A 57,671-nucleotide genomic window follows, 5' to 3' on the forward strand; every position below is an offset into this window, starting at 1 on the left:
TACATATCACCTCAAATGATTTAGATACTATATCATTTGAGGCTTACAATATTCTTATACTAATAATGTAAAAGGCCCTATAATTTAGACTATTATAGGGCCTTTCCTTTTAATATTGCTTTATTAAATTCACCGGCGAAGCCAGTACCTTACTACTTTTCACATCATATAATCCTATAGGTGTTACTCGTATAAAAGGCAAGTGCGTCGCAGAAAAGAATAAAATTGTAAATGCTGGATCATCATACGCGTAGCCACGCTCTTGTAGTAATTTCACCATCTGTTTCTCTTCCTGTATTAATTCACTCATTTTTAAATTAGACATAATCCCGAGCAATGGTAATGCTATTTCGTGTAACATTTCATTGTTTTCTGCTACGACCATTCCACCACCGAGCTCTTTTACTCTACGAAAAGCTGTAAGCATATCTTCTTTACTTTTTCCAATGAGAATCATATCACCTGTGCCGGAATAAGAACTAGCAAGACCACCTAATTCTTTCGCAAAACCTTTTACAACTGTATTTACTCGCCAAGTACCATCACGAGCAATCATCATGAGGAAGCATTCATCATGATCTGTGGATAATTCATCACAGTCTATATTGATTTCACTAGTATATGGTTTTGTAATAACGTTATTTAATAAGTGTATCCCCGTTTTATTAGAGAAAATCATATCCTCTTTTTCTATTGACCAATCTAATGATAATGGAGTTACTTTATATTTACTCCAGTCTATATGTAATGCTTCATGCGTATTTACACCGTCACGCTTCACCCATTTCCCCTTTGCAAGGACACTAATTGGTACTGGGTTTTCTTTACTTTCTAAAATATTGATATTAGCAATTCTACCTGTCGCAATCGAACCATGTACATGTTCCATATTATAATAGCGAGCAATATTATAACTTGCCATATGGTATGCATCTATTACTGGCACTCCTTGTTTTATCGCGGTAGAAATCATTACGTTTGTCATTCCATTTTCATAAAACGAAGGATGTGAGCCGTCTGTAGTAAGTATAAATCTATCAAACTGTTTCACGCCTAATTCCAACAATTCTTTTAATAAAACTTCTAAATCCGGTCTAATGGAAGAATTTCTAAGAGAAACGGTGTAACCTTGCATAAGACGAGTGAAAGCTTCCTGCCCTGTCATCGCTTCATGATCACAATCTGTACCTAACAGTTTTAACTTCGCTAAAGTCGTTTCAGATGCACCCGGAAAATGGCCTTCTACTTTCTTCTGCAATCGCTTCGTTTCCTGCACCCAAGTTAACATTTCATCATCACCATGTAATAATTTTGGCCATGCTGTTAACTCCCCACCCTGAAGAACAGCTTCTTGTTTCAGCCATTCTATTATTTCTTTACTATTAAACAAAGATTCCCCGTTTTGCAATTCAGTCTGTCCATCAAAACGGCACCACCAATACATAGTAGCTGGAATCTTTTTAAATTCCTCTACTAAACGAAATGATTCTTCACGTTTTAATGTGAAAAATAGAGTTAAATTATCATTAATAAAAGTCGTTGTCCCAAATTGCATCGCATGATTTGCTAGCGTCTCTGGGTTATACAACTGATATGGATGTGCATGCGGTTCTATGTAACTGGGAACGACATACTTTCCATCACAATCAATGACTTCACATTTATATAGTTGCTCTGGCAACTTTTCTCCTACATATATAATACGGTCATCATAAATCCAAATATTTGCTTGCATCCATTCACGTATATAGGAATTTAAGTATGTTGCATTCTTTAATAATTTGTGTGGACTTCGTGTACCGTCTATTATTTCAACATGTTCTCGTAATTGCTTGTTACTCCATCTAAACTGATTTTGTCCCAATGTATTTCACTCCAAATCAATTTACTTTTTTATTAAAACAAAATAATTAACAAACTAAAGTATTATCCATTCATAACTCCCTTGTATAGCCCCTATACTTCTCATTATATGGAATACTCTCAAAAATAACAATTTTCAAAACAAACAACACCTCTTTGTCCCACAACAAAAAGGATGTCATGCAACTGACATCTTTTTTAAACTAAACTATAAGATTGAATTGCACTTTGAAATACACTTGTATCATATTTATGTTCTACATATACTTAATACCATATTATGAATGTTAATACTGTCCTTATTTGTGAAATTTAAAAAGCATCTCTTTTATTTACAGCTATTGCAGAAACCTATTCGCTTTTTCTTCATCTATTTATTAAATTCAACTTGCATCATTTTATCAAACTGTGTAAGAATATCAACCGGACCTAAAGAATTAACATTGACAGCAAATGTATGCTTGCCTCCAATTACTCCACCAGCAAAAGTCATAAACCCAGGAATTGATCCTCCGTGCCCCCATACTGAGACACCATTTGGAAGTTTAGTCTCATAGATTCCAAGACCATATCCATCCCCAACCCCTTTTCCTTCTACAGGAACTGTAGTAAGCATTTCTTTTAGCTCGCGTTCCTTCAGTAACTTACCACCGAGTAAAGATGAAAAGAATTTGTTTAAATCATCCGCATTAGAAATCATATCTCCAGCTGCATTAGCTAAACTCGGATTATAATACGTAATGTCTTTCAACTCGCCTGTTTCTTCCATTTTCACATATCCACGAGCATGATTCTTTCCTGGGATGACGGGTGAATTTCCTGGTAAAAACGTATTTGGCAAGTCCAGAGGTTCAATAATTCGCTTTTCAATTTCTTCCGCATAACTATTACCAGTTATTTTTTCAATAAGCATTCCCAATATTACATATCCTGTGTTTGAATACAACCAGTCTTTGCCCGGCGAGAAATCTGGAGGCAGAGAAAGGCCTATTTTCACTATTTCTTCTGCTGTATACGTTTTTTTCGAATTCATTACGTCAGCGTCTTTTGACTTTAAATATTCAGCGATACCACTCGTATGATTCAAAAGTTGTCGTATCGTAATTTGATTTCCATCATACCCATTTCCTTGCACGAGACCCGGCAGCCACTTTTCAATTGGATCGTCAAGTTGTACGCGATTTTCTCCTACTAATTGAAGAACAGTCGTGGCGGTAAAAGTTTTCGTCACACTACCAATCCGAAAGCGAAAATCCGATTTCACCGGTTTCTTTGTAATTAAATCCGCCACGCCAGCAGTATAACTATTAACTTTCCCTTCATTAGACGTCTTAGCTAATACCCCTGGTGCCCCAATTTGTATTGTTTCCTGCATTACTTGTTTCCATCCATTCCGATTCTTTTGATTAGGTTCTTGTGACGAATTAGAAATATTTTGAGTAGACTCTGCTTTCACAGTAAAACCAGGTGTAAATAGAGTAGTACCCGCTAATAAAACTGCTAAACTTGCCAACTTAATTTGATTACGTGTTTTCATAAGGCTTTCTCTCCTCTATTAATATCGTATTGATTCAAGCTATACTTTCATCCTATACGATAAACCTCTCTTTTTTCTTATTCATTCCTTACAAAATACTTACGTTCAAATTTAAATAGGGTAAACTGAGGTAGAGTTATGCATGCAAATAAAAAGAGAACATGTTTTCACTTTTTATGTAAACATGTTCTCATAAACATTTAAAATTCTATATCAGCTTTTCATCCTATTCTTTACACAACTAATCTAAATTCCTTTTTACCAGCCTGCACTAGCATTCATACCATTTCCAATAATAGAAAGTAATAACGGCCATAATACTGGTCCTAATGTAAGAAATACATTTAGAAGTATGAGCATTCTATATCCAACGGTGAAATTGTGATTTTTACGATTAACAAATACTAAACTGATTAATGATATTATAGTCGTTAAAAATAATACTAACATTAGCAACCAATACCACACCATTAAACTAAGACTCCATGGTGTTAATAGCTCATGTATGATGCAAAATGAGATTCCTAATACTGCAAAACTAAAGCTAGTCACCGCTGTTTTTATAAGCCATTTATTTAATTTTTTATCGTATGTATTTTTACAGTATAAATCTATTAAAGTATATAAAGATAAATATGACATTAATACGCCTATCCAAGATAATAACCAATCACCGTCCCCTTGAAATAATAAGAACAGCAACCAACACATACCTACTGCTGAAAAAACAAAGGAAATAAGTATGCTTTTTAATACCGATTTCATTACATTTTCACACCCTTAAAAAATCAAAAATTAATTATAATTTATAAAAATTAAGTATAGGTTAACATATAATGAAGTATAAGTAAATAAAGTTAATTTACAGTTAATTTCATTTTCTTATTTGAAGGCAGTTTTATATTTGAAAATGATTCATGATAATCAAATTTCTATACTAAAAAGTAAAGGTGGATATTTACATATCCACCTTCCCATCTCCCTCTACCCACTTCATTATTTTTTCCACATCTAACTCCGTATACGTCTTTTCACCATAACGAACAGACTCATATAGCGAAGTAATATTTCTCGTTCTACTAATTCTTTTTAACCACTGTTGCATCGTTTCATAGGATCTTCTCTGTTCATGAAATGGTAATGTTCTTTCCCATTCAACTAACGTTTTTCTTATCGTATCTGTCGGTAACGGCTGTTCAAACTGATGCTTCACTTTCTTGTTCTTTTCAGTTCTATCCGTGTTTTCTTTTGTTATCGATTGTTTATCCTGTTGTATTTCTGATTTCGTTACCTTTTTCCTCATTAATTTATAAAAAACATATAGAATAACCACTGCAATAATTACATAAAAAACGACACTAATCCATGAATTTGAAAGAACAGAAAACACATCAGTCCATGAGTTTTTTCGTACAAAAAGTGGAATTTTCCTATCTATTTTTGTTCTTGTATCTACAACTCCTGTTTCTTCATCTATAATTCTTTCAGGTTCATCAAACTGTGAGTCTACACTAGTAAAATCATAATTTCTTTCTGATATTGTCTCCGTCTTACTAGAAAAAAGCCCTTTTACTATGTCTTGTACATGCACAACACCTTGTGAAAACGTTATCGCACTAACCGTAAAGAAAAGTAGTATTAATACTCTAACACTCCACAACTTTACTTCCATATGTCTCTCTTTATTAACCATGACATAAACCCCTTCTTATTCTTTAATTACAACCCATTTATTCGTTCTGGTGTATTTCCTTGGGGAAGTACCAAGAATTAAAGGAACTGCATCCAATTCTTTTCGACGAAAGCCTGCTGTGTAAAAATAAGTGGAAGATACAGGAGTATCTTGGTCCGATATTGAGGCAAGTACTTTTAATATATTTTGCAAATGTTTCCGATTATCCCCATTTTTTATATGTAGCAAGCCGTTATCTTTTACACTATTGATCCATACTTCAAACGAACAGTTTTGCATAAGAAGTTGTTTGCATATACCTGCTGTTAATTCAATTAGTTCCTCTGTATCATTTCGCAAAGAAATACCGCTTTTATTTTGCAAGTTGAGGTAAATCGCGTATTTATCTGATTGCGTTCGCTCGTACTTTTTCGCAGTTATCGTCCCTGTTTTCGCTGCTGCACTCCAGTGGATAGAACGAAAATCTTCATTTTCATAAGACTTTACTCCCATTACTTTCGTTTCATCATATAAGGGTGATGACATCGCTTTTCGAAATCCTCGTGACCATTCTTGTAATTCAGGAACTTGTATTTTCGGAACAGCTGGTAAGACTAAATAGGAGGGCGTATCAACTTGTTTATATGTGATATGGTTCGTTATAAATCCAAAGAGATCAGTAATAACAATTTCAACCTCTTCCCATTTCGCAATGCCTCTTTTTAATGCCACAGCTTGTAAATCAAATGAAACTGACTCTCTTCCTTTTAAATTAAAATTCATATAATAATTTGAACCTGTACTATTATTTTTATTTATTTCATCATGATTCCAAGTTATCTTATTTTCACATTTAAATCGGAATACAACATTAAAAATAGGGAAAATTGATTTGTTTGAAATTTTTATTTTGCACCTGTTCGTTTCACCGATAAAAACATTCGAATTTCCTTGATCGTATTCCCAGTTAACACGAGATACTTTACGTATATAAACATGCATAGCACCTATTAAAATTACATATAAAAATACGAGAGATAATATGAGTAGATTACTTGAAAATACACTTAAAATAACGGCTACAACTGACATAACTCCTATTACGAAAGGCTCCGCTAAAGGTGTATACACAAGTTGTTGATTCATCGTACATTCTCCACCGGCACATTAATCGTATGAAGAATTTCTTTCATGATTTGTTCTTTTGTTGTTTTCATCTCCCCTTCAATTGTCAACGTTAAACGATGAGCGCATATAGATGCAGCAAGTATCTTTATATCATCTGGCGTACAGTAATCTCTTTCATTTAATATAGCCCGTGCTTGAATCGCTCTCATAAATGCCAACGTCCCCCGCGGACTTACACCAATTTCAATTAGCTCATGCTTACGCGTTTCCTCAATAATTTCAAGAAGATAATCTTGCACATCATTTCCTACTAACACTTCTCTTGCACGTTTTTGCATCATAATAATTTCTTCACTTGAAATAATAGAGTGTAATGTTTCTAACGGATCATTCGTTTGAAACCGATTCATCATTTCCTTTTCAGCTTCTCTCGTAGGATAACCCTGGCGAATCGTAAGTAAAAATCGGTCTAATTGAGCATCAGGTAAAGGAAATGTACCAGCAGATTCAAGAGGATTTTGCGTTGCAATTACTAAAAAAGGTTCTGGTAATGAATGCGTCTGTTTCGCAATTGTAACAGTACGCTCTTCCATAACTTCGAGTAACGAAGATTGTGTTCTCGGTACAGCCCGATTAATTTCATCCACTAATACTATATTTGCAAAAATAGGACCTAACCTCGTTTTAAAATCCGATTCCTTCACATTAAAATATTCAAGACCAATAACATCTCCGGGCAAAGTATCCGCTGTAAATTGTATTCTTTGAAATTTTGCGTCCACGCTTTTAGCCAAACTTTTCGCTAGTGTTGTTTTTCCTGTCCCCGGTACATCTTCTAATAAAATATGTCCTTTTGCTATTAGAGCAATGGCTGCAAGTTCTATGGATTCATCTTTTCCTATAATAACTTTCGAAATATTATTAGTGATTTTCTTTAAAATGTTCATATATTTATCCCCCGTCTTCACTTATTCAGAAAATTAAGAATTATTATTTTCCAAATTATAACACATACTGATAAAAGTAAATATATTCCTGTAAAAATAAAAAAGATGACCTCAGCCACACGCTAAAGTCATCTTTTTCTACCTTCTTATTTTACTAACTCTCCATTATAAGCTTTTATATTAAGCGGAGCAGTTAAAAATTGTGCTGCTTTACTAACGAAAGATGTGAAGTGTTCACTCGTATTATGGCTCGCAACTGCTGCTTCATCTTTCCATACTTCTACCATCGTATAAACACTTTCTTTTTCTGTATCTTTATATAAGTCATAAGATACATTTCCACTTTCTTCTCTTGAACCGTGAATGAGTGGCTGAATTTCTTCTAAAAATGCTTGTTGTTTTGCTGGATCTACTTGAAATATTGCGTGAATAATAATCATGGTGTTTCCCCTTTCATATTCCACTTATTTCTTTAAAATTACTTCCACTCTGCAACTTTTTCAATTGGAAGACGTACTGATTGGTAACCACTGTCAGCAGCTTTTCCGATTGAAATTAACATAACTGGTACGTGACGGTCTTTATCTAGTCCGAAAGCTTCTGCGATTTGATCTTTCTCAAAACCACCAATTGGACAAGTGTCATAGCCGTGAGCACGAGCTGCTAACATAAATTGCATTGCTACAAGACCACCGTCAATTAGTACTGTGTCTTTCATTACTTCTGGTGTAACCATTGAGAAATAAGCTGAAAGTTTTTTCATTTGATCTTCTTTTACTTCAGCTGGCATAAGTCCGCGCTCTACTGCTGTACCATAAATTTCTTCTGCGTTATCAAAGTTGTTTAAGTCACCGAATACAGCGATCATTGCTGAAGATGTTTCTACTTGAGATTGATTGAATTTCGCCAGTGGTGCAAGTGTTGCTTTTGCTTCGTCACTTTCAATCACAAGGAATCTCCATGGTTGCATGTTTACTGATGATGGTGCAAGTGTTGCTTCTGTAAGAATTTCTGTCATTTCTTCTTTGCTAATTTTCACTGAAGGGTCGTACTTACGAATTGAACGACGTCCTGTTAAAATTTCGTTAAAATCATTTGTTTTTACTGAGTTAGTCATAGTTGTATTCTCCCTTTTTTATAATTCTTTTATATTTTCTTGAATGTGATTTAATATATTTAAAAGATTATCGCGTTCTTCCTCACTTAATCCTTTAAATGCAGATGCTGCAAAACGTTCTTTTTCTTCTTGAAACGCCTGAATTTTATTTCGCCCCTCTTCAGTAAGAGAAACTAACGTAATTCTGTTATCATCTGGATTTTTACGTCTTACAATCATTTCATTGGCCTCAAGCTGCTTTAAATGCCTTGTTATCGCAGCATTATCAATATTCACTTCTTGCTGAAGTGCTTTTTGACTAATTTCACCTACTTCATATAACTGAAGTATAAGCTCTAATCGAGACTGGCTCATACCCGTACACCCTTCAAATTTCGAACTTACTTCTTTATTTAGAAAGTGTAATTTATATAAAATAATCGCTTCTTTTGAGCATGAACTTGTCAAATTACCCCTCCTTTACAATCAAAATGAAAACATTTGATGTATCAATAGTTGATATGTCAATTAATATAATCTATATCGATTTAGAATGCAAGCATTTTGTTTTCATTTTATTTTTTCCAAATTAAGGCGCTTTGTAGCGTTACAAATAATGTTAATTGCACTATAATAATACTAATTTAAAGAACTGGAGAGTGATTGATAATGCGGCAATACACAAATAGAAATGAGGAAATGAAAATGGAAGATGAAATGAGGATATTGATATATGACAACAATAAATATAGGGATTGTCGCGCACGTAGACGCTGGCAAGACGAGTTTGACTGAGCGTATTCTTTATGAAACGAATGTGATTAAAGAAATTGGCCGAGTAGATAGTGGTAATACACAAACTGACTCAATGGAATTAGAAAGACAACGCGGAATTACCATTAAAGCATCTGTCGTTTCTTTCTTTATTGATGATGTAAAAGTAAATGTCATTGATACACCTGGACACGCTGATTTTATCGCTGAAGTGGAGCGATCATTCCGCGTTCTAGACGGTGCGATTTTAGTTATCTCTGCCGTTGAAGGTGTGCAAGCACAAACAAAAATTTTAATGCGAACATTACAGAAACTAAACATACCGACAATTTTATTCGTTAATAAAATTGATCGTAGTGGAGCAAACACTGAAAAAGTTATGAAACAAATAAAAGAGGTTCTTTCAAATGAAGCATTCCCCTTCTACTCTGTTCTAAACGAAGGAACGAAAGAAGCCCGAATCATTGAATATAAATCATATGACGATTGTATGGAACTGTTAGCACCATTTAATGAATCATTACTTGAGTCATATGTAAATAACGAAATAATACCGGACGCACTATTAAGAGAAAAACTAGAACAGCAAATACAGCAAGCAAGTGTGTATTCAATCTTTTTCGGTTCAGCAATGACAGGTATAGGAGTAACAGAACTACTTGAAAAACTTCCGGCCCTAATGCCAGCTCTTACATCGGCACAAGAGGAACCATTATCCGGTGTTGTTTTTAAAATTGAACGTGAACCTTCTGGAGAAAAGGTTGCTTATATAAGAGTTTTTTCAGGTAGCTTACATGTTAGAAAATATGTTGATATACAGCGCGATGAGTCTCTACCACATAAAGAAAAGATTAAAAAAATGTGTATGTTTCATAGCGGAAATGCTGTTCAATCTACTATCGTTCCTAGCGGAGAATTTTGCAAAGTGTGGGGACTGAATGATATAAAAATTGGTGATATTATTGGTGAACGTACGGATTATATAAAAGATATTCACTTTGCCGAACCACAAATGGAAGCTTCCATTGATGCAGTATCAAAAGAAAGAATTCATGATTTATACGCTGCACTTATGGAGCTATGTGAAGAAGATCCACTTATTAAAGTGTGGAAAGATGATGTTCATAATGAACTATACATTCGCCTTTTCGGTGAGGTACAAAAAGAAGTAATTGAAACAACACTTTATGAGAAATATAATTTGCAAGTTACTTTTTCAAATACGCGAGTTGTATGTATCGAGAAACCAATTGGCTTAGGCAATTCTGTTGAAGTAATGGGTGAAAAAGAGAATCCATTTTACGCAACAGTCGGATTCAAAGTTGAACGTGGTGAACTTAACTCTGGCGTAACATATCACTTAGGGGTTGAACTCGGATCACTACCTTTAGCATTCCATAAAGCGATTGAAGATACGGTATTTCAAACGTTAAAACAAGGATTATATGGATGGGAAGTTACAGATATTATCGTCACGTTAACACATACTGGTTATGCTAGTCCTGTTACAACAGCAAGTGACTTTAGAAATTTGACACCGATCGTATTAATGGATGCTTTAAAGCAAGCTGAAACATATGTATATGAACCAGTAAATGAGTTTGAATTAACTGTACCGGAGCACGCAATTAGTACTGCAATGTATAAACTCGCTGCCGTTCCAGCAACTTTTGCAGAGCCTATATTCAATTACAATTCTTATCAGTTAACAGGATCATTACCTGTTGCGAAAACAGAGAGTTTCAAACGAATACTACATTCATTTACAGAAGGAGAAGGCATTTTTACAACAAAGCCATCTGGTTACAAAGAACTGAAGGCTCCCTTCCCTACTCGAAAACGTGTTGATTATAATCCGCTGAATCGTAAGGATTATTTACTTCATGTTTTGAGGGCTTATTAAGTAAAAAAGAGGTGCAAATTGCACCTCTTTTTGCATGTATTGATAGGTTAGTTTGTCCTAACAACTTCTTTAAGCTTTCCTATTATTTTCGCTATAGCCTCAATTGAATTTTCCGTTTCATATCCCCCAACATTTACAGAATGATTTGCATTTTTGACAACTTCAATCTGTAAATTCGTTTTATATAACTGATCAATTTGATCTGCATTGTATTGGTGATCTTTATCCCCAATAACTAAAAACCCTTCGTGTCGACTATGTAAGATAGAATCAAAAATTGTATCAAACGTCAGTAAAGGTGTAAGTAGTATCATTTTTGACTGCGCGAATTCTTCTCTCTTCATTAAATCATTTGCAATCGGAATTGTTCCGAGTGACTTCCCTAAAAACATAGTCTCGTTGTATTGCTCATCTTTTAATACTTCATTTATCACCGGATTAATATCATCCATCATTACTTTCGTTACTTCTTCCATTGGTTTATTCATTAATTGTCCATCATAAGAATAATGAATATGTACAACATCTATTTTATGTTCAAGCATTAACATCGTTGCGTAATAAAATAACGGCTTATCATAATTGTATCCTGAACCTGAAAACATAAAGCAAACCGTACTAGAACCTTTTTCGATATGTGTGTAACGAATTAGTTTGTCATTTATATGTACCTCTTTTTTAGTTCCCTTCACCATTTTCCCCTCCGAATACATTTACTTTTGTAATACGATATGTTCTGTGTGAACTGATACATCCTTTACTTTCTCTTTTATAAATGCAGGCTGTAAGTTATATGTATGCAGTTCTTCTACTGGCACCCATCTAAACAAATACGTTCTACCCTCTTCTTCCAAAATATATTGATCCGCTCCACTCGCAGGTAACTCATGTAGCTCTACTTCATAATAAAAACTAATTTCATGAAACTTTCGCTCAGAAAGTGTAAAGAAATTTTCTACTGACCATATTAACCTTTTCCTTTTAATAGGAACACCTATCTCTTCCGCAAGCTCTCGTTTTAATGCATCTTCACTATTCTCTAGCATTTTTACTCTACCGCCGGGTACATACCAAAAATCTTCACCGTCACCTTGCAGAATGAGTATTTTATTATCATGTTTACAAATTGCTCCAACGCGGTAATTAAAACATGTTTCCTCAACTTTAAACGTAAGATCCATCCGTAATGCCCCCTCATATAAATATCGAATTATTACAAAAATATTATGTAATTACTGTACAAATAAGGTTACTAAATTTATTCACTTCATTCAATGATTTTTGAATTTTCTAAACTATTATTTTTCATCATTACAAGTGTATATACATATGTTACAATCATATTGCACACTAGAAAACATTATGGGGGTACGGATGGAAACGTTATTAATCCAGCAAACTGAGAAATCAAATAAGTTTTGGAAAATCGTTGTGAAAGAAAAAGACTATGTTGTGTTTTACGGAAAAATTGGCACAGCTGGCAGTGTGAAAGCTAAAGAGTTTGAAACAGAAGAAGAATGTATGAAAGAAGCTAATAAACTAGTTGCTTCCAAACGTAAAAAAGGATATACAGACCCGTTGCCTGGGGAAGATTACATAAAAGAAAAAACGATAACCGAAGAAGAATTTTGGGAACTACTTCATCGTGCAAAAACGAAAGGTGAGGACCAAGAAGAACAAATAGAATGGCTTACTTCTCACCTTGCTAAACGTACAGTACATGAAATTGTAGCTTTTGATACGCATATGCATCGCCTTTTGAAAGACTCCTATACCTCCCGTTTATGGACAGCAGCCTATATTATTATGGGTGGCTGTTCAGATGATACTTTCGATTACTTCCGCGGATGGTTATTATATCAAGGAAAAGAGACATACGAAGCTTGTATTGAAGATCCAGAACGATTAATTCCTGTATTAGAAAACTTGAGTGAGTATGACGTCCCAGAGATTGAAGAACTTACTCTATATTTCGGGCAAGAAGTTTACATGGAGAAGACTGGGGATGAAGATGATACTTACTTTACACTATACCATGTCTTAACAAATGAAGAGTTTGAGGAAGTTGATATCGAGTTAGATTGGGATGAAGACGATGAGGAAGGTTTAAAAAAGATGTTTCCTACACTATGGGAGATGTACGGGGAAGAACCGATTGAGTGGTAGATTCATATTAGGACTCTGTTTATTGGTTAAACAGAGTCCTTTTTTCACAAGATTCTTATTTAAACTCTCTTTATTCCATACCACTTATCCAATAACATCTTTTCTCTTTCCCTTGAAATCCCTGCTTTTAATTCCCATTCGTCCACACTCTTCATCCACTCATACACATCTGTAACTGTATGTTCTAACCTTCTAAAAGTAAGTCCTTCTTTAACAGCACTTTCAATACTAATTGAAAATCCACCTTTCCACGGCTTCGTTTCACCTTCTAATGAAAAAGTTTCTGGAAGCCATAAAGGCATCTCTGTCCAAGGCTGCACTTTATGTTCATTCATAAACGATTCCTCTATCCAAACGAATTCAGCATCACTATTCGTAACTTTTTTACACGTATTTAATAGCTCTTCCATCGTCAAATCATAATTCGGACCTGTTACATTGAATGTACCTGCATTTTTGTTTTCTGCCATGTTTAGTCCCCAGTTTGCGACGTCTTTTATATCAACTATCTGTACTGGATGGTCTTTTCTTCCTGGAACTAACACTTTACTTCCTTTTGCTACACGCCCGATCCAGTATGGAAGTCGATCTGTATAATCGAACATTCCTGAAAGAAGTCCTGCTCTTACGTGTAAAACACGCCCCGGCCAATACTTCTCTGCTTCTTTTTCGCATAATACTTTCAGCGCACCATAATGCTCATAAGGAGATATTTCACCATTTTCTACAGCCTTTATTTGCTCTTCCGTCGGTTCAGGTTGTAATATATAGTCTTCTTTTATGTCATGCGGAATCCAATCTTTATATACGGAAAGGCTTGAGATGAATATATAATGTTTTATATTATCTTTTAAGACATCTCCAATATTCCGAATGTGATGCGGAGAAAACCCACACGTATCTACGAAAACATCCCATTTTCGATTTTCTAAACTTGATACATCACCATTTCTGTCACCGATTAAATGTTCCACTTCTGGAAAAATTTCATTGTTTGTTCCACGATTGAATATTGTAACTTCATGCCCTCTTTTCAACGCCTCTTCTACGAAAGCTCTTCCTAAAAATCGTGTACCGCCTAGTATTAGAATTTTCATGGTTCTCCCCCATTCGTGATAAAAAATCTATTCTTTTGTTTAACGATTTTTTGTTGTGAAAAGTTACGGGGATAATTAAATTTTTTCTACAAGTTCAATATATGCAATTTTGACACTTTTTCTATCTTAAAAACAATAATATGGAAATATTCATTCTGTCGATTTCCATTTCATATATAATTAAAATATCGGATATTCGATTAACCACTTATACATACTTAGGCAGGTGAAAAATATTAATAAACACATAGTTTATCATTCAACATTATGTATTTATTTTCTTACATCACTTGTATATGTCATCTTGCTGAACATAGAAAATGGTCGTAATTATTTGGGGTTTACGATGGTTGTTCCGTTTTTAGCTGTTATTTTATATCAAAAATTATATAAGAAGCAAAAAATAGTTCACACATTTGGAATTACACGTCCAAAAATAAAAACACTAATCTTCTCCATATTATTCCCACTACTTCTAGGACTATGTCTCCATTTTTATTTTTATATTTATGATATTAAGTTCTTATATAATCATTGGAATGAATTAGGATTTCTCTTACTCGTTGGTCTTACAGTTGGATTTTTATCTGCATTATTAGAAGAGATTATATGGCGCGGAAATTTTCATTACTATTTACGAAAAAAATATTCATTCATGCAAACAGCTATTATTACAGCTTCGTTTTGGTCTTTATGGCATTTACCAGTAGCAATCTTTTATAAAAATTATGAGTTTTGGTTTGTAGGAATATTAAGTTATCTCGCTTTATTATTTATATTATCTATAATTTTGACATACGTGAGAGAATACGGTGGTTCTGTAATATCACCCGCAATTTTACATGGTATGTTTAATGTATTTTATTTAACAGATGTAGTGCAAAACAAGTGGGATGCCAGCCTAATAGAATTAATTAAATTTATCTTACTAGCAATTGTGCTCGGCATAATGTATCTTATACATCACAAAGTTAAAGAATAATTAAAACTAAAGAAAAAAGGTGTTTCCACTTTTAGTTGAAAGTACCTTTAATTGCTCATAAAGTACTTCAACACCTTGCAATTATTCAATAATCGTATAGGTGTTGAAGTTTTATAATCTTAGTTGAACAATTTTGTTCTCACAACACTTATTTATATTATGGAAAACAAAACAAGTATAACTAGACCTTTTATTCTTATTTTCATAATATAAACATATTAATCTTTTAAATAAGGAAGTATACACTCTTTAATTAACTTCCATCTATCCCCTGCATTCGGTATACTTTCAGACGCAATCGCCACCACCAATTCCCTCTCCGTAATACAGCAAATCATATTCCCACCATCACCCATTGCACAATACGAATAGACACCCTCTTCTTCTCGTAACCACCATAAGTAACCATATTGATTTGAATTCATCGCTATTGATTCTTTTATCCATGATTTTGATAGTATTTGTTTTCCATTATGAATACCTTCATTCAAATACAGCTGTCCAAACTTAGCCATATCTCTAACCGTTAACGTTAGTCCCCAGCCACCCGTCGAAATACCGTTTGGATCGTGAACCCATCCCTTTACAGCTTTTCCGAATAAGTCATCAAATCCAAATGCTTTCATATTGTAGTTTGGAATTTCGCTCATGCCGAGTGGTTGAAATAAGTATTCATTCGCAAACTCACGGGCACTTTTTCCTGTTACACTCGTAATAATCGCTGATAGTACATGTGCTCCTGCAGATGAATATTTAAAAGATCCAATTTCTCCGCCTTGTCCTATCCTATTTAACGTATACTGTACCCAATCTCGTTGCATACATAGTTCTTCTAACGGCTCCTGCCAGTCTACGAAAGGATGTGGAGCTGTCATTGTCAACAGATGTCGTACTGTTATTTCAGATGAATTAACGTTATATTCCGAGAAAAATTCTATTACTTTTTGATCAACGCTTTTTATATAGCCCTTATCTATACATATCCCAATTAGGGCAGAGATTACCGTTTTTGTAACTGACGCTATATGAAATGCATCATTTGGACCATGACCGTTATAATAGTTTTCAAAAATATAATCCCCTTTTTGCACTACTAACATCCCATTCATATTTTCATATTCTTCTTTTATAATCAGATTTAACTTTTCAGCATTTTTCATCATTCATTCCCCTTTAACCTATAATTAAAAAGGTTCGATAGGTACATATATATCAACTATATGTTTCTTTTCCGGGTGCCGTCTTGGATCATTTTTATACATTTCAAAAGGATACGAATCTCTCGGTTTATATCCGCTATTTTGCAGCCACTCACCGTATATAAAGTCCCATGCCCCTTTATATTCATCTTGGAATATTTCAAAATGTCCTACTGCATACTTTCCAGAAGGTATTATCATTATTCCTATGTCGTTCGTTTCTACTGCGGACGCATCCGGAATTGTTATACATAAACTTGTTCTTAAATGATAGTCCTCAGTAAATTCATGATGATCGTGGTAAATGGTTAATACTTTCGTATCATCAAATACATGATAGTTTTGTTTAGCTGCGTAATGAAATACTTTCTCTATCATTTTCGGAAAAGCTATCGTTAACTCTCCATATGTACCGATATGTCTTATGTATGCAACATTTATATCATCCGCTGTTACAATTTCAACATTTCCTCGAACCTGCTTACATTCATTGTATTGAGGAATTCCCCTTACGTCTTTGCAATTCTTGCTATTGTCATTTCGATATTGAGACGGACTTACACCGTAATAATTTTTAAATGTTCGGGAGAAAACTGCTGAATCTGTGAAACCAAAATGGTAAGCGATATCCGTAATCGTCATATCCAATCGATATGTAAGAAGATTTGTTGCCCTTTCTAACTTCAATCGATTTACATATCGTGATAACGGCTCGTCTACTATTCCTTTAAAAATTCTATGAAAATGAAACTTCGAAAATCCTGCTATATCCGCTAGCTTTTCAATGGATAGTGAACTGTCTATGTTTGATTCTATATAATCTTGAACCTTATGTATGCGTCTTAAATACTCATTTCTACTTTGTTTACTCTCCATATTTCTAGCTCCTCACAACAAAAAGGCTAACTTTGTGCTAGCCTACTTTTACACATTTTTCAAAAATAATACTCTACTACCACCATTCCCATCATAATTTGTATGTACCGATACACCCTCTATTTCATCATCCCCAGCCTCAATTCGAAAGCCAATCTCCCTATGAAACTGTATTGATTTTTTATTTACTGGTGACGTGATTGCTTTTACAACTTTACGGTTATTTGCACGAGCGATATCAAAGAAATAAGAATACAATGTCGATGCAATTCCTCTTCTTCTATACTTCGGATTCACACCGATAAAATGAACGTATGCTTCATCTTTATATGTTTGTGAAAAAAAACCGCATAAGAAACCTAACGTTTCTCCCTCTTCTTCAATAATAAAACTCGTTTCTTGAAAGTGAATGAAGAACAATTTTGGCAACATGGTAGCCATGTCTCTCCCGCCCCACCAATCATTTAAAACAGAATGAATCTTTACATAATCTTCCCCTTGGATGTTTCTTACTCGCATATGTTTCTCCCTCTCACTCACTTCATTTTTTCATAAATTTTAATGACTGTTTCTACTAATAGGATAAATACCCATATCCCGCAAAATACGAGAACTGACTGAAATATAGAACCTAGCATAACAATACTTATTAAACCTAATTCTGATCCTGAAATGGACATTTCATCAAACCCCAGATTATGTATAAATGGACCAGTTGAAAAAGCCATTAAAATAGATCCTATTAAATAAATCACACTCATTATTTTTAATATTTTTATAGAAAGATACGAAGTTTGTTTTTCTTCCACTTGTGATAATTCGATTTCTCCACTCGCAATTCCTTTTTGCAAACAGTCCTCACATAGAAATTCTTCCTTAATTTTTTTACCACCGTGCAATGTACCTGTAATTTCTTTACAGCGCGAACACTTTCGATTTATCATTTTGTTATCACTCCAATCTCGTAAGATTATACTTATACAATTCTATTTTTACCTTATTATTCCTTTTATGTATTTTATAGAGAGGTGACGTGTTTTATGATATCTAAACTTATTTTTGGTTATAAAAAGCCTACTGAGCATATGTATTACGGCCTAGTTGTTATGCAATTATTTTTAACTCAACTTCTTCAAACATTGCTATTATCCAAAAAGGAGACCGTTATTTTTTACCTGGTGGCGGTATGGAAGGTACCGAAACAAAAGATGAATGCTTACATCGTGAACTACTAGAGGAATTAGGATGGGTAATTGAAATTAATCAATATATCGGTAATGCAATGCGATATTTTTATGCGGAAAAAGAAGATACTTATTATTTAAACGATGGGTTCTTTTATATTGCGCACATGGTGCAGACACAAACTGAAAACTGTGAGGAAGATCATGTTTTGCGGTGGATGTCTCCTTTACTTGCTGTAGAGCTTCTCATTCATGATCATCAAAAATGGGCTGTTGAACAAGCGCTTTTATTACAAAAACCAAAAGGATCTCCTTCTATATGAAAGAGATCCTTTTTATTGTTAACTTACTTTTTTCAAATTGAGAGCTGGCTTTTGAATTCCACCCTTTTTTACAACATATAAACCGATAAAGATTATAAGTCCGCCAACGAGTTGCATCATGTTGATTTGCTCTCCGATAGTTACTGCCGCGAAGATAACTGCGAACAATGGTACAAGATACATATAAACCATTACTTTCGTTGAGCCTATTTTACTAATACCGACATACCACATTGCAAGTCCGAAGATTGTCGCGAAGACGATTGAATATGCTAGAGACCCCCAGCTTGGCATGTCTACTGGCCACGTTAATGTATTTACGTTGAATAAACAATATACAACGAGAGGTACAATTCCAATTAAAGTTGACCAAGATGTGACTCTCATTGCGGAATATTTTGTTATAAGAGGTTGCGCTAATATTGGGTACCATCCCCACGCAATCGCTGCGACTAATCCAATTATGTTTCCGAGCCACGCATATTCGTAAGTAGCTCCTCCTGTATGCCCTGTTAATAAAACGAATGCTGCACCAACAAAGGCCACTATTGAACCAATTTGTACTTTCATCGAAAAACGTTCTTGTTTGTGCAATACTGCTAATATCCCTGTAAAAATAGGTGACATTGCAATTAATAATGAGGCGTTTGTTGCTGAAGTATATTTCACAGATAGCATAAACATCGTTTGATACATTGTTGTACCAACGATACCGACTGCTACTAATCGTAACCAATCTTTTCTTTCAATACGTAATGAGCGTTCCATCATAAAAGTGATAAGTAATAATACCGGTGATGCTACTAAAAATCGTAAACTATTAAATTGAATGGATGACATAAATGCCACTCCATACTTTCCTATTGTATAATTTGCTCCCCATACTAATGCAACTGATACTAGGAGCCATTCCATTTGCCATCGTTTCATCCGAATCTCCCCTTCCCTATTTAGCATAGTAAAATTGGCTGGATATAACACCGTCCAATTGGCTGTTTTTTTACCCAGCCAATTTGCTATACTTGATGTATATAAGAGATACGGAGGCGTTTTTTATGGAATGGAAACTAGATAGTGACAGTAAAATCCCTATTTATCAGCAAGTTGTTGACTTTATTGAAAAACGTATTACATATGGAGAACTTCCTCCAGGAAGCTTCCTCCCTTCAGAACGGAAATTAGCTACGCAGTTAAATGTAAACAGAAGTACAGTAACGACTGCTTATAATGAACTACGTGCTATGGGAATTGTAGAGAGTACGACTGGTAAAGGAACACGAGTGAGTACACATATGTGGGGTGTTTCTCCAACATTAACGCCGAACTGGAGAAATTTCGTAGAAGGTGGTACTTTTTTACCAAACTTACCACTACTTCGCCATATTCGGGCAGAAGTACAACAAAATGAAAATATTATTGATTTTGCAAACGGAGAGCTCGGTTGTAATCTTTATCCCCACGATCAACTACAAGCGATTTTACGTGAACAACCGTTAACGCATTCATTAAGTTACGATCATCCGCAAGGCTATCTCCCGCTAAGACAAGCGGTCGTAAAATATATGAAGGAATATTTAAAAGTTGAGGCGACTGAACAATCCATTATGATTACATCTGGCGCACAGCAAGCACTTCACCTTATCGTGCAATGTTTATTAAATCCAGGTGATGCTGTTGCTTTCGAAAGTCCTTCACACTGTTATTCCTTGCCGTTATTCCAATCAGCAGGTATTCGTATTTTCCCGTTACCTGTCGATGAACATGGTATTAATCCAAATGATGTACAGGAGTTATATAGAAAACACCGTATTAAAATGATCTTTTTAAATCCAAACTTCCAAAATCCTACGGGGACGATGCTTCATCCAAACCGTAGAAAAAAACTATTATCACTTTGCGCAGATTTACGAATTGCAATCGTTGAAGATGATCCCTCTAGTTTGCTGACGCTAGAAAAGAAACAACCTTGTCCTACTTTGAAATCAATAGATGAAAACGGAACTGTCATTTATGTACATTCTTTATCAAAAATGATTGCGCCAGGATTACGAGTCGGTTGGCTTGTCGCCCCACAGTCTGTCGTAGAGCGATTGTCAGACGCACGGCACCAAATGGAATTAGGAATGAGTATTTTCCCGCAGTGGCTTATGCAGCAATTTTTCGAAACCGTACCATTTCAGTCTCATATCGTACCGTTACGAAAACAATTAGCAGAAAAAAGAGACGTTATCGTTCGTGCCCTAAACGAGCAACTTCATGATAAAATCTCTTTTTCAAACCCTACTGGTGGTATATACATTTGGGGGAAATTAAAAGAACCTATAAACGAAAAACAACTCATTATGCAAAGTTTAAAACAAGAAATTGCTTTTATGCCAGGTAGTATTTTCGGTGCGAAAGATGGTTATATACGTTTATCTTATGGAAAAGTGGATATTGATCAAATTGCGGAAGGTATTTCTCGTTTACGCCAGGCTATTTTGGTATGTGAAAATAACTTTAAATAAAGCTTTCTCGTTTGACAAAACCTAAATCTACCATTATTATCAACTCGAACCTATTTATAGGAGTGATAAAATGAAGATTTACGTTGATGCAGATGCTTGTCCTGTAAAAGATGTGATTATTTTTGAGGCTACGAATGTGGAAATTCCTGTTACCCTCGTTACTAGTTTTTCACATTATTCTAATGCAGAGCAGCCAAAAGGTGTCGAAACAATTTATGTTGATTCTGGAGCAGATGCTGCAGATTACCGAATTATGCAGTTAGCAAAAAAAGAAGATTTAATCGTAACACAAGATTACGGTCTTGCTTCGCTCGCTTTAGCAAAAGGCTGTATCGTTCTACACCATAAAGGCTATAAGTATACGAATGATAACATTGAACAATTGTTACAAACACGATATTTAAGTGCAATGGTTCGAAAAAGTGGTAAACGTACAAAGGGACCGAAACCATTTACAGCAGAAGATAAAGAGAAATTTAGAGCACTCTTTAAAAGTATGATCTCACTTTAAAAATGAATCGTCTATTTGCTAGGAAAACTTCGCAAAACAAAGAAGAGAATATCGTAATGTACATTCTCTTCTTGAGGTTTACCCGTTTAAAATGAAGGTAAATTATCTAAGTTATTTTCTTTTATTCCATCCGGTTCACTACGTATAATATCTCTGCCATACTTATGAAATACGTCCACATGAGCTAACTTCCCTGATTTTGCTTCATTAAGAGCAGTCATATAATCTAACTCTCTCCCGCTACTTGTTTTAAACGCTATTAAATCTCCATCATCATTTTTACGAACGGCAACAATTTGTTCTGCTCCTGAAGTAACTTCCTGAGCTATTTCAAATTGAGCTTGCTCTTCTCCTTGATGTAAATAATCATTATACACTTTTTCAAAGTCTTTTTTGTCCATAAAACTCACCTCCAACACATTTTATTAGTATGGTTGGGAGGTAGTGGTTTTATGTACTTTTCTCTTAGAAAAACGTATTTTTAATACCTACGCAACCCTTTCAAAGTCTCCAATATATCATCTGTAAAGGATGTGCTACCCTCTGTCTCTAAAACTCTAAAATATAAACTTCTTAAGAAAGCTCTAATATTTTGTACTAAAATAGCATGCTGCGGATGTCGGATGTCTTCAACAGTTGCTATACTATGTAACCAATTGCTCCACTCTTCTTCAGTTAAAAGCTTTTGGTTATGTAACGACATAATTGGCTTTACTAATCTCTCATCCTCAAAGTGTACATATACGTAATCACTCAATCGAACCTTCTGACGAACAGCCGCAAGAATCGCATATGAAAACTCACGATTTTGAATTGTACGTGCTAACGCATCGAGCGCATCTGCTGCATGTGCAGTAGAGTGTGCCCAGCCTTTTCCTTCTACGTAGCCCCTTACATCTTCTTCTAAATATACATATTCCAACACTTGTTCTGCCACACTGTACAATTGTTCTTCCGATAACAACGGTTCTCTTTCATGAACAGATAAAATAAGTGGTGGAATTAATACGGAGAATGCACGTTTAAATACAGAGTCTGTTCCCTTTTCACCAATTTTATAAAATAAATAATCAGGACTAATTGCTTGTAACATTAATCCTCTTAACTCTTTTTGTCTAAATACATCATTTGTAATCCATTTGTGAAGCGTACTATATATCAAATCATCACGCAGTTCAGCATCAGGTGATCCGATATAATCTAGCATCCACTGCGCATATGGATATGCATCTACGTCTTTTGGTACAGCATAATTGTTATTTTTAATTTGTAGTAGTTCTTCTTTTAGTTCTAGTACTTCATTCATTATATTTCTTGTCCCCTTTTTGCGTTTTTTAACATATTTTCGCCTTATCCCCTGTAATTGCCTATCCTTATATGAACTTGATTCAATTATATATAATTTATCCTAATAAATAAAAGGAAATACATTAAAATATCGCAGTCTATCACTTTGTTTACATGCCTTTCATGTAAGTTTAAGTTATAAAATAAAGTTTGTTTTTTCTTTTGTATTCAAACATAGTTACAATCCAAGGTTGTATCATTTTAGAACTTGTTTAATAAATTCTGTTTTAGCTTTTGTGTATGCTTCTCTATCTTGTTTAAATTTTTTAGCTAAATCTTGTTTAAGATTTGAATACTCATAAACTAATTGTGGATTTTCTCGTAAGTGGTTGCGAAATAAAAGTTGTTGCTCCCATCGCTCAGTTCCTTTAACCATCAAATGCAGGTGAGCTACACGCCTATTATTCTTAACTTTCACAAAGAACCTTCTCCAAGGTCTTTCATCTAATTCTGGGCTTACATAATGCCAATTATATATGGCCAATGTAGCTGAAATATCTAGTACTCTTTCAAATGAGTCTATTTCAGCCATTAGATCAATGATAGGTTTTGCAGGTAAATCAGGTATGGATGTACTTCCTATATGTATTACTTTGCTTATACCGAGAGGAGCAAGCAGTTCATATAGTTGCTGTTCTTCACATCGGCCTTTATCTTGCCAATCAGGATTTGCACTAACTATCTCTACTGACTCATTCGCCCATACAGGCCAATCGTTCGGATTCTCTTTTTTATCCATCTAATATCTCCCCTGTAATTAGTCTACATAACATAATTATAAACAACAAATATTGATTTATATTTCTCCTTATTTCCCCTTAAATCCTCGATACAGTGCAGTCCGTAATTCTTGTTTGTATTCTGCAATTTCTGGCATTTCGAGTTCTTCTGCTAGTCTGATAGCTAATTCAATATCATACGGTACTCGTACGAGTTGGATAGAAAAACTTGCTGCTTCTTTTTCATTGTAAGTCCCTTCAAATATTAAATAGGAAGCTTGTGTTATTTCAAGTGGGTTTCCTACGCTACCAGCATTACATAACGTTTTCCCTCTGAAATTTTGAACGAACGCTTGGTGAACATCACCGTAACAAACGACATCTGGTTTTCTTTCCCCTTCTATATTTTCAGTCAAATCACTATTTTCGAACATACTAATACGCTCTTCTCTTGAAGCGTGTGGTTGAATTCTTTCATACAAACTTCTCGGTGAAGCGTGGAACATACGAATGAGTTTTCCACTCATATAAAACTCGATTGAAAATGGTAAGCTTCTTAAATAGTCATTTTGTTCTTCTGATAATTGTTTTTGATGCCATTTTAATGCTTCAAATTCAGTCGGCTTTGTAATAAAATCATCCCAGTTTCCCATTACGACTACTTCACATTCTTTACGAATGATTTCAATTGCTTCACTGGAATGAGGTCCTTTTCCTACTAAATCTCCAAGACAAATAATGCGCTCGATTCCTCTTAATTTAATATCATTCAACACGGATTCTAATGCTTGAATATTACCGTGAATATCTGAAATTACTGCTATTTTATCCATATAAATTACTCCTTTATTTATTAAATTCGCTTGATTGATACCATTTTGGAATATAGGATGAAAAATCATTATGATCTTCTAAAATTCCATTTAATCTTTCCTTCATATCATCTAATAAATATGGTGTGCTTCGGTTTGTCCATACGATATCAGCCGGGAATATCATTGCTGCATATAATGAGTACAGTTTCCAAAAATGTAGATCAGGTTCTCCTCCGCAATAACCGTGAACTTGTCCAACCGCAAATGGTTTGCTTATATTCGTTGTAAATAGTGCTACTTTATAAAAATCATGAATAGGATCACCAATATCGAATCTAGCAAAATCAATGACAGCCCGAAACTCATTTTGGTCAATCATTATATTAGCCGGATGAAAATCGTCATGTAAAAATACGATGGGACGATTTTTTAATAAATCTTTATGATTTCCTACAAAATCTATCACTGTATTTAAACGAAAAAAGTCTACTTCATATTCTTTCAACGCTTCTAAGTATCTCTCATATTTACTCCATATAGACATTTCCCATGAATTACTTTTATCTTCTTTTTCAACTAAATGAATCTTTTTTAGTACTTCTCCAGCCTTTTTTCCAGCCCTATACTGCTCTTCTGTAGACAACGTTCTTAATATATCTTCACCATCTAATCCATCAATCCATTCAAAAACTTGTACACATTTATTGAATTTAGTAAGACTAATAAAATGAATTAATTTTGGCATAGGAATATGTAAAGAATCTAGCTGCTGCATATATTCATATTCTTCCTGCTTCCGTTCAAAATATGATGAATCGCATACTTTAATAAAATACGAGGCCCCACTCTCTAATTCAATTTTATATTTCTCATCGAATGAAAAGCCTTTTGAAATAACAGTCGCTTTTAACATACGAGGCCATTCTAGTATTCTCTCTATCTCTCTGAGGATTTCTTCCACAACATTCACCTCTATTAATATATGTACAAACTACCTAGCACTTCATGCTCTCTTTTATTTCCACCTGTAAACTCTACTGCAAATGGATTTTCACCATTCTTATTCAAATGTTCTAGTACTAGCCCTTCTCCAATCGGTTCACAAAACTGCACATGAATATCTCCAAATACTACACTTTGACACTCAGCATTCCAGTTTTCATTTTTCACAACTGAGCTTGTAGATAGTCCCATTACTTCTTTCCATTTCCGCACTGTTTCTCGAACGTTTTTCACTGCGTAATGAATCGTTTCAATTTGTTGTACTTTGTTTTTATGTTCAGTAATCGTCCCACTGTTACGTAAATCGTTTCTTCTTTCTTCATCCGTTTCATTCCACTGTATAAAGAAAGGTAATTTCGGTCCGTTCTCTTCTTGCTTAACAAATAACATTTTCCATTCTAAAAGCCGGCCATCTTTTCTCATGCGTTTCCCTTCAAATGGCCCTATCGTATGTAAGCCGTGCTTCTTAAAGTTAACTGCTAGCTCCTCAATTGCATCTGTTCGGATTGCGATTTGTAGCATTCCTTCTCCATTTTGTAGTTTCACCACTGTTTCTTGTACTAATGGGTTTTCTGCTTCTTTCGCTTTTTCTTCATGTTGAACTGCCAAAAATTCTATGTATGATAAGTCAAAATAACTTAAACTATTCCAAGTACCCCAGTTCGTATGCTCTCCGCCTAATACAGTATGAAATCCAAGTTCCTGCATTTGTTTTGCCGCTTCCTCCGGTGTACCATGAACTGTGTGAACGAGATGATCAAATCGTAACATGTCTTTCTCCCCTTTCTCTCCATCCTTTTATTGTATATTTTATTTTTCTTTCATTCAATTCAAAAACTTTAAAACCTAGTTGATTTATACGATTAATATGTATTATAATGAAACAAATTTAATTATTGCTGATTGGAAAAACCAAAGGCACTTTTCTCATACGGGAAAAGTGTCTTTTTCATTTATTATTACAGGGGGATTATTTATGCAAAAATTAATTGTCTTTGCTATTATTGGATTTTTCGCTCAATTGATCGATGGAGCACTTGGAATGGCGTATGGGGTAACGTCTACTTCACTATTATTAATGTTTGGTATTGCACCGGCTGTAGCTTCCGCATCGGTTCATTTAGCTGAAGTCGTTACAACTGCAGCTTCTGGCGCAGCTCATATCAAATTTGGAAACGTTGATAAATATACAGTTTCCAGGCTTACATTACCTGGGGCAATCGGCGCATTTGTTGGGGCATGTTTTTTAAGTAATTTGCCTGGCGATGTAATCAAACCGTACATTTCCGTATTTTTATTTACTTTAGGGGTTTATATTTTATTACGATTCATCATTCAAAAACAAATTGTCACTTCAAATAAGCGTATGTCTGCAAAACAACTTGTGCCGCTTGGTTTATTCGCTGGATTCGTTGATTCAACTGGTGGCGGTGGTTGGGGGCCGATTACGACGCCTGTTCTTCTAGCAAGAGGAAATGAAGCTAGAAAAGTTATTGGATCTGTAGATACGAGTGAATTTCCTGTTTCACTCGCTGCAACAATTGGCTTCTTCATCTCACTTGGCTGGGAACAAGTAAGCTGGGTTTGGGTATTTGCCTTAATGCTTGGCGGTATTGTCGCAGCTCCAATTGCTGCATGGTTAGTTCGTATCGTTCCAGCACATTTACTTGGGGTATTAGTTGGCGGTCTTATTATCTTTACGAATATACGTACACTGCTTACTACATTTAAAGTGGATCCAACTATTATTTCACTTTCTTACGTTGCAGTTGGTCTTGTCGTTATTATTTCTATTTTCATTGCTGTTCGAAATCATTCCAATCGTCCTAACGCATCAACGGCTGAGTATCCAAATGATCAGAAGCAAATGCTACCATAACTATAAGAAATACCGCCCAATTTAGAGCGGTATTTTTTATTTTTCTATTTTCCAATTAATCATCGTTTCTGTAGCATTTACTCTCTTCATATGTAACTTTTCTAAAACACGAATCGAACTATAATTATCTAGAAGTGTCTCTGCAATTATTGTTTCTACCTCTCCTGTTTTGAAAGCCCAATCGATTAGTTCTCTTACAGCTTCTGTTGCATAGCCCTTATTCCAATATTTCTCAATAAATCCATAGCCAATTTCCACTGTTTGATTCTCGTTTGGTTTCCCTTTAAACCCAATATCACCTATAACGCTATCATCTTCTTTCCGAAGAACATACCACGCGCCCCATGGTAATATAGCTGCATCTTGTTTTACATTCTTTACATGCCCTACAATATGCGGACCGCTATTGTATCCTTGCTCGTTAGCAATTTGAATTCTCTCTTCTGTACACGGCACTATATAGAGCCTTTCTGTTTCTAATTTCATATTGATTTCCCCTTTTCAATTAAACAATACCTCAATTTTACTAAAAATAAAAAGAATATTCATCCTATTCGTTAAATTTATACTTATTCTTTGAAACGAATTTAAGGAATAATCCTCTTTTGATAGTTATGTCGAATTATATTTTTCTGAATTTTCTTTTAATTTAGAGGGTTTTTCAATATTTTTTGCGAAACATTTGTATAACAATTTTTTCTTTGCTTATTGCTACATAATAGTAGGTTCGGGTGGAGTTTTGCAAGCGTTTCCTATACAATAACCGATATTTTTTGACTTTTCCTAACAAAATATCTTGCAATATATTCAGAAAGTCATTACAATTGCCATATATTAAAAATCTTAGCAATATATAAATCCTCATCAATCCGATGAGGTAGAGGTTGCGACTTTTAATAGTAAAACGGACGAGACACAGAGAATGTCAGCTGACTCCGTTTGAAAGGAAAAGTTGCCGAAGTTTATATTTCTTCTCTGGAAATATGAGCTGGGGCTGTCTCCGAAAGGAACAGAACTGTCACGTTTACAAAATTACCGTGTAAACGTGGGGTGCTATCTTAACGGAAGGGTATGATGGGGTGGTTATTTGTGAAACGTTCCGCCAAATTCCTTTGGCGGTTTTTTGTATTTTTCTCCCCCGCTCCTTCCTAACCTACAAGAAAAGGAGTGTTGAACATGAATAGCGCAACAAATCAATCTACCTCTAAAACGCAAACTACACAAGGACAAGGTGAATTAAAACGCGGATTAAAATCTCGTCACCTTACGATGATTTCTCTCGGTGGTACAATTGGTACCGGACTATTTCTTGCCAGCGGTGGTGTCATCCATACAGCTGGACCTGGTGGCGCATTAATTGCATACGCCGCAATTGGAATTATGGTTTATTTTTTAATGACAAGCTTAGCTGAACTTGCAGCTTACATGCCTGTTACTGGATCTTTTAGCACGTATGCAACAAAATTTGTTGATCCATCACTTGGCTTTGCACTTGGATGGAACTATTGGTATAACTGGGCAATTACGATTGCTGCTGAACTTGCAGCCGTAACATTAATTATGAAATTTTGGTTCCCAGATACCCCTTCTCTTATTTGGAGCGGATTATGTTTAGCTATTATTTTCCTTTTAAACTATTTATCTGTTAAAGGGTTTGGTGAATCTGAATATTGGTTCGCACTTATTAAAGTAGTTACGATTATTATCTTTTTAATTGTTGGTTTCATGATGATTTTTGGAATTATGGGCGGTGAAACGGTTGGATTTAAAAACTTCACTGTTGCAGATGCACCATTTAACGGCGGTATCATGGCAATTATCGGTGTGTTTATGGCAGCTGGTTTCTCATTCCAAGGAACTGAACTATTAGGAGTAGCTGCTGGTGAAACGTCTGATCCAGAACGTAATATCCCAAAAGCAATTCGTTCAATCTTTTGGCGTATTCTTTTATTCTATATCCTTGCGATTCTCGTTATCGGTTTATTAATTCCTTATACAACTGAAAGCCTTGCTGCAAGTGATGTTACAGTAAGTCCGTTTACACTTATTTTTGAAAAAGCGGGCGTTGCCTTTGCTGCTTCTGTTATGAACGCTGTTATTTTAACTGCTGTACTATCTGCTGGTAACTCTGGTATGTATGCATCAACTCGTATGCTTTGGGATTTAGCTCGCCAAGGAAAAGCACCAAAGTTTCTTGGTAAATTAGATAGCCGCGGTGTACCTGTTAACGCGTTAATCGTAACGTCAATTGTTGGGAGTATTGCTTTCATTGCTTCTTTATTCGGTGATGGTGTTGTATACATTTGGTTATTAAACGCATCCGGAATGTCTGGTTTTATCGCATGGGTTGGAATTGCAATTAGTCATTACCGTTTCCGTAAAGCATATATCGCACAAGGAAAAGATTTAAATGATTTACCATATAGAGCAAAATGGTTCCCATTCGGTCCAATCTTCGCATTTACACTTTGTATCATCGTAATTTTAGGACAAAACTACGGCGCATTTATGGGTGAAGCAATTGATTGGAACGGTGTACTCGTTTCTTACATCGGTTTACCACTCTTCTTAGTACTATGGTTAGGTTATAAATTTACGAAAAAAACAAAAGTGATTCCACTTGATAAATGTGAACTAAAATAAAGTGAAACGAGCAAACAAATTTGTTTGCTCGTTTTTTGTTGCAAACCTCTTTACTTCCCTATTGCTCCTGTTTTTGCAATAATAAAGGAAATATAAATAAAGGTTGGGATACAATGAACATTCGCATTACTGATGAAGCGAAAGCAGCTATACATAGATTAGAACTTGAAGATAAAAAGATCGTTCGCATTAGAGGAACAATGACGAACTCTTGTAGTATTTTCGTTGATGTCGATTTAATTTGGGATACATATAACGCAGATGATGTTGTATATGAAGATGCAGAGCTTATCGTACAAATGGATTCATTCACGAAAGACTACACTGGTGATACGGTGAAACTTGATTATAAGACGACAGGTTTTAGTATTACGACTCCGAGTGAGACTTTGGTTTATGGATTGTCGATTAAAAAATAAAAATTGTTTTCATTTGACCACCGAGGTGAAAAAATGGGTAAATATATTCCGTTAAAATTTTTATTTAATGAAGAATTAGCAGAAAAAATAGCTGATTCTATTTGTAAACACGATCCTTGTTTCTCTAAAAGCATCTTTGTAGATTCTGTAGCTTGTAAAGTTGAAAATTTAGAGTTAAAACAGCGTATTGAAGTAATTGCAGATGAATTACACAATGCTTTACAAAAAGATTTTAATGCCGCAATACATATATTACTGAAAACATTAGGACCAGAAAATACAACAGAAGTAGGCACATTTACAAATGGATATATGTACATGCCTGTTGCAAAATACGTTGAAAAATATGGGCTTAACGATTTTAAAATCTCGTTTAATGCAATGTATGAAATAACGAAAAGGAATACTGCTGAATATGCCATTCGGCCCTTTCTTGAAACATACCATGAAGATACACTAAACATATTACAACAGTGGATTCATGATGAAAACAGCCACATTAGGAGATTAGTTTCTGAAGGTACAAGACCAAGGCTTCCTTGGGCTAAAAAAATAGGAGCTCTAAAAGGTGATTTTAAGTACAATTTACAACTTCTTGAACCATTAATGAATGACCCTTCTAAATATGTTCAAAAATCTGTAGCCAATCATATTAACGATATTACGAAAGAAGATAAAGAACTCGTTTTTCAGTGGTTACAGCAATTACGTGATAAACAGCATCCTATTAATCCTTGGATTATAAAACATGGGTTAAGAACAGTTATTAAAAATGGTACTTTACCAAAAGATTTTTGTTTTTGAGTATATTAAACAAAAACGCTATCTTTTCCTATGATTCTAGAAAAAGAATAGCGTTTTTTTACTCGTCCAGTATTTAGTAGGTATAACTTTTTATATTTCAAAAGACTTTTCTCTCTAAAAATATTTTTCATACAAATTTTCACATTCTAAAAAATCTATAAATTTCTTATAATGTGTCACTGTTCTTTCTAAAGCAATCATTAAAACAAAAATAAAATAAATTGCTTGGATTCCATTCATATAATTAAAGAGTGATTCAAATATATATACAATACTTGCAATCATAGAACAAAACCATAAATAAAACTTCATTTTCAGCTTTTTAATTTTTTGCTTAGTTGTCTTACAATACTGGCCATGAACTCTTATAAACAAATAAATTGCTGTATGTAAAATAATAATTGAAAATTGAAAACTTCGATTGTCCTCCGAACTAAATTCAGAAAAATCTATTTCCAATGAATGTAATACTATCCAAATAGAAAATAAAGATAGCAGAAATACATATAAAAAACCAATTAATAATTCAAAAATAAAGAGCCAAGGTTTATTTATGATTGAGTAAAATGGATTTAGATATTTTATGGTTAATAAAAATTTTCTCACTAAATCAGTAATAATAATTGATGTATTAGTTATATTCATATAGAAAAGTAATGTTATTGGAACTAATAACATTATAGTGATGCCCCAAACAGTAATCTTAATGCCTGATAAAAAGAAAACAGCTCCATAAATTATAACTGAAAAAATAAAAGTTGATACTGGAACAAACATTAAAAATGTAAAAGTTCTTATTAAGATTAAATCCCCTAAAAAATCTTTTATTATGGAAACGTGTATTTTTTCCTCCTTGTATTTTTTCACAGTATCAACTATTTCTTTCTCAGATAAAAGAAAACACTTCAATCTATTAAACATAAAAAAACCCCTTTATATTAAAAAGATTAAAATATATACCAAACTGTTATTAAAATTTCATAAAAATAATTGTAAATTTTGTATAAGCATTTTTTTCACTTTCAACTGTAATTAAGGCGTGATGTGCCTCTATAATAGCTTTGACAAGTGCCAATCCAATTCCGGTCGATTCGTGCTTTTTAGAACTACTTGATTTATAGAATCGTTCAAAAATATGAGGTAATTCTTCAGCTGAAATTCCCTCTCCAAAGTCTTGGATTACTAGTTCTGTATAGATTGGAGAATTTTTGGCCTGAATCATTATTTTACCACCGGGTTTAGAATGTTCGATTGCATTCTTCAACAGGTTTAACAAAGCTTCCTGCATCCATAATTTGTCATGAATAACGACTATTTCTCTTGGGGCATTCCAATCAATCAAAATATTTTTATCACTTATCATGCTTTGCAAGCGATTTAGTACTTCCTCAGTCGTATCTACTAAATTCCCTGGCTCTTTATCAAACGAAATCGCTTTTGCATCAATTTTTGCTACTTTTAACAAATTCTGAATTAAGACATTCATTCTAGAAATCTGAATATCATTATTTTGTAGTAATTGAGCTTGTTGCTCTCGGGATAGTTTCTCATTTAACAACATTTCATTATAGATAGAAATAGTTGAAAGCGGCGTTTTTAACTGATGAGATATATCCTGCAACATTTCTCCTAAAAACCGTTTCTCTTCAAGCAAATCATGCATATTTTTTCTAATGATATCCCTCATTGAACGAAATGAAATCGCCAGTTTCGCAAAATCCCCCTCTTTATTTTCATTGATGACAACCGAGTAATCTCCCTCGATTATCTTTTTTGCAGCTCTAGTAAGCTGGCTAATCTTATTGAAAATAATTTTTTGTTGCATGTAGTTTGCAACAAAAAGTAAAAATCCAAAAGCAATCAATCCCCACATCATAAATTGATTGTGATTAATAATTAGATTATTTAAGTGAGGAAAAAATTTTGAATCCAAGTCTTCATATAATCCATATTGCTTTAGGATCTCTGTCCCTTTTTCCTGATATTTACTTGAGTGAGACGAATGACTTGATAAGACTTTCATAATTTCCGCTTCATTTTCTGGATTCTGCTCTACCAACCTAGCTGTAATTTCCCCCCATGTTGCAATAGAGTCTCTTTTCAAATGATCATAAAATAATTGTTGAATAATAAATTGGTAAATCACAAATATAGATAAAAGGACGGCTAGTATCGTCATATAGCTTTTTAACTCGGTATTTTTCATTATCTTGCTCACCCAATCACGTCCTTGCTCCAACGATAACCATATCCTCTTTCGGTAACGATAAACTGTGGTTTTTGAGGATTGTCTTCAACTTTAGCTCTTAAACGCTTTATGTATACAGATAACGTGTTTTCATCAAAAAAAACATTTTCTCCTTCTGTTATTTGTTGTAGGAGTTCATCTCTTTTTAATGCTTTGTGAGAATTCTTCATGAAATTCAATAGCAGCTTGTATTCTAAATTCGTCAATGTAATACTTTCACAATTTTTATAAACCTTGACTAGGTTCGTATCGATTCTTATATTCTCAGATCTTAAAATTTGAGATGGCGTTTCTAGCGACGCTTGTTTACGCAATTGTACTTTCACTCTGGCCATGAGTTCCCTAACCCGAAAAGGTTTGGTTATATAATCATCACCGCCTATATCCAGCCCCATTACCACATTTGCTTCTTCATCTAGTGCAGTTAAGAAAATAATAATCGAATTCTCGTTTTTCTTTTTAAAATACAAACATAAGTCATAACCATTACCATCTGGTAGGCCGATATCAAGGATGGACAAATCAAATGTATTGTGAACAAACTGGTGTTTAGCTTCTTTTACACTGGACGCTCTAATCACCTCATAACCTTCATTTCTCAATGAAAATTCGATGGCTATGCCAAGAGCTTCATCATCTTCAACTAGTAATATTTTTTTATTCAAGTATGCCCTCTCCTTTTTTTCCCCTAGCTTATACTCCAATTACAATAGCCTGGCTATAATCTAGCCAGGCTTATAATATTATTGTTCTCTAATATTATCAATAATATTATCTTGTTGAATTTTTTTCAATGGATTTAAGACTGATAAATAACTAATTATTAAAGCTGAAACAAACGTAATGATACAAGCCTCATAAGGAATCGTCCATGTCATTTTCAACATATCAGATATAGCTAAATATATAATATAAGACAATATACAGCCAAAAAAGATTCCTTGTAAACTTCCCGAAAAACCGTAAATCAAAGCTTCATAGGTAATCATTTTTTTCAAATCCTTTTGTGACATACCAATGGATTTCAAAGCGGCCAATTCTTTTCGTCTAGTCATGATACTTATAGTTATAGTATTGAGGATATTAACGCTACTAATTAAAGAAATGACTGTAATGAAACCATATGCAAGCACTTGTAAAGTAAGTTTTTCTTCTTTTTTTGTTTTATTTTCTTGATAATTATTTACGATTGTAATGGAATAGCTTTTTCCAATCGTGTTTTCTATTTCCTTTACTGTCGCGGAAGATTGAGTTACATCCTTTAATTTAGTTTCAAAGCTATTCTCCTTTTTTTCGTATACTTTAGATATATTTTCAAGTGATTTCAATTGATGCAAAATTTGTTCACTTTCAGCTAAATGATCTGGATTATTATCCACTATCTTAATTGTAATATCCGATTTAACAGATAACTTATCAAAAGATTTAGATGCAAATGCAACACTCATTAAATACGAGAAAGTAATAAATAACACACTACTTATAATAATTGATAAGATTGTAATGGTATAGCGATTTTTATTTCGCTTAACATTTTTCATAGCCATGCTCAAAGGAATAGATAAAGGTTTTTTCACCATGGAATTCTTTTGTTTTTTGATTTGTTCCTTTTTAATTGACAACCTGCTACTAATTGCCAACAAAGGGGAGATTTTCCCTGCAAAATAAGCTGGGTACAAACTTGACGCTATTACAGAAAGCAAGGTAATAATCGAACTGATTAGTAAAATATTCCAATCAACATGAAATATCGAGACCGCTTTACTATTTTCCATTAAAAGTGAAAAAGTGAACTGCAGAGAGGCAAGTGCTATTAGGCTACATATAATTCCAATTGGTATAGCGATAACAGCCAGAAAAGTAGCTTCTCTCAGAACGATTTGTCTAATTTGCTTTCGTGTTGCACCAATGCTTCTCAACAAGCCAAACTGCCTCGTTCGTTCTACGACACTTATTTGAAAAGCGTTGTAAATCACAACAATTGTCGCTATCACAACAATGCTGATTGTAATAATTAGCGTAGCCATAATCGAATTATTGTAACCTGGTTTCTCTAATTGAATTAATTCATTACTTATATTAATATTATTTTCTCCGGAAATGGTCTTGAGTCCCTCTAAAACCTCATTAAAGTTTGCTTTTGAGCTAATTCCAACTAATATTTTTCCTTCACCAGCGCTAAACTTACTCTTATAGGTTAGTAACCGTCCCACCTTATTTTCCTGTGTATATGTACTATCACTTAGAAAACCAACCAATTTGTATTTTTTTTCATTTAATTCGAATGAATCACCTATTTGAATATTTTCTTTTATATAAGGTAATACCCAGGGATCAACAGCAACTTCTTGATCATTAGATGGCAATCTGCCCTTAATAATACTGTATTTTAAAAATTCCAAGGCGTTATCATCAGCAAAATTCATTTGTACAGCAGCCTCTCCAACTTGGACTGTTTCTCCCTGTGACATTAAACCAAATGATTCAATTTGCGGGTTATATTTAATTTTTTTCAATATCGATTCATCGTAATTTAATACAACGGCATGAAAAGAATACCCTTGCCTCTTTTTCGTATTCTCGATTTGAGAAATCTGAGTACCGTTCATAAATAGGCCGATTGTAGAAATTAACGATACAGAGAGTACGATTCCTATCAAAGTTAAAATTGTTCGTTTCTTATTTCCCTTTAAGTATCTCCTGCTTAATTGTTTATAATTACCAATCAAGATTAGTTTCCTCCCGTCTTAGGCTTATTCGTGGATAGCCACTGATCGGAAATGATTTGGCCATCTTCAATTGTAATAATACGGTCAGAAGTTGATGCAATTTTTAAATCGTGAGTAATCAATACAATAGTTTGATTATATTTTTTTGCTGTCAATCTTAATAAATCCATGACTTCTTTTGTATTTTGAGTATCCAGATTTCCTGTAGGTTCATCAGCTAAGATTAAATGTGGGCGATTTATAAGTGCCCTCCCAATCGAAACCCGTTGTTGCTGACCTCCTGATAATTCAGATGGTAAATGATTTCGTCTTTCATGAAGTCCCAGAATTTCAATAATTTCGTCCATATAAGGATTATCTACAGGTTCATTATCTAGTAAAGTGGGCAAAGCTATATTCTCTTGCACATTCAATACAGGAATTAAATTAAAGAACTGAAATATAAAACCAACTTTTCTTCTTCTAAATATCGAAAGTTCATTATCTGAATAATTATAAATATTGTTCTCTCCAATAAATACTTGTCCTGAACTCGGACGGTCCAACCCTCCCAAAATATGTAACAATGTACTTTTACCTGAGCCAGAAGCTCCTACGATTGATACAAATTCCCCTTGCTGTATAGAAAGATTTATGCCCTTCAAAGCATCTACCCTACTATTTCCTTCACCATAACTTTTGACTACATTTTCTATTCTTACGATTTCCATTTATATCACCTTATTTTCATTTTAATTTAGTTTTGTACCTCTACAAAGTTTATTTTATTCTGATTATTCGAAGAGAGCTTATCAATCTGTTGTAAAACTTTGTCTACTTCTTGTTTGTTTTTATAATCAAAATTACGTTTTTGAAATTGAATCAATTTCATTATTGACTCTGATTCAGAAATTGTATTATATTCTTGGTCGTTTAGAATAACAAGGTTCATTGGAACATACCCAATCCAAATTTGCTGTTTAACATACTGAGCAGGTACTATCTTACCGTTCAAATTCAACTGGTTATTTTCAAAATTATCACCCGCATAAGAAAATAATAGATTCTGATCACTAGATACTTTATTTTTATCTTTCACCCTCTCAGAAATAATAGATGCTGAATTTGGATCTTTTCTAGCTCTTAGAAGTCCCTTATTAAATAATTTTACCGCGGTAGAACTATTAATAACTGCATATTCTGTAGTGTTGATTTCAAATTCTTCATTTGTATCATTTTGTTTCTTATCTTCTTCTGATAATGGAATCCTTTTTGTTATTGTGACGTACTTTACCTTATAGTCTATTGATTGTTTAGTGTCATCTTTAAACTCTTGTTTAACTTTTTCTACGTCAGTTGCAGTACCACTAACTAGAATCCCATCGACTGGTTGTCCTGGACCTTGCACATAACGTTTTACTCCTAATCCTATTCCTATAAAAATAGCAATAACAACCGTATAACTTATAATTTTTTTCATTAGAATACTCCTTTAGTAAATGATTTATATCTGGATTATAGATGAGTTTTTTTCATAAGTTAATGACTTCTATCTAACTATGTGACTTCTAATCTTACAATTTTGTAAGATTAGTATTCCCCATGCTCAACAAGCTAAATTTATATAATAATAATCTTATACGTTATTATTCTCTTTTTTATTGAAACGGATCGAATCACAGGCAATAACCCGACCTATAATGATTAATGTTACAGATAATAACTTAAGGCCCGTCTTATATATAATCTAAATCTTTAAAATAAACAAAGGATATTACTCCTAATACAGCACCAACTATCCCTAGCATCAAATCCTTATACTTTTGTATAAACATCTTATTCCTCTTTTCGTACAAATAAATTATTCCATATATAACAATACTAAATTATGGAATGTTTCCAAAGAATTAAAACGTTTTTATATTCAGTTTATATGTCTACTTATTTACTTATCCCATAGATAAGTAAATCCAAAGGGATACAAAAACGTCACTTCTTTTATAAACAGTACGACTTTATTGTTACATAATAGTAGTGAGAAATATCACATATCTCATAAAAGGGCTGGGCGGAAATTTAAGTTTACTAAATACCTTTTCTAAAGTTTGATTGCAACCTTTTTCTGTACACTCCATCCAATCTTTCATCAAACAACTACCTTCTCCCATAATTTCAAAGGATTCCCACTCGATTATCCCGAATATATAAATTACTATTCTCACAAGGAGCGAATTTATATGAATCTATTCGAACACGAAACGTAAAACCGTTCCCCTTTCATAAGAGGTCCTCCTTTTTTCTTTTCTCACCATATCATTTACTTACAAAATAGGAGGATACAATTATGAAACGTGATCCATTATTTTTAACTTTATTAGAAAGTGCTAATACAAATTTTAGCGGTTGGGATTTTTCTTTTATTTCAGAAACGGGTCGAATGAAGAGCGAGCCTTTATCGTGGTCATATGGCAGTACAGCTTTCCAGCTTATGCAGCATGCAGAATCAATGCTCGATATGGGGACTGGCGGCGGAGAGTTTTTATCTCTGTTACAACCGTTCCCGTCAACTATTTATGCTACTGAGGGCTACGCTCCAAACGTGCCAATTGCTCGAAAGAAATTAGAGCCTTTAGGGGTTACTGTTGTAGAGGTGAACGATGATACTGCATTGCCATTTCAAGATGGTCAGTTTAATCTAATCCTAAACCAACATGAATCATATGCTGCTTCTGAAGTAAAAAGAATTCTTTCTCCAAATGGAACATTTCTTACACAACAAGTTGGCGGTCTCGATTGCGCGGAACTTAATGACCAATTTGACACACCACTAAATAGTGAATTTGCAAGTTGGTCGCTTGAAGCGGCATGTAATGAACTACAGGAAAACGGATTTACTATCTTAGAAGCAAAAGAAGAATTCCCTTTCCAACGCTTTTATGATATTGGCGCTATCGTCTATTATTTAAAAGCAATTCCGTGGCAAATTCCTGATTTCACTGTCGAAAGGTATTATGAGGAGTTATATCGTATACATGAGATTATCTTGCAAAAAGGATATTTTGATGTGAAGCAACATCGATTTATGATTAAGGCGATTCGTGACTAACGGAAAAGAGGTGGCAAAGCCACCTCCTTTTTTGTTCCTTTTACGTATGTTCTCTACTCTTTCACCATAAGAAAAGTTATATCATACATATTACAATTATGACCAATGAATTGTATTTCTGAAACTTATAATCACCTCGCATATATAACAAGAGCAAAAACGTGATTTTTCACTTTCCTCTTCTATTGAGAAACAAGTTGTTTTTCATATCGCTTGTTCGCATCATCTTCTTTCAAACATGCAGTTGTGCAATTAATAATATTCCGGTTATCGTACGTGAATATATGTTTTAACTTATTTTCTTCTGTTAATACTGTCGGTAAGTATTTTGGTAAATTGCTAACTACTCCTCTATTATCACCATCTAATATCCAATCAATTTCTTTCCATTCTAATAAGCCTTCAGCCGTACGTAATGGTGTATTCATTTGCATTCCATCTGGCAAATCAGCAACGAACACATACATTCCTTCACTAGCCTGGGGCTCACCTTTACCTTTAAAACCAACAGTCCCTTTATACGTTACACTTGAAAGTTCTATGCCCGTTTCCTCAAACGTTTCTCTAATTATTCCTTCGTATGGCGTTTCATTCTCTTCTATTTTTCCTCCAACACCATTCCACATCCCCATATTCGGCTTTTTATTTCTATGTTAATAGCAGTATTTTATCGCTTTTTCTAATAAAGCAAATTGTGTATTTGTACATACGATCATTTCCTTTCATTTTCCACATGAGTTATTTGGCTTATTTTCAAGTAAAAACACTCGCCTTACAATTCCTTACTACATAATATATAGTACAACTTTCATGCGTAAACACTTTACGTCAAACGAGAGAATCCTTTTTAGAAAGGAGAATTTAAAATCGATACTATAAGCAATGAATTTCTAAAACAATATTACGACAGCCTTGTGTGGTTAAAAGATACACATTGGTTTGGAGTTCCAATCTATAAACTTCCCTCTGATCTCTTTTTGTATCAAGAAATCATTTATGAATTAAAGCCCGATTTAATTATTGAATGCGGGACTTTTCACGGTGGTAGTGCACTGTATTTAGCTTCTATGTTAGATTTAATTGGAAAAGGTCACGTACTTACTATCGATATAACTCCGCAGCCAAATCGGCCATCACATAATCGGATTACGTATTTAACAGCATCTTCTGTTTCTGTGCAGGCCATCCAAACAATAGTAAGTATGCGCAAACCTGATGATGTGATTTTAGTTATTTTAGATTCTGATCATAGTAAAGAGCATGTTTCAAAAGAACTCTTGCTATATAAATCTATCGTCACTACTGGCAGTTATATGATTGTAGAAGATACCTCCATTAACGGAAATCCGCTTCTTCCCGACTGGGGTCCTGGCCCGATGGAAGCTGTGGAAGAGTTTTTAACAAAAAACAATAACTTCATAATCGACGAGTCTAAACATAAATTTTTCATATCATTTAATCCAAAAGGTTTTTTAAAGAAAATAAAGTGAAACTTTAATAAGTGGGGTTTTGCTCATCCCCCACTTATTCTATCATTTTCATTTTTGAAAAAGGATAATATACGAATTCCACCTTGCCAATTATGTTATCTTCTTCAATATATCCTAAGCCATTTCGACTATCTCTACTTACTTCGCGGTTATCTCCCATTACAAATAACTTATTTGGTGGAATTTTTGTCTTTTGAAAGTTATAAAACACTTGTGTGTTGTTAAATAAATCTTTGTTCGTATATGGTTCTTCTTGCTTTTTATCGTTCACATATACCTTTCCGTTCGTTATGTTAATTACATCACCAGGAAGCCCTATTACACGTTTCACATAATATTTCGATTCATCCTCTTCTTTTATAATGACAATTTCTCCGTGTTGTAAATTAGAAAGACGTACTACCGCTTTATTTACAAATACGTAGTCTTCTTCATATAAAGTCGGCTGCATCGATTCCCCTTCCACCTTACATAAAGTAAAAGAATGGTAGCCTATGACTATCACCAATATAAATAGTATGTACTTTCCCCAGCCTCTCTTAATCTCCTTTTTCATATCCATTCCCACCTTATAAAGCGCTTTTTAACTCAAAAAATATATCACTGCACAATATGTTTCCATGCAGTGATACTATTTTTACTGTGCCTTGTTCGGTTGTTCTACTGGAATTGAATTTGTATTTGATCTATTTGTTTTTAATTCAAAATACGCATCCAAAATCTCTTTACCAATCGCAGAATTAATTCCTGATTTATCATCATTCACCCATGGTACAACAACTGAAAAAGCTACTTCCGGATCCGCATCATATGGTGCATAACCGGCAAGAGTTAAATTATAACATTTTTTTCGGTTGTTGTTCTCATCTCTTCCAATATCACTTTCTCCACCATATACTGTCTCAGCTGTTCCTGTTTTTCCCGCTGGTTTATATGGTAGACCTTTAAATGTTCCGGTTCCGGTTCCGTCAGCTTCTTGAAAAACTCTTCTAAATCCTTCTTTTACATGATTAATGTACGAAGTTTCCATATCCACTCTATTTAATACAACTGGTTCAATCGACCGAACGACTTTTCCTGCATCCTCTGGTCTATTCGGTTGCTCTCTAACTTCTTGTACAATTTGTGGTTTCATTCGGTAACCGCCATTTGCAATGGTTGAAATATATTGCGCAAGCTGAAGCGGTGTATATGTATCATACTGTCCAATCGCGTAATCAAGTAAAAATCCGGGTATGTTATCAGTTCTACCTATTTGACCGATCGATTCATTTGGCAGGTCAATACCAGTCGACACACCTAGGCCAAATTGTCTAAAATAGTAGCGCATTTTATTAAATGTTTCTTGTTTAATATCTAATGGATTGTTTGGAACATAATTAATGCCTGCCATTTTTAAAGCTGTATTAAACATATAAACGTTCGATGACACTTGCAAAGCTCTTAAATCATCAATATCCCCAAATTCTTTCCACGATTTCTTCGGCTTAGAACTTCCTTTAAAATACATTGGCGCATCAAAGAAGTGTGTATACGGCTTAATCGCTTCTGTTTGATATCCAGTTAATAAAGTAGCCCCTTTTACAGTTGACCCTAACTCATAAGAACTTGTCATCGTTCCTAATGCATAATCTTCTATTTGCATACCGCCATCTTTATTTACAATTTTCTTTCCTGCCATTGATAAAATTTGACCGTTTTTCGGATTCATCATTACTACGAACGCACGATCCATCATCGGCTCTGCAGCATGAAAGGCTCGTAAATTCTTTTCAAGGCTTCCCTCTACTCTTTTCTGTAAATCCATATCGACTGTTAACATCAAGTTATTTCCACTTTTTCCTTCAGTCACTTTTTCTGTTCGAACAATCTTCCCTGCTTTATCCATAATATTTTTAGACTGTTCTTTCGTTCCATGTAGTGCATCTTCGTATTGTTTTTCGATGTAACTTTTACCAATACGGTCGTTTCGATTATAATCACGAACTAAATAATAATCTAATTGTTCTCTTGGCAACCCTTCATTTTCATTAGAAACGCTACCTAGTATAGAGCGCAGTATTTTATCATTTGGGTATTCACGTTCCCAATCTACTGTTGTATCTACCCCCGGTAAACTTGCCAACCTTTCACTAACGACAGCATATTCATTTTCACTTACGTCTTTTTTAACGATTTGCGGAGTCATTTTATATCCCGCATTCATTTTGCTTTTAATTACTAATACTTCTATATCTTCCTTTGAAAGCTCATTTAATTCTTCTTGTGTAATTCTTTCCCGGCGCAGTTCTTCTACTTTTTTATCTAACTCTTTTCCTTCTATTTCTTGCTTTCTAAATTTACTCTCATCTTCTTTCGTTACTTTCGCTGCTGCCCGCTTTTCATTTAACTGCATCCAAAAATCTTTTTTATCTGTCTCTGTTAACTTATCCATGTCCTCTTGCGACATTTCAATTAGCTTAGCTAAATCTCTTGCTACTTGTAAAACTTCTTTCGAGTCCACTCCTCTCATTTTCGTATATGTAACGGTTCGTAATGGTTTATTATTTACAATAACGTGACCTTGTCGATCAAACATTTTCCCTCTAGGAACGGGAGTACTTACCGTTACATCTTCCTTTTTGTTTACTTCATTTCTATACGTTTCTCCATCAATGATTTGTACTTTACCTAATTGAATTATAATAGCTGAAAATAAAAGAAAGACAATAAAAAATAGTACATTTAACCGAAATGGAATATGAGTCTTTTTCTTTTTCGATTGTTTTTTCTGCTCCTTTTTCTGTCTCATTTCGCTCCCTCGCTTCATTCTATTAACATTTCTACGCAAAATCATTATGTATCAAATTTATTTATATGATATATATAGAATTTTATATTAATTACTAAAGAAATAAAAGATTTAATTTTCAGTTTTTTAATTTTACAACCTATTTATTACCATTCCCCTTCATACGTCATAACATGAATTTTATTCAAACAAAAAACTGAGGTGTTCTCTATACACCTCAGTTTTTCATAAAAATAATAACTTATTTAACCGACGATAACCCTTCAACAAACTCACCAATCTTATTTTGAAAAACAAAATCAAAGTTATATTCCTGTCCTGTTAACTCTTCATTTACTAAAATAGTTGTTGCTCCCACTTCCCTCTTTGCAATTTGCGGGAATGAAGCGACAGGCTGTACTTTTAGTGATGTTCCCATAACGATAAGCACATCTGTTTCATATAAACGTTTGATAGCATTTTGATATTGCGGCAATGTATCTCCGTATAAAACAACGTCTGGATTTAAAATGAAATTACACTTCTCACAACGCGGTACTTCATGATCAATCATATACTGTAAATCATAGCCTGATTTACATTTTGGACAATGTGCTGTTTGAAGTGTTCCATGTAAATCGATGACATGCTTACTGCCACCTAATTGATGTAAACCGTCAATATTTTGCGTTAAAATCGTAATATCTTTCCCTTGTTCTTCTAGCGCAGCTAAAAAGCGATGTCCACGATTTGGTTTATATTGATGGAACGTATTAATTTGAAAGATTTCTTTATAATGCTTCCAAAACTCTTTCGGACTTCGATTATAATACCCTCTCGATAAATACATCTCCACATTCGCATCAGCATACAACCCATTTGCTGAACGAAAATCTGGAATACCACTTTCCGTACTTGCACCAGCGCCTGTTAATACTGTAATTTTCTTCGCTTTTTCTAAAATTGAACGTAGTTCTTCAAATTGTTGCACAAAAATCACCTCTATGTATTTTCCTATTCTTATTATACCAGTTGTTTACAGGAGGTGTTGTACAATTCATTTTACTTAATGCGTTGCGCCCCCAACCTCTACAATATCTACTTCAACTGTCGTCGTTACTTCGATTGCCAATTCTATCCCTTTACGAATAGTAGAAAGTGACATACTTGGTTGACCTGGATAATTACTCGCTTGTTCTGGTAAGAACGGAATGTGAACGAATCCACCTTTTATTTTCTTATCATGTTTCTCTAGTTCATGCATAAGTCCATAGAATAAGTGATTACAAACGAATGTGCCTGCCGTCTGTGAAACAGATGACGGTATGCCCTCTTCGCGAAGTTTTTTTACAATTGCTTTCATCGGGAGTGTGGACCAATACGCAATCGCTCCTTCTTCTACAACCGGTACATCTACCGGCTGATTCCCTTCATTATCAGCAATTCTTGCATCATCAATATTAATGGCGACACGTTCTATCGTGATATCTGGTCTGCCCCCAGCTTGTCCAATGCATATAATAATTTCCGGCGCTAATTCTTCTATATACTCTTTTAATACGCTTATTGATTTATGAAATACAGTTGGTACTTGTTTGCTTATTATCTTGTATTCTCCAATTGTTTTTTCATGCAAACCTTTTGCTACTTCCCAAGCTGGATTGATATTTTCCCCGCCAAACGGATCAAACCCTGTTAATAATACTGTTTTCATAGTTTTATCCTCCTAATTAGAAACGATATACAAGGCCGTACATAATAAACATATTTATGATAAAAATTGAAAGAGCAATTGGTACTTGTGCTTTAATAACCGCATTTTTATCCTTTAGCTCTAAAAGCATCGCAGGTACGATATTAAAGTTTGCTGCCATTGGAGTAAGCAGCGTTCCGCAATATCCAGCAAACATACCGAGTGCTGCCATAATTGCTGGGTTTCCGCCGTGCATTTGAACTATTAAAGGTAAGCCAATTCCGCCAGTAATAACAGCAAACGCTGCGAATGCATTTCCCATTACGACTGTAAATAGCATCATGCCTAAACAGTACGCCATAACAGCAACGAACGGATACTCTGTCGGCAGCACTTGTCCGACTAAATCTGAAACAACTTGCCCAACGCCAGACTTCGCGAATATACCGCCAAGTGCTGCTAACATTTGTGGTAAAATAACAGCCCAGCCGACAGCTTGTAATAGTCTGCTTCCTTCTTGTACAGGCGTTGCTATTTTTGATTTTGTAATACGCATCGCCGCAACGAATGCGAGTAATGCACCAAGCGCTAATGCAACTAATGTTACTTTATCTGGATCAACAAGAGAGACATTTCCCCATTTAATTTTCCCTAACGTCAACGTACCGATAATTGTAAAAATAGGAATTAATAGTGCAGGCATAAAAATTTTATTTTTTAATTTCTCAGCATGTTTCACACGTTCTTGTACTGGAACTTCTTTTTCCTCTGATTTTGTTACTTTATTTAGTGAAGCTAAAACGACCATAGCGAGCACTATACAGCCAACGTAAAACGAAGGAATTACATTTCCGAATAAAAATGTAACTGCAAACAATGCCCAAAATAAACTAGAACCGAATCTGTTTGGATGTTCACGATCGAATGCGATACGAACAGCGATAAAAGCAACGATTATCCCTAATACATAATAGATTGTATCCATTGTGATGATGTTCATATTAAATTGCCTCCTTCTCTTCTTTTCCTTCTGCCTTCATTGTTTTCTCTATATATTTATCAAACCTTCTAAATCTAATCCAGCTTACAATAAGTGCAGATATTGCTGTCGGAATGCCCCAAAGTGCCATATCCCATACTCCGACATGCATACCTACTGAATCGAAGAATCCTTTCATTAATAAAATAGCTCCAGTTGCGATGAAAATATCTTCTCCGAAAAACCAAGCTGTATTTTCAGCTGCTGCTGCGTTTGCTTTAATCTTTTCTCTTAATTTTTCAGGAAGTTTACCGTATTTACCTTGCGCGGCCCCTTCTGCCATCGGTGCAACGAGCGGCCTTACTGTTTGCGCATGCCCACCAATATTAAGCCCTAGTGCTGCTGATGATTCTCTTATCGTAAAATATGACATTAATACTCTTCCAGTTGTTGCTCCTTTTGATTTCGTTATAAGTGCCTCTGCTCTTTCTTTTAAACCGTAACGCTCTAAAATTCCGATTACCGGTAAAGTTAATATAATTGGCATAGACATATATCTATTTTCTATGAAAAATTTACCGAACATGCTGATCACATCATAAAAACTTAATCCTGAAACCATACCAGTAACAATACCTGCAACCATAACTACTAAAAGTGTATTTAATCTAAATAAAAAGCCCACTGCAACAAGTAGTATTCCGATTAATTTAATCATCCCAGCACTTCCCCCTATTTTTTATTTCGGTGCACAAATAGAAATATCATTAAGTTTGAATGTTCTGTATATTCTTTCTGCAAATTGCACTGCTTTTTCCCCATCACCGTGTAAACAAATTGTTTGCGCCTGAACTGCTACTTTCTCTCCATTGACCGCATTTACATGGCCTTCTTTCACCATTTGAAGTACTTGCTTTATCGCTTCGTCTTCATCTTTTATAAGCGCATTTTCTTCTGTACGGCTCGTTAATGTACCATCTTGCTTATATGTACGATCCGCAAAAGCCTCTTGTACAAGAGTTACTTTGTATTTTTCTGCAGCCTGTATAAACGCCTCGCTATTTGCTAAACCATAAAGTAATAGACTTGGATTTATATAATAAATTGCCTTTGCAATTGCATCTGCAATTTCCGGATTAGTTGCCGCCATATTATATAAGGCACCGTGCGGCTTTACATGCTGCATTTTCCCGCCTGCCGCTTTCACAAATGCGTCTAATGCGCCTGTTTGATATAAAACATAATCGTATACTTCACTTGCTGAAATATTCATGTTTCTTCTACCAAATCCAATTAAATCAGGAAATCCAGGATGCGCCCCTATTGCTACGTTATGCTCCAAAGCTTTTTCAACAGTTTGACGCATAATAGACGGATCACCCGCATGAAAACCGCAAGCAACGTTTATAGAGGAAACGAACGGAAGAATTTCATCATCATTCCCCATTTTATAAGCGCCAAAACTTTCTCCTAAATCACAGTTTAAATCGATTGTAGTCATAATGTATTCCTCCTAATTTCAGCTTCGTAAAGCGATGAATTTCTTTAATAGATTCATATTTACTTCTTGTTCTATGTACAATTGTTCCGCTTCTTCAAGCGTAATTTTCTCAAAAGAAACATAGTCCCCCGGCTTTAGCTGGGCAAGAAGAGGTAAATCTACTGAAATGATATTTCCCATTCTCGGATAGCCACCTGTCGTTTGCCTATCTGCCATTAATATAATCGGCTGTCCACCATTAGGAACTTGAATGGTTCCAAATGTAACAGGACTCGATAAAATCTCTTTTTCTTCATTCCTATTTAAAACTTCTCCCTCAACCCTATAGCCCATACGGTCAGCATAATTAGATACCTTATACTCTTTCGTAAAAAATGCCTTTCTACTTTCTTCTGTAAATTGATCATATTCAAAGTCAGTTATGACACGAAGCTTTGGATGTTTCTTATACTTTGGTAGTACTCTGTTGCTAATTGCCCATTTCGTTTTTATTCTCGCATCTTTTTGTAAATCTTGAATGAAACGACTCGCCATTTCTGGTTGTGCACCAATTTGGAAGTAGTTACCCTTTTTCAACATTCTTCCTTCTATACCACCAATCGCAGCACGTATGTACGTACTTTTGCTTCCCATTGTACGCTCAATATGTATACCACCCGCAAAAGTTACATACGCTCTGCAACCACTTTTCACTTTTCCAAAACAAAGCATACTACCTTCTTCCGCTAAAATGGGACGCCATAACGGGATACGTTCTCCATTCAATAACGGTTCCATATCTGCTCCGCCAATCGCAAGTAAAGTCGTTTTCTTTATTAACAATTTAGGTCCCATAATCGTCATTTCGAGTCCCGCTTCATTCTCCTCATTACCAACTAACATATTGATCATCCGAAGTGCACTTTGATCCATAGTCCCGCCAACTGGTACACCGTATTGTTGATAATGAGATCGCCCTAAATCTTGGACTGTTGTAAACATTCCCGCATGCAAAACTTCTACATCCATTCTTTAGCCCCCTCAAGTGATACGTACTCTTCCTTCGTTATTGGGATAAATCGTAAATACATACCACTTTGAATATATGTTGGTATTTCTTCTTCCGGATTAAATAATGAAATAGGAGTTCGGCCGATAATATTCCATCCTCCTGGTGTTTCAAGCGGATATATACCTGTTTGATTTCCGCCAATACCTACTGAACCAGGAGAGATTTGTAACCGTGGTGTTTCTTTTCTAGGTGTTTCTAATTCTTTTGATAGTCCTCCTAAATACGGGAACCCTGGTGTAAAACCTAACATATATACAAAATATGTAGTTTCACTATGTATTCGAATCACATCTTCTACTTGTAAATCTTTATAATGTGCAACCTCTTCTAAATCAGGTCCATATTCTCCCCCGTAGCACACTGGTATAGAAATATGTTTCACATCCTGTTTTACTTCTTCTTTATAAGAATCACACAGCTCCTTTATATACTGGCGAACGTAATCATATGGCCTTTCACTTCTCTCATTTCTCTTCCATACTTCGTATACATTGTAGTAAACAGCTAATGAAGTAAACGACGGAACGCACTCAATCATTCCTGCAAACGGATGTTGCTGCAGTGCTTGAAATAACCGCTGTACTTTCTCATATATATCCATCTTAATTTCTTCACCAAATGTAACAATAATTGCTTGATCCCCTAACGCAGAAAATTTCATCCTACTCCCTCTTTCTATGCCAAAAAGCCGAGTTCTTTCGAAATGCGATGTGCTGTTTCTTTCACCTTAGCGATAAAATATGAAATGTTACTTTCGCTGTACTCAATTGCTAATCCCGAAATACTCATACCTGCTACAACCGTTCCATCACTTGCGAAAATGGGCGCTGCTATTGCGGCTGTATGATTTTCTAACTCAGAATAACTAATTGTGTAGCCTTCCTTTTTTGCCATTTGCAACACTTCTAGCAATTGTTCCTTATCCACAATTGTTCCATCTGCAAACTGTTTTAAATCCACTTCCTCTATGTATCTCCGTTTCTCTTCCTCAGAAAAATACGATAGTAAAATTCTCGGACATGCACCAGCATAAAGCGGTGCTCTTCTTCCAACCGCCGTATACACGCGTACTGGCTGAACACCTTCCATCTTTTCAACATAAATTGCGTCATTACCATCTTGAATTATTAAATTAACTGCCTGTCCTAAACTATCTCTAAGTTCTTTCATATAAGGAATTGCTATATTTCTTACTGATAATCGGTGTGAAACAAGTTGACCGAACCGTAAAAATACGACCCCTAAACGATATTTCCCCTTTTCGTTTTTTTGTAAAAACTCCATCTCTTCCAACGAACCAATTAAACGATAAACAGATGTTTTCGGCATATTTGTAAGCTGAACCATCTCAGTTAAACTTAGCTCTTCATGCTCATAAAACAACTCTAAAATATCCATTGTCTTAACTGCCGTTTTATTTATACTCATTCTATCTCCCTTTCGTTCCGAATTACGGAACTTAAATTCCGTTTTTCGAAACAAACATATAATTTAAAATTATAAAATATTCTTTCAATTCATTCAATAGATTTTAAGCAAATAAAAAAGTATGGAAGAATATCTCTCCCATACTTCACCACACTTTATAACGCTCTTACTTGTTCCAACGGCCAGAAAACAGCTTGTCCTTTTCCGACAATTTCATCTTCTGAAATAAAGCCAAACATGCGACCATCCTTAGAAACTTCACGATTATCCCCTAAAACAAATACTTGGCCTTCTGGCACTTTCGTTTTCCCAGTGATTTGTTCTAACGTAAAGTCTGGAGTTAATACACGGCCTACTGCTTTTTCTTTAAACTTTTTTAAATATGGTTCTTCCATCGCTTTTCCGTTTACATATAAAACATCATTTTTATACTCAACTGTATCGCCTGGCAAACCAATTACTCGTTTTACTAAATCGTATCCTTCTTTTCCGTGGAAGACGATAATATCAAAGCGATCTAATCCACTTATACTATAGCCAATCTTATTCACGAGAACTCGTTCGTTATTTTTTAAAGTGGGCATCATTGATTCACCTTGCACTAAAGAAGGTGTAAATAAAACACCACGAATAATAGCAATTAATACAAGGGTAAAACCTATCGTTTTAGCCCAAGAGAATAATTCTTTCTTTGTATTTTCCTTCATCGTTTCTCCTCTTTCTTAAGCACTTATTTTATTATTTCAACTAATTCTTGTACTAAATTAGGATCTATTTCAGAAAAACATGATTTTCCTTCTCTTACCGCTGTACCGACATGCGCCTGCGTGATTCCAGTTTCATCTAGCAATCGCTTTATATTTTCTTTCGTCACGCCAGCTCCAGCTACAAGCTGAATTTGACCATCGCTTACCTTTTGCATTTCTGTAAGCACCGGAATATTCTCTACTATATTTCCTTGTCCACCTGAAGTTAAAACGTGAGTCACTTTATGAAACTTCTTTAAAGTGTTCATTGCTTCTACTGGATTTTCTATATCATCTATCGCACGGTGGTACGTTACATTTATTCCATCTACAACAGATAGTAAGTTCGCTAATTTCCCTTCATCCACTTCATTTCGTTCATTTAATACACCTAATACAACACCAGCTACTCCTAATTTCTGAGCAACTACAATATCTTCTTTCATCATTTCAATTTCTTCTTCCGTATATGTAAAAGACTTCGCATGCGGACGAATCATAACATGAATTGGTATACTTACCGCTTCTACCGCTTTCTTTATAAAAGCATAACTCGGTGTTAAACCACCTTCTGTATAAGATGAAATTAATTCAATCCGCTTCCCGCCAGCACTTTCAATTCGTTTTACATCTTCTAAACATGTTGCAATAACCTCTAGCATGAGATGACCTCTTTTCGTGCTTTTTTCTTATTATAACATTAGTAAAAATAAGAAGCCTAGCTTTCTCCTTTAAAACTTAAAAAAGAAGAATGAAAAGAAAGATTTTTTATTAGCAACGATTATTGATAACATCCTATTATTCATGTACACTCCTACCATAATGAAAAAGCCCGTCATTTTGACGGACTTTTCTAATTTCAAGCTTTTCTTTCCTCAGTTTTCATATCAATGCCTAATTGATCTTCTAATAACTTTACACCTTTCTTTGTAAGATGGACAGCTCGGTTCTTATCCGTTTTCGTAATCCATCCCTGTTCAAAAAGCAGTTTTGCAATTGCAGACCCTAACCAACCAGAAATATGGTAGCGTCGTTCACTCCAATCAAGACAAGGTTTTGCAAATACCCTCCTTTTTATATCTGCCTTATCAATATTTATTCCAAAATTCAGAAACCATTTCTTACCTTGTTCCGTTATAATGTATTCTCCATCCTCTAAAATTATAAATTTCCTATCAAGTAATTTTTCAGTTATCTCTACACCGAGTTTGCCTGCAAGATGATCATAACAAGTTCGAGCATAACGAATTTGTTTTAGTTGGCTTGATTGTTTTAAAGAGCGAACTTGAACTGTTGGTGCAATTGTCCCTAACTTTTCAAGCACTTCTGCAACTTCTTGATTAGCAAGTCGATAGTAGCGATGTCTACCATGTTGTTCAACTGTAAGTAAATTCCCTTCTACTAATTTAGAAAGATGCGAACTAATTGTTGGATGTGACACTTTTGCCATATAAGCCAATTCACTAGCAGGTAGTGCCTGATTATTCATTAGACACTCTAAGATGATTGCTCTTGTAGGTTCAGCAATTAGTTTAGCTATATATGAGATATTCGGATATACATTCATATTTCGATGATACCCTAACTATTAAATTGATACAATTATTTTAAGTTTAATAGTAAAGGAGAATGTATTATGAATGCAATTGATCTTAGTATATTAAATTTAAAAGAAACGAGAAGGCGCTCAGAAAAATTATGGAATTCTCTTCCCGATAATTTTCTTAATTGGAAGCCTGATCCTGAGGCTATGTCCTTTGGTGAAATGATTCGTCACGTATGGAGCTCAACTTTTTACTATCATATGATTATAAAAAACAACGGTTCAATAAACGACATACGTACCCCGTATGATGACGAGCCAATTACTTGTGTAAAAAAAGAAATTGAATTGGCACAATCATACTTTACTGACTTCATAGAATATGTTCAATCAATAAGCATAGCCGAGCTAGATTCAAGACTTATTGATAGAAGTGATGTTGGCTATCAACGATATTTAGGTGATATGCTATTAAGAATTGCCTATCATGATGCGGTCCATGCAGGTCAATTTTTACAATATTTACGAATGGTAAACTTAGAAAGACCATTAATTTGGGATTAAATACGAAAAATGTTTATACAGCCTCCAAACTGGCATTACAATAAGAATTTTCAACAAGAAACAATCAAAAAACCATGATAATCATTTATATTAAAAACCTACATCTCAACCAAGTACTTCATACACATAAAAAGCACGGGTTTGATTACTAATCAAACCCGTGCTTTCAAAACAACTATAATATCCATAAACAATAAAATGTAAGCTTTAAATACTACGACCGAAACGCCGCATCCGCCAGCATAGACAATGTTGCATCATCCATCGGTGGATTGTGTAATCCTGCTCTGACGTTTAAATAGTAACGATGGAGCGGATTTTTTTCTGATAAACTTTTTGCTCCTACGATGCGCATTGATTTATCCACTATGGATATCGCCGCATTTGTTACGGCGTATTTCACTGCCGCTAATTCTGCTTGCAGTGACAGTTTATCTTCTGCCTCATCGTATTTTTTCGCAATTTGATATAAAAAGACGCGAGCTTGCATAAGCTCGAGTTCTAATTCTCCAACTAATTTTCTAACATTCGGTAATAAACTAATAGAATGGTTTAAACTATTTGGCTTGTATGATCCCGCAAATTGAACTGCATAATTTCTTGCTGATTGTGCAATTCCTAAATAACATGCCGGTATATGTAGCAACCAGCCAATACCCTTTTGTTTCACTTTCCCGCCTTTTACATCCGTAAAAAAGCGGCTTTCTATCTCTACATTTTGTAAGACAAGGTCGTGGCTAGCAGTCCCTCTCATTGCAACGCTATCCCACGTTTCTTCAATAGATACACCGAGTGTATTTCTTGGAATGACAAACTCACCAACTTCTTCTTGGCCTTCCATACTTGCTGAAATAATAAAATAATCAAGTACTGGCGCCATCGTTGTAAAAGTTTTTCTTCCATTTATAACCCACTTCTCGCCTTGTTGAACCGCTATTGTTTCTGGTTTGCCGCCACGCGTCGGACTCCCTGTTTTCGGTTCTGTTGCTGCCCTGTTAAAGAGCGCACCATTACGTACTTCTTCGCAAAACCATTTGAACATCTCATCATTCCAAGAGCGATTTTCCGCTAGCTCCTTCACAATGCCAAGATGCCAGCCAATCGATAATGCAGTAGCTCCACAGCCTTCCGCGATTTTCTCTTGAAATAAAACGAAGTCATATAAAGAAATCGCACTATCACCAAATTCCTTCGGTAACGTTAATTTCGTATATCCAATATCTTTCAAATCATTTATATTTTCATACGGAAATGATCCTAATTCACTTAGCTGATGCTCCCTTTCCATGAACTTCGGAATCAATTTATTTATTTTCTCAATAATTAAAGACTGTTCTTCTGTTTCAACAAATGAGAGTGCCATACTATAATCTCCTTTATGCTCGATTCATAAACCGTTCATTTTGTCATTATGATTATATGAAGCTACCTCTCTATTGTTTCACTATTCCGATAAAAATACAATGTTTTTGACTAATAAGAAAAGTTCCTATTTAAGGATAGATTCTTTTCTTATATTAGTCCCCCTTCAATGCTTTTAACGGCAAAGAGGTTACATATCCAATATACGAGAATAATTCTTTAAAGAAGAATGGTATTTCTGTATCTAACGTTTTATATGCTGATGTCGGCGTTGGTGAAGCATACGCTTCAATATTAATATGTTTTGCGATTCTCATTGCGCGTTTCATATGAAGTGGATCACTTACAATCGTGTATGTTTGTATACCGTTCTCTATTCCAACTTGCTTCGCATTTTTTAAATTTTCTTCAGTGAAAAGGGATTTAGTTTCAATTAAAATATCTTCCTCTTTTACACCTTGTTTCATTGCATATACTCTTGCAGTACGTGCTTCCTCAAGTTCTGCCTCGAACTTTGTACCACCTGTAAAAATAATCTTTTTAATATTTCCGTTCCTATATAAAGAAATCGCATGATTAATTCTTTCTTTAAATACAGGAGATGGTTTTCCATTCCATGAAGCTGCGCCTAGTACGATACCAGCATCCGTTTTCACGTCATCATTTGCTTTAAAACGATAACTCCAAATATCGTAAGCTGCATAACTTACATATAAAATAGCAGAACAAATCATTAGTAAAAATACTTGAAAGATTCGTCTTTTCTTACTTTTCTTATTTTCTTTCATTTGTAATTGCCTCCGTACATCATCCATACTTCTATAAAAAACATTTATATCAAATCGTTTTGTTTGAGTTTATTTAAAAGAAGGAACTTTACTTGTTATTTATGTATAAAAGGGTTTTCATTTAAAATTGAGGATTATCAATTCATTTTCATTTGCGGTTTTCATTACATTTTTTAAATTCATAAGTTTATTACCATACAACTACATTGTAACGAATTTTTTCTCAGAAGGGAACGATGAAACAAAAGGAATTAAAATAAAGTAGCATTTTGTAAGAAAAAAGGTATATTTTTCATATCTCACGAACAATATACCTTTCAAAACACGAATTATAACTTTTCTTTATACAACTCTAATTTTTCTAACAATTGTTCTTTTACGCCTGGCCATTCACTCGAGATAATACTGTACACCACCGCATCTCTCACATAACCATTCGGTAATTTTCTTTCATTTCTAAGCACACCTTCTTTTACTGCGCCTAATCTTTCAATTGCTCGTTGTGCTTTTTCATTTCTTGTATCCGTCTTAATTTGCACTCTCAGCATATGCAATTTTTCAAAAGCATACTGAAGAAGCATATACTTACACTCTGTATTTATACTCGTACGTTGCACACTCGGATGATACCACGTTTGCCCTAACTCAACTGTCTTATCTTCTACTGAAATATTATATAAACGTGTACTTCCTACAATCTTATTCGACTGTTGATCTACGACTATGAAAGGTATTTGAGTACCTCTTCCGTAACCCTTTATCGCTTTTTGAACGTATTGTTGCATATCTTGCACACTATCCATTTTAGAAATTAAATACGCCCAAATATCCCGATTTCCTTCTACAATCGAAAACAAAGTTTCGACATCAGTATTATCCATTAACCGCAACTTTGCTCTTTCGTGAATAATTTCCATTTTTAAGCCCCCTTTGTTGTTACTATATCATAAGAATCAAAAACTTATTATAAGAATAAAGAAATATAAAGAAAAGAATTCTTTTCAAATATATTCTTCTCGTATAAGGTAGGAAGACTCATCAGTAACCCTTAAAAAAGAATTTTTTTGATAATTTCCAATAAATTCTATATAATGATAAACGGGAGGGGATAATAAATGCTAGATCAAATTACTTGGGGAACGCCAGGCAGCTTATTATGCTTAGGATTCTTTTTTGCGGGACTAGGAATCTTCTTAAGAAGCGTTACGTCATATACGAAAAATAAATAAGAATATCCCGCTTTTAAACAAAAGAAGCCCTCTTTTTTACAGACGGCTTCTTTTGTTTAACTTTATCTTATTAAAACTTCAAAGCAACAAATAAGCAATCGGCGTAATGATAAGCAACGTTAAAATCGTTCTCTGCACATACAGAATAATAAGTTCAGATACTTTTAACGGAATATCTGTTGATAATATACAAGGAATGGAAGCGGAGAAAAACAGTATAGATGATACGGAAACAACTGCAATGACAAACTTTGTCACAAGTGGTGCACTTACTACTAATAATGACGGTAAAAACATTTCTGCAATACCAACTGATGCAGCTTTAGCAGCTAAGTCTGCTTCCGGTAATTGTAATAGCCATGTAAACGGATAGAAAATATAACTGATCCAATCAAATATTGGCGTGAACTTCGCTAAGACGATACCAATTAATCCTACTGACATAATAGATGGTAAAATTCCCATTGTCATAATAAATCCGTCTTTTAAATTCACTGTAATATTTTTCATAATGCTCGGTGCAGACTTTGATACTTCTAACGCATCCTCCCAAGCACGTTCTAGCATTTTTTCTTTATAAACAGGCTCTGGAAATCCTTCTTCTGTTACATATGTATCTGGTTTTCTACTAAGGGGCGGGATTCTTACGGTGATAGCAGTCACGATGAATGTTACAACAAGCGTAGTCCAAAAATAAACATTCCATAAATGCATAATATCTAATGTTTTTGCGATGATGATCATAAATGTAGCGGATACTGTAGAAAATCCTGTAGCGATAATTGCTGCTTCTTTTGTCGTATACTTTCCTTCTTTATACACACGATTCGTAATAAGAAGGGCAAGCGAATAACTTCCAACGAAGGAAGCAACTGCATCAATCGCCGATCTCCCTGGCGTATTCCATAATGGCCTCATAATCGGACGGCAAAATGTACCGATAAATTCAAGCAATCCATATCCAACTAATAACGCTAAAAATGCCGAACCAATTGGAACGAGCAAACTTACTGATATGACTAGCTTCTCATACAAAAACGGCCCAACATCTGGTGCAAAGAACCAAGCTGGC

59 protein-coding genes, 2 pseudogenes and 1 riboswitch (1 of these 62 only partly in view) are annotated in these 57,671 nt (G+C 34.5%); of the genes and pseudogenes, 13 read left to right on the forward strand and 48 right to left on the reverse strand.

Annotation, left to right across the window (positions count from 1 at the left end):
* Positions 1 to 109: 109 nt before the first annotated feature.
* From AC1Q51_RS19090 to AC1Q51_RS19130, 9 genes are all read right to left on the reverse strand, one after another.
* Entirely contained in the window at positions 110 to 1,864 is a 1,755-nt protein-coding gene (locus AC1Q51_RS19090) for an adenine deaminase C-terminal domain-containing protein (RefSeq protein ID WP_098528927.1), read from the reverse strand.
* A gap of 369 nt (positions 1,865 to 2,233) precedes the next feature.
* Positions 2,234 to 3,400 carry a serine hydrolase domain-containing protein gene (locus AC1Q51_RS19095; protein WP_098528929.1) on the reverse strand — a complete coding sequence of 389 codons (1,167 nt, stop codon included), beginning with the start codon at positions 3,398 to 3,400 and terminating at the stop codon, positions 2,234 to 2,236.
* Between the two features lie 258 nt (positions 3,401 to 3,658).
* Complete coding sequence (locus tag AC1Q51_RS19100; protein ID WP_000843829.1) at positions 3,659 to 4,165, reverse strand: DUF3902 family protein; 507 nt, start codon at positions 4,163 to 4,165, stop codon at positions 3,659 to 3,661.
* Between the two features lie 193 nt (positions 4,166 to 4,358).
* The gene (locus AC1Q51_RS19105) at positions 4,359 to 5,093 is read right to left on the reverse strand and encodes a signal peptidase II (protein ID WP_141241026.1); all 735 of its coding nucleotides are present in this window, start codon (positions 5,091 to 5,093) and stop codon (positions 4,359 to 4,361) included.
* Positions 5,094 to 5,108: 15 nt separating this feature from the next.
* Positions 5,109 to 6,218, reverse strand: coding sequence for a DUF58 domain-containing protein (locus AC1Q51_RS19110; RefSeq protein WP_492331646.1), 1,110 nt, complete (start codon positions 6,216 to 6,218; stop codon positions 5,109 to 5,111).
* Positions 6,215 to 7,147, reverse strand: a complete 933-nt coding sequence (locus AC1Q51_RS19115) for an AAA family ATPase (protein WP_075720330.1) — start codon at positions 7,145 to 7,147, stop codon at positions 6,215 to 6,217. Before AC1Q51_RS19115 ends, AC1Q51_RS19110 begins: the two co-directional genes overlap by 4 nt.
* A 146-nt stretch (positions 7,148 to 7,293) precedes the next feature.
* Positions 7,294 to 7,587, reverse strand: coding sequence for a putative quinol monooxygenase (locus AC1Q51_RS19120; protein ID WP_000583805.1), 294 nt, complete (start codon positions 7,585 to 7,587; stop codon positions 7,294 to 7,296).
* 38 nt (positions 7,588 to 7,625) lie between these two features.
* On the reverse strand, positions 7,626 to 8,264 hold the full coding sequence (locus AC1Q51_RS19125) for a nitroreductase family protein (protein WP_000185375.1): 639 nt from the start codon (positions 8,262 to 8,264) through the stop codon (positions 7,626 to 7,628).
* 18 nt (positions 8,265 to 8,282) lie between these two features.
* Complete coding sequence (locus tag AC1Q51_RS19130) at positions 8,283 to 8,711, reverse strand: MarR family winged helix-turn-helix transcriptional regulator (RefSeq protein ID WP_000204170.1); 429 nt, start codon at positions 8,709 to 8,711, stop codon at positions 8,283 to 8,285.
* A gap of 265 nt (positions 8,712 to 8,976) precedes the next feature.
* Here AC1Q51_RS19130 and AC1Q51_RS19135 point away from each other — a divergent pair, with 265 nt between their 5' ends.
* The gene (locus tag AC1Q51_RS19135; protein ID WP_492331647.1) at positions 8,977 to 10,920 is read left to right on the forward strand and encodes a GTP-binding protein; all 1,944 of its coding nucleotides are present in this window, start codon (positions 8,977 to 8,979) and stop codon (positions 10,918 to 10,920) included.
* A gap of 47 nt (positions 10,921 to 10,967) precedes the next feature.
* On the opposite strand, the gene AC1Q51_RS19140 is transcribed toward AC1Q51_RS19135, so the two are convergent.
* A complete protein-coding gene (locus AC1Q51_RS19140; RefSeq protein ID WP_141541753.1) occupies positions 10,968 to 11,633 on the reverse strand; it encodes an alpha/beta hydrolase in 666 nt (221 codons plus the stop codon).
* On the reverse strand, positions 11,634 to 12,101 hold the full coding sequence (locus AC1Q51_RS19145; RefSeq protein ID WP_000366230.1) for an NUDIX hydrolase: 468 nt from the start codon (positions 12,099 to 12,101) through the stop codon (positions 11,634 to 11,636). It abuts the gene before it with no gap.
* 193 nt (positions 12,102 to 12,294) lie between these two features.
* On the opposite strand from AC1Q51_RS19145, the gene AC1Q51_RS19150 reads away from it, so the two are divergent.
* Complete coding sequence (locus tag AC1Q51_RS19150) at positions 12,295 to 13,086, forward strand: DUF4240 domain-containing protein (protein ID WP_075720336.1); 792 nt, start codon at positions 12,295 to 12,297, stop codon at positions 13,084 to 13,086.
* Between the two features lie 59 nt (positions 13,087 to 13,145).
* On the opposite strand, the gene AC1Q51_RS19155 is transcribed toward AC1Q51_RS19150, so the two are convergent.
* Positions 13,146 to 14,183, reverse strand: coding sequence for an SDR family oxidoreductase (locus AC1Q51_RS19155; protein ID WP_492331648.1), 1,038 nt, complete (start codon positions 14,181 to 14,183; stop codon positions 13,146 to 13,148).
* A 226-nt stretch (positions 14,184 to 14,409) separates the two neighbouring features.
* On the opposite strand from AC1Q51_RS19155, the gene AC1Q51_RS19160 reads away from it, so the two are divergent.
* A complete protein-coding gene (locus AC1Q51_RS19160; protein ID WP_097947200.1) occupies positions 14,410 to 15,165 on the forward strand; it encodes a CPBP family intramembrane glutamic endopeptidase in 756 nt (251 codons plus the stop codon).
* A 218-nt stretch (positions 15,166 to 15,383) separates the two neighbouring features.
* Here the strand turns inward: AC1Q51_RS19160 and AC1Q51_RS19165 are convergent, their stop codons facing one another.
* The 4 genes from AC1Q51_RS19165 to AC1Q51_RS19180 are packed head-to-tail and all read right to left on the reverse strand — an operon-like array spanning position 15,384 to position 18,184.
* Positions 15,384 to 16,325 carry a serine hydrolase domain-containing protein gene (locus tag AC1Q51_RS19165; protein ID WP_075717779.1) on the reverse strand — a complete coding sequence of 314 codons (942 nt, stop codon included), beginning with the start codon at positions 16,323 to 16,325 and terminating at the stop codon, positions 15,384 to 15,386.
* A gap of 24 nt (positions 16,326 to 16,349) precedes the next feature.
* A complete protein-coding gene (locus AC1Q51_RS19170; protein ID WP_075717777.1) occupies positions 16,350 to 17,240 on the reverse strand; it encodes an AraC family transcriptional regulator in 891 nt (296 codons plus the stop codon).
* Positions 17,241 to 17,288: 48 nt separating this feature from the next.
* Positions 17,289 to 17,759, reverse strand: coding sequence for a GNAT family N-acetyltransferase (locus AC1Q51_RS19175; protein ID WP_075717775.1), 471 nt, complete (start codon positions 17,757 to 17,759; stop codon positions 17,289 to 17,291).
* Between the two features lie 17 nt (positions 17,760 to 17,776).
* Positions 17,777 to 18,184, reverse strand: a complete 408-nt coding sequence (locus AC1Q51_RS19180) for a DUF3980 domain-containing protein (RefSeq protein WP_000610492.1) — start codon at positions 18,182 to 18,184, stop codon at positions 17,777 to 17,779.
* 96 nt (positions 18,185 to 18,280) lie between these two features.
* Between AC1Q51_RS19180 and AC1Q51_RS19185 the strand changes: the two are divergent.
* A pseudogene (locus tag AC1Q51_RS19185) lies at positions 18,281 to 18,747 on the forward strand (NUDIX hydrolase).
* 18 nt (positions 18,748 to 18,765) lie between these two features.
* Here AC1Q51_RS19185 and AC1Q51_RS19190 read toward each other — a convergent pair.
* The gene (locus AC1Q51_RS19190; protein WP_053564117.1) at positions 18,766 to 19,677 is read right to left on the reverse strand and encodes a DMT family transporter; all 912 of its coding nucleotides are present in this window, start codon (positions 19,675 to 19,677) and stop codon (positions 18,766 to 18,768) included.
* A 125-nt stretch (positions 19,678 to 19,802) separates the two neighbouring features.
* On the opposite strand from AC1Q51_RS19190, the gene pdxR reads away from it, so the two are divergent.
* A complete protein-coding gene (pdxR, locus tag AC1Q51_RS19195; protein WP_069355842.1) occupies positions 19,803 to 21,254 on the forward strand; it encodes a MocR-like pyridoxine biosynthesis transcription factor PdxR in 1,452 nt (483 codons plus the stop codon).
* Between the two features lie 70 nt (positions 21,255 to 21,324).
* Positions 21,325 to 21,765 (forward strand): YaiI/YqxD family protein, encoded by a 441-nt coding sequence (locus AC1Q51_RS19200; protein WP_000708772.1) that lies wholly within the window; start codon positions 21,325 to 21,327, stop codon positions 21,763 to 21,765.
* 86 nt (positions 21,766 to 21,851) lie between these two features.
* On the opposite strand, the gene AC1Q51_RS19205 is transcribed toward AC1Q51_RS19200, so the two are convergent.
* The 6 genes from AC1Q51_RS19205 to AC1Q51_RS19230 all read right to left on the reverse strand — a co-directional run bounded on the left by AC1Q51_RS19205 (position 21,852) and on the right by AC1Q51_RS19230 (position 26,419).
* On the reverse strand, positions 21,852 to 22,166 hold the full coding sequence (locus AC1Q51_RS19205; RefSeq protein WP_000358159.1) for a DUF3892 domain-containing protein: 315 nt from the start codon (positions 22,164 to 22,166) through the stop codon (positions 21,852 to 21,854).
* Positions 22,167 to 22,246: 80 nt separating this feature from the next.
* Positions 22,247 to 23,071 carry a DUF2785 domain-containing protein gene (locus AC1Q51_RS19210; RefSeq protein ID WP_075717767.1) on the reverse strand — a complete coding sequence of 275 codons (825 nt, stop codon included), beginning with the start codon at positions 23,069 to 23,071 and terminating at the stop codon, positions 22,247 to 22,249.
* Positions 23,072 to 23,308: 237 nt separating this feature from the next.
* Positions 23,309 to 23,851 (reverse strand): GrpB family protein, encoded by a 543-nt coding sequence (locus tag AC1Q51_RS19215; protein ID WP_053564111.1) that lies wholly within the window; start codon positions 23,849 to 23,851, stop codon positions 23,309 to 23,311.
* Positions 23,852 to 23,920: 69 nt separating this feature from the next.
* Positions 23,921 to 24,664, reverse strand: a complete 744-nt coding sequence (locus tag AC1Q51_RS19220; RefSeq protein ID WP_088115492.1) for a metallophosphoesterase family protein — start codon at positions 24,662 to 24,664, stop codon at positions 23,921 to 23,923.
* A 13-nt stretch (positions 24,665 to 24,677) separates the two neighbouring features.
* Positions 24,678 to 25,607, reverse strand: a complete 930-nt coding sequence (locus AC1Q51_RS19225) for an aminoglycoside phosphotransferase family protein (RefSeq protein WP_090977701.1) — start codon at positions 25,605 to 25,607, stop codon at positions 24,678 to 24,680.
* Positions 25,608 to 25,621: 14 nt separating this feature from the next.
* Positions 25,622 to 26,419, reverse strand: a complete 798-nt coding sequence (locus AC1Q51_RS19230) for a VOC family protein (protein WP_097923945.1) — start codon at positions 26,417 to 26,419, stop codon at positions 25,622 to 25,624.
* A 205-nt stretch (positions 26,420 to 26,624) separates the two neighbouring features.
* On the opposite strand from AC1Q51_RS19230, the gene AC1Q51_RS19235 reads away from it, so the two are divergent.
* On the forward strand, positions 26,625 to 27,527 hold the full coding sequence (locus AC1Q51_RS19235) for a sulfite exporter TauE/SafE family protein (RefSeq protein ID WP_097923947.1): 903 nt from the start codon (positions 26,625 to 26,627) through the stop codon (positions 27,525 to 27,527).
* A gap of 36 nt (positions 27,528 to 27,563) precedes the next feature.
* On the opposite strand, the gene AC1Q51_RS19240 is transcribed toward AC1Q51_RS19235, so the two are convergent.
* Entirely contained in the window at positions 27,564 to 28,013 is a 450-nt protein-coding gene (locus tag AC1Q51_RS19240; protein ID WP_025117841.1) for a GNAT family N-acetyltransferase, read from the reverse strand.
* Between the two features lie 384 nt (positions 28,014 to 28,397).
* A riboswitch (Lysine riboswitch) is annotated at positions 28,398 to 28,591 on the forward strand.
* A gap of 112 nt (positions 28,592 to 28,703) precedes the next feature.
* Between AC1Q51_RS19240 and AC1Q51_RS19245 the strand changes: the two genes are divergently transcribed.
* The 3 genes from AC1Q51_RS19245 (at position 28,704) to AC1Q51_RS19255 (ending at position 31,393) form a co-directional block, all read left to right on the forward strand.
* Positions 28,704 to 30,170 (forward strand): amino acid permease, encoded by a 1,467-nt coding sequence (locus AC1Q51_RS19245; RefSeq protein ID WP_001083396.1) that lies wholly within the window; start codon positions 28,704 to 28,706, stop codon positions 30,168 to 30,170.
* Positions 30,171 to 30,283: 113 nt separating this feature from the next.
* Positions 30,284 to 30,589, forward strand: a complete 306-nt coding sequence (locus AC1Q51_RS19250) for an iron-sulfur cluster biosynthesis family protein (protein ID WP_001026167.1) — start codon at positions 30,284 to 30,286, stop codon at positions 30,587 to 30,589.
* A 33-nt stretch (positions 30,590 to 30,622) separates the two neighbouring features.
* Positions 30,623 to 31,393 (forward strand): DNA alkylation repair protein, encoded by a 771-nt coding sequence (locus AC1Q51_RS19255; RefSeq protein ID WP_075717761.1) that lies wholly within the window; start codon positions 30,623 to 30,625, stop codon positions 31,391 to 31,393.
* Between the two features lie 114 nt (positions 31,394 to 31,507).
* On the opposite strand, the gene AC1Q51_RS19260 is transcribed toward AC1Q51_RS19255, so the two are convergent.
* The 6 genes from AC1Q51_RS19260 to AC1Q51_RS19285 all read right to left on the reverse strand — a co-directional run bounded on the left by AC1Q51_RS19260 (position 31,508) and on the right by AC1Q51_RS19285 (position 37,829).
* Positions 31,508 to 32,314: a hypothetical protein gene (locus AC1Q51_RS19260; RefSeq protein WP_000483294.1), complete on the reverse strand. Its 807-nt coding sequence runs from the start codon at positions 32,312 to 32,314 to the stop codon at positions 31,508 to 31,510.
* A 49-nt stretch (positions 32,315 to 32,363) separates the two neighbouring features.
* A complete protein-coding gene (locus tag AC1Q51_RS19265) occupies positions 32,364 to 33,599 on the reverse strand; it encodes a HAMP domain-containing sensor histidine kinase (RefSeq protein ID WP_098835738.1) in 1,236 nt (411 codons plus the stop codon).
* A gap of 8 nt (positions 33,600 to 33,607) precedes the next feature.
* The gene (locus AC1Q51_RS19270; RefSeq protein WP_001035094.1) at positions 33,608 to 34,306 is read right to left on the reverse strand and encodes a response regulator transcription factor; all 699 of its coding nucleotides are present in this window, start codon (positions 34,304 to 34,306) and stop codon (positions 33,608 to 33,610) included.
* Positions 34,307 to 34,384: 78 nt separating this feature from the next.
* Entirely contained in the window at positions 34,385 to 36,370 is a 1,986-nt protein-coding gene (locus tag AC1Q51_RS19275) for an ABC transporter permease (protein ID WP_492331649.1), read from the reverse strand.
* A 2-nt stretch (positions 36,371 to 36,372) separates the two neighbouring features.
* Entirely contained in the window at positions 36,373 to 37,080 is a 708-nt protein-coding gene (locus tag AC1Q51_RS19280; RefSeq protein WP_000407086.1) for an ABC transporter ATP-binding protein, read from the reverse strand.
* Between the two features lie 26 nt (positions 37,081 to 37,106).
* Positions 37,107 to 37,829 carry a lipoprotein BA_5634 family protein gene (locus AC1Q51_RS19285; protein ID WP_492331650.1) on the reverse strand — a complete coding sequence of 241 codons (723 nt, stop codon included), beginning with the start codon at positions 37,827 to 37,829 and terminating at the stop codon, positions 37,107 to 37,109.
* Positions 37,830 to 38,693: 864 nt separating this feature from the next.
* Between AC1Q51_RS19285 and AC1Q51_RS19290 the strand changes: the two genes are divergently transcribed.
* Entirely contained in the window at positions 38,694 to 39,455 is a 762-nt protein-coding gene (locus AC1Q51_RS19290) for a class I SAM-dependent methyltransferase (RefSeq protein ID WP_098855662.1), read from the forward strand.
* A gap of 182 nt (positions 39,456 to 39,637) precedes the next feature.
* On the opposite strand, the pseudogene AC1Q51_RS19295 reads toward AC1Q51_RS19290, so the two are convergent.
* Positions 39,638 to 40,163, reverse strand: a pseudogene (locus AC1Q51_RS19295) (NUDIX hydrolase).
* Positions 40,164 to 40,321: 158 nt separating this feature from the next.
* Here AC1Q51_RS19295 and AC1Q51_RS19300 point away from each other — a divergent pair.
* The gene (locus tag AC1Q51_RS19300) at positions 40,322 to 40,945 is read left to right on the forward strand and encodes a cephalosporin hydroxylase family protein (protein WP_492331697.1); all 624 of its coding nucleotides are present in this window, start codon (positions 40,322 to 40,324) and stop codon (positions 40,943 to 40,945) included.
* 34 nt (positions 40,946 to 40,979) lie between these two features.
* Here AC1Q51_RS19300 and lepB (AC1Q51_RS19305) read toward each other — a convergent pair whose 3' ends face one another.
* From lepB (AC1Q51_RS19305) to AC1Q51_RS19365, 13 genes are all read right to left on the reverse strand, one after another.
* Entirely contained in the window at positions 40,980 to 41,501 is a 522-nt protein-coding gene (gene lepB, locus AC1Q51_RS19305) for a signal peptidase I (protein WP_002094069.1), read from the reverse strand.
* A gap of 81 nt (positions 41,502 to 41,582) precedes the next feature.
* Positions 41,583 to 43,736, reverse strand: a complete 2,154-nt coding sequence (locus tag AC1Q51_RS19310; RefSeq protein ID WP_023522349.1) for a peptidoglycan D,D-transpeptidase FtsI family protein — start codon at positions 43,734 to 43,736, stop codon at positions 41,583 to 41,585.
* A 241-nt stretch (positions 43,737 to 43,977) separates the two neighbouring features.
* Positions 43,978 to 44,706 carry an NAD-dependent protein deacylase gene (locus AC1Q51_RS19315; protein WP_141541752.1) on the reverse strand — a complete coding sequence of 243 codons (729 nt, stop codon included), beginning with the start codon at positions 44,704 to 44,706 and terminating at the stop codon, positions 43,978 to 43,980.
* Between the two features lie 75 nt (positions 44,707 to 44,781).
* The gene (gene pcp, locus AC1Q51_RS19320) at positions 44,782 to 45,429 is read right to left on the reverse strand and encodes a pyroglutamyl-peptidase I (protein WP_098509137.1); all 648 of its coding nucleotides are present in this window, start codon (positions 45,427 to 45,429) and stop codon (positions 44,782 to 44,784) included.
* Between the two features lie 16 nt (positions 45,430 to 45,445).
* Positions 45,446 to 46,408, reverse strand: coding sequence for a DUF979 domain-containing protein (locus AC1Q51_RS19325; protein ID WP_075719963.1), 963 nt, complete (start codon positions 46,406 to 46,408; stop codon positions 45,446 to 45,448).
* A 1-nt stretch (position 46,409) separates the two neighbouring features.
* A complete protein-coding gene (locus AC1Q51_RS19330; protein WP_000593392.1) occupies positions 46,410 to 47,105 on the reverse strand; it encodes a DUF969 domain-containing protein in 696 nt (231 codons plus the stop codon).
* A 21-nt stretch (positions 47,106 to 47,126) separates the two neighbouring features.
* Positions 47,127 to 47,888: a 5-oxoprolinase subunit PxpA gene (pxpA, locus tag AC1Q51_RS19335; protein WP_097947362.1), complete on the reverse strand. Its 762-nt coding sequence runs from the start codon at positions 47,886 to 47,888 to the stop codon at positions 47,127 to 47,129.
* A gap of 18 nt (positions 47,889 to 47,906) precedes the next feature.
* Complete coding sequence (locus AC1Q51_RS19340) at positions 47,907 to 48,896, reverse strand: 5-oxoprolinase subunit C family protein (RefSeq protein WP_097997358.1); 990 nt, start codon at positions 48,894 to 48,896, stop codon at positions 47,907 to 47,909.
* Entirely contained in the window at positions 48,887 to 49,600 is a 714-nt protein-coding gene (pxpB, locus tag AC1Q51_RS19345) for a 5-oxoprolinase subunit PxpB (RefSeq protein WP_000672264.1), read from the reverse strand. Before pxpB ends, AC1Q51_RS19340 begins: the two co-directional genes overlap by 10 nt.
* 14 nt (positions 49,601 to 49,614) lie before the next feature.
* Positions 49,615 to 50,367, reverse strand: a complete 753-nt coding sequence (locus AC1Q51_RS19350; protein ID WP_000026359.1) for an IclR family transcriptional regulator — start codon at positions 50,365 to 50,367, stop codon at positions 49,615 to 49,617.
* 155 nt (positions 50,368 to 50,522) lie between these two features.
* The gene (gene lepB, locus AC1Q51_RS19355) at positions 50,523 to 51,074 is read right to left on the reverse strand and encodes a signal peptidase I (RefSeq protein WP_000662498.1); all 552 of its coding nucleotides are present in this window, start codon (positions 51,072 to 51,074) and stop codon (positions 50,523 to 50,525) included.
* 23 nt (positions 51,075 to 51,097) lie between these two features.
* On the reverse strand, positions 51,098 to 51,775 hold the full coding sequence (locus AC1Q51_RS19360) for a copper homeostasis protein CutC (RefSeq protein WP_492331651.1): 678 nt from the start codon (positions 51,773 to 51,775) through the stop codon (positions 51,098 to 51,100).
* A gap of 197 nt (positions 51,776 to 51,972) precedes the next feature.
* Complete coding sequence (locus AC1Q51_RS19365) at positions 51,973 to 52,680, reverse strand: ArsR/SmtB family transcription factor (protein ID WP_492331652.1); 708 nt, start codon at positions 52,678 to 52,680, stop codon at positions 51,973 to 51,975.
* Between the two features lie 69 nt (positions 52,681 to 52,749).
* Between AC1Q51_RS19365 and AC1Q51_RS19370 the strand changes: the two genes are divergently transcribed.
* Entirely contained in the window at positions 52,750 to 53,220 is a 471-nt protein-coding gene (locus AC1Q51_RS19370; RefSeq protein WP_000991274.1) for a DinB family protein, read from the forward strand.
* A gap of 214 nt (positions 53,221 to 53,434) precedes the next feature.
* Here AC1Q51_RS19370 and AC1Q51_RS19375 read toward each other — a convergent pair whose 3' ends face one another.
* The 4 genes from AC1Q51_RS19375 to AC1Q51_RS19390 form a co-directional block, all read right to left on the reverse strand.
* Complete coding sequence (locus AC1Q51_RS19375) at positions 53,435 to 54,583, reverse strand: acyl-CoA dehydrogenase family protein (protein ID WP_001218355.1); 1,149 nt, start codon at positions 54,581 to 54,583, stop codon at positions 53,435 to 53,437.
* A 154-nt stretch (positions 54,584 to 54,737) separates the two neighbouring features.
* Complete coding sequence (locus AC1Q51_RS19380; RefSeq protein ID WP_000662218.1) at positions 54,738 to 55,370, reverse strand: YdcF family protein; 633 nt, start codon at positions 55,368 to 55,370, stop codon at positions 54,738 to 54,740.
* Between the two features lie 329 nt (positions 55,371 to 55,699).
* On the reverse strand, positions 55,700 to 56,287 hold the full coding sequence (locus AC1Q51_RS19385; RefSeq protein ID WP_000402588.1) for a GNAT family N-acetyltransferase: 588 nt from the start codon (positions 56,285 to 56,287) through the stop codon (positions 55,700 to 55,702).
* A gap of 390 nt (positions 56,288 to 56,677) precedes the next feature.
* Positions 56,678 to 57,671 carry the 3' portion of a YjiH family protein gene (locus tag AC1Q51_RS19390; RefSeq protein WP_001289425.1) on the reverse strand. 335 nt of this gene lie beyond the right edge of the window, so 994 of the gene's 1,329 nt are visible here — the last part of the coding sequence; the start codon falls outside the window, past its right edge; it ends in the stop codon at positions 56,678 to 56,680.

It is taken from the genome of Bacillus sp. MT94 (assembly GCF_058792475.1).

Coding starts and splice junctions, on each gene's coding strand:
- AC1Q51_RS19220 (WP_088115492.1), bottom strand. CDS start 24,664: ATGGATAAAATAGCAGTAATTTCAGATATTCACGGTAATATTCAAGCA.
- AC1Q51_RS19210 (WP_075717767.1), bottom strand. CDS start 23,071: ATGAATGAAGTACTAGAACTAAAAGAAGAACTACTACAAATTAAAAAT.
- AC1Q51_RS19250 (WP_001026167.1), top strand. CDS start 30,284: ATGAACATTCGCATTACTGATGAAGCGAAAGCAGCTATACATAGATTA.
- AC1Q51_RS19125 (WP_000185375.1), bottom strand. CDS start 8,264: ATGACTAACTCAGTAAAAACAAATGATTTTAACGAAATTTTAACAGGA.
- AC1Q51_RS19145 (WP_000366230.1), bottom strand. CDS start 12,101: ATGGATCTTACGTTTAAAGTTGAGGAAACATGTTTTAATTACCGCGTT.
- AC1Q51_RS19385 (WP_000402588.1), bottom strand. CDS start 56,287: ATGGAAATTATTCACGAAAGAGCAAAGTTGCGGTTAATGGATAATACT.
- AC1Q51_RS19350 (WP_000026359.1), bottom strand. CDS start 50,367: ATGAGTATAAATAAAACGGCAGTTAAGACAATGGATATTTTAGAGTTG.
- AC1Q51_RS19255 (WP_075717761.1), top strand. CDS start 30,623: ATGGGTAAATATATTCCGTTAAAATTTTTATTTAATGAAGAATTAGCA.
- AC1Q51_RS19190 (WP_053564117.1), bottom strand. CDS start 19,677: ATGAAACGATGGCAAATGGAATGGCTCCTAGTATCAGTTGCATTAGTA.
- AC1Q51_RS19265 (WP_098835738.1), bottom strand. CDS start 33,599: ATGAAAAATACCGAGTTAAAAAGCTATATGACGATACTAGCCGTCCTT.
- AC1Q51_RS19135 (WP_492331647.1), top strand. CDS start 8,977: ATGACAACAATAAATATAGGGATTGTCGCGCACGTAGACGCTGGCAAG.
- AC1Q51_RS19285 (WP_492331650.1), bottom strand. CDS start 37,829: ATGAAAAAAATTATAAGTTATACGGTTGTTATTGCTATTTTTATAGGA.
- AC1Q51_RS19200 (WP_000708772.1), top strand. CDS start 21,325: ATGAAGATTTACGTTGATGCAGATGCTTGTCCTGTAAAAGATGTGATT.
- pxpB (WP_000672264.1), bottom strand. CDS start 49,600: ATGAAATTTTCTGCGTTAGGGGATCAAGCAATTATTGTTACATTTGGT.
- pcp (WP_098509137.1), bottom strand. CDS start 45,429: ATGAAAACAGTATTATTAACAGGGTTTGATCCGTTTGGCGGGGAAAAT.
- AC1Q51_RS19310 (WP_023522349.1), bottom strand. CDS start 43,736: ATGAGACAGAAAAAGGAGCAGAAAAAACAATCGAAAAAGAAAAAGACT.
- AC1Q51_RS19375 (WP_001218355.1), bottom strand. CDS start 54,583: ATGGCACTCTCATTTGTTGAAACAGAAGAACAGTCTTTAATTATTGAG.
- AC1Q51_RS19325 (WP_075719963.1), bottom strand. CDS start 46,408: ATGAACATCATCACAATGGATACAATCTATTATGTATTAGGGATAATC.
- AC1Q51_RS19100 (WP_000843829.1), bottom strand. CDS start 4,165: ATGAAATCGGTATTAAAAAGCATACTTATTTCCTTTGTTTTTTCAGCA.
- AC1Q51_RS19230 (WP_097923945.1), bottom strand. CDS start 26,419: ATGTTACGATTTGATCATCTCGTTCACACAGTTCATGGTACACCGGAG.
- AC1Q51_RS19150 (WP_075720336.1), top strand. CDS start 12,295: ATGGAAACGTTATTAATCCAGCAAACTGAGAAATCAAATAAGTTTTGG.
- AC1Q51_RS19115 (WP_075720330.1), bottom strand. CDS start 7,147: ATGAACATTTTAAAGAAAATCACTAATAATATTTCGAAAGTTATTATA.
- AC1Q51_RS19380 (WP_000662218.1), bottom strand. CDS start 55,370: ATGAAAGAAAATAAGAAAAGTAAGAAAAGACGAATCTTTCAAGTATTT.
- lepB (WP_002094069.1), bottom strand. CDS start 41,501: ATGAAAAAGGAGATTAAGAGAGGCTGGGGAAAGTACATACTATTTATA.
- AC1Q51_RS19170 (WP_075717777.1), bottom strand. CDS start 17,240: ATGGAGAGTAAACAAAGTAGAAATGAGTATTTAAGACGCATACATAAG.
- AC1Q51_RS19105 (WP_141241026.1), bottom strand. CDS start 5,093: ATGGTTAATAAAGAGAGACATATGGAAGTAAAGTTGTGGAGTGTTAGA.
- AC1Q51_RS19140 (WP_141541753.1), bottom strand. CDS start 11,633: ATGTATTCGGAGGGGAAAATGGTGAAGGGAACTAAAAAAGAGGTACAT.
- AC1Q51_RS19260 (WP_000483294.1), bottom strand. CDS start 32,314: ATGTTTAATAGATTGAAGTGTTTTCTTTTATCTGAGAAAGAAATAGTT.
- AC1Q51_RS19120 (WP_000583805.1), bottom strand. CDS start 7,587: ATGATTATTATTCACGCAATATTTCAAGTAGATCCAGCAAAACAACAA.
- AC1Q51_RS19110 (WP_492331646.1), bottom strand. CDS start 6,218: ATGAATCAACAACTTGTGTATACACCTTTAGCGGAGCCTTTCGTAATA.
- AC1Q51_RS19245 (WP_001083396.1), top strand. CDS start 28,704: ATGAATAGCGCAACAAATCAATCTACCTCTAAAACGCAAACTACACAA.
- AC1Q51_RS19370 (WP_000991274.1), top strand. CDS start 52,750: ATGAATGCAATTGATCTTAGTATATTAAATTTAAAAGAAACGAGAAGG.
- AC1Q51_RS19165 (WP_075717779.1), bottom strand. CDS start 16,325: ATGAAAAATGCTGAAAAGTTAAATCTGATTATAAAAGAAGAATATGAA.
- AC1Q51_RS19095 (WP_098528929.1), bottom strand. CDS start 3,400: ATGAAAACACGTAATCAAATTAAGTTGGCAAGTTTAGCAGTTTTATTA.
- AC1Q51_RS19340 (WP_097997358.1), bottom strand. CDS start 48,896: ATGGATGTAGAAGTTTTGCATGCGGGAATGTTTACAACAGTCCAAGAT.
- AC1Q51_RS19155 (WP_492331648.1), bottom strand. CDS start 14,183: ATGAAAATTCTAATACTAGGCGGTACACGATTTTTAGGAAGAGCTTTC.
- AC1Q51_RS19360 (WP_492331651.1), bottom strand. CDS start 51,775: ATGCTAGAGGTTATTGCAACATGTTTAGAAGATGTAAAACGAATTGAA.
- AC1Q51_RS19215 (WP_053564111.1), bottom strand. CDS start 23,851: ATGGATAAAAAAGAGAATCCGAACGATTGGCCTGTATGGGCGAATGAG.
- AC1Q51_RS19330 (WP_000593392.1), bottom strand. CDS start 47,105: ATGATTAAATTAATCGGAATACTACTTGTTGCAGTGGGCTTTTTATTT.
- pdxR (WP_069355842.1), top strand. CDS start 19,803: ATGGAATGGAAACTAGATAGTGACAGTAAAATCCCTATTTATCAGCAA.
- lepB (WP_000662498.1), bottom strand. CDS start 51,074: ATGAAGGAAAATACAAAGAAAGAATTATTCTCTTGGGCTAAAACGATA.
- AC1Q51_RS19180 (WP_000610492.1), bottom strand. CDS start 18,184: ATGATAAATCGAAAGTGTTCGCGCTGTAAAGAAATTACAGGTACATTG.
- AC1Q51_RS19240 (WP_025117841.1), bottom strand. CDS start 28,013: ATGAAATTAGAAACAGAAAGGCTCTATATAGTGCCGTGTACAGAAGAG.
- AC1Q51_RS19175 (WP_075717775.1), bottom strand. CDS start 17,759: ATGCGAGTAAGAAACATCCAAGGGGAAGATTATGTAAAGATTCATTCT.
- AC1Q51_RS19205 (WP_000358159.1), bottom strand. CDS start 22,166: ATGGACAAAAAAGACTTTGAAAAAGTGTATAATGATTATTTACATCAA.
- pxpA (WP_097947362.1), bottom strand. CDS start 47,888: ATGACTACAATCGATTTAAACTGTGATTTAGGAGAAAGTTTTGGCGCT.
- AC1Q51_RS19280 (WP_000407086.1), bottom strand. CDS start 37,080: ATGGAAATCGTAAGAATAGAAAATGTAGTCAAAAGTTATGGTGAAGGA.
- AC1Q51_RS19290 (WP_098855662.1), top strand. CDS start 38,694: ATGAAACGTGATCCATTATTTTTAACTTTATTAGAAAGTGCTAATACA.
- AC1Q51_RS19365 (WP_492331652.1), bottom strand. CDS start 52,680: ATGAATGTATATCCGAATATCTCATATATAGCTAAACTAATTGCTGAA.
- AC1Q51_RS19235 (WP_097923947.1), top strand. CDS start 26,625: ATGCAAAAATTAATTGTCTTTGCTATTATTGGATTTTTCGCTCAATTG.